Source organism: Citrobacter sp. Cf118, from assembly GCF_030334095.1.
Taxonomy (GTDB): domain Bacteria; phylum Pseudomonadota; class Gammaproteobacteria; order Enterobacterales; family Enterobacteriaceae; genus Citrobacter; species Citrobacter freundii.
Genome location: NZ_JAOWES010000063.1, coordinates 1 through 49,907, shown reverse-complemented (window position 1 = coordinate 49,907; position 49,907 = coordinate 1). Strand labels below are relative to the sequence as shown.

At 52.1% G+C, this 49,907-nt stretch carries 52 protein-coding genes, 8 pseudogenes and 1 riboswitch; of the genes and pseudogenes, 26 read left to right on the top strand and 34 right to left on the bottom strand.

Annotated features, from left to right (window positions below; genetic code table 11):
- The first annotated feature begins 307 nt into the window (after nt 1-307).
- A complete protein-coding gene (locus OGX67_RS06780; RefSeq protein ID WP_257651305.1) occupies nt 308-2,029 on the top strand; it encodes a SulP family inorganic anion transporter in 1,722 nt (573 codons plus the stop codon).
- Between the two features lie 219 nt (nt 2,030-2,248).
- Here OGX67_RS06780 and OGX67_RS06775 read toward each other — a convergent pair whose 3' ends face one another.
- The 22 genes and pseudogenes from OGX67_RS06775 to OGX67_RS06670 form a co-directional block, all read right to left on the bottom strand.
- A complete protein-coding gene (locus OGX67_RS06775; protein WP_003036606.1) occupies nt 2,249-3,910 on the bottom strand; it encodes a fatty acid--CoA ligase in 1,662 nt (553 codons plus the stop codon).
- Nucleotides 3,911-4,301: 391 nt separating this feature from the next.
- Nucleotides 4,302-4,583: a hypothetical protein gene (locus tag OGX67_RS06770; protein WP_071687634.1), complete on the bottom strand. Its 282-nt coding sequence runs from the start codon at nt 4,581-4,583 to the stop codon at nt 4,302-4,304.
- A gap of 11 nt (nt 4,584-4,594) precedes the next feature.
- Nucleotides 4,595-5,440: pseudogene (locus tag OGX67_RS06765) on the bottom strand (DUF4942 domain-containing protein).
- A gap of 80 nt (nt 5,441-5,520) precedes the next feature.
- Complete coding sequence (locus OGX67_RS06760) at nt 5,521-5,724, bottom strand: DUF957 domain-containing protein (protein WP_009652505.1); 204 nt, start codon at nt 5,722-5,724, stop codon at nt 5,521-5,523.
- Between the two features lie 29 nt (nt 5,725-5,753).
- Entirely contained in the window at nt 5,754-6,245 is a 492-nt protein-coding gene (locus tag OGX67_RS06755; RefSeq protein ID WP_009652438.1) for a DUF5983 family protein, read from the bottom strand.
- Complete coding sequence (locus OGX67_RS06750; RefSeq protein ID WP_016154457.1) at nt 6,242-6,619, bottom strand: TA system toxin CbtA family protein; 378 nt, start codon at nt 6,617-6,619, stop codon at nt 6,242-6,244. Before OGX67_RS06750 ends, OGX67_RS06755 begins: the two co-directional genes overlap by 4 nt.
- A 49-nt stretch (nt 6,620-6,668) precedes the next feature.
- Nucleotides 6,669-7,028: a type IV toxin-antitoxin system YeeU family antitoxin gene (locus OGX67_RS06745; protein WP_009652436.1), complete on the bottom strand. Its 360-nt coding sequence runs from the start codon at nt 7,026-7,028 to the stop codon at nt 6,669-6,671.
- Nucleotides 7,029-7,051: 23 nt separating this feature from the next.
- The gene (locus OGX67_RS06740; protein WP_009652392.1) at nt 7,052-7,273 is read right to left on the bottom strand and encodes a DUF987 domain-containing protein; all 222 of its coding nucleotides are present in this window, start codon (nt 7,271-7,273) and stop codon (nt 7,052-7,054) included.
- Nucleotides 7,274-7,286: 13 nt separating this feature from the next.
- The gene (gene radC / locus OGX67_RS06735; RefSeq protein WP_016154455.1) at nt 7,287-7,769 is read right to left on the bottom strand and encodes a RadC family protein; all 483 of its coding nucleotides are present in this window, start codon (nt 7,767-7,769) and stop codon (nt 7,287-7,289) included.
- A gap of 11 nt (nt 7,770-7,780) precedes the next feature.
- Nucleotides 7,781-7,999, bottom strand: coding sequence for a hypothetical protein (locus OGX67_RS06730; protein WP_009652503.1), 219 nt, complete (start codon nt 7,997-7,999; stop codon nt 7,781-7,783).
- 10 nt (nt 8,000-8,009) lie between these two features.
- Nucleotides 8,010-8,483 carry an antirestriction protein gene (locus OGX67_RS06725; RefSeq protein WP_009652453.1) on the bottom strand — a complete coding sequence of 158 codons (474 nt, stop codon included), beginning with the start codon at nt 8,481-8,483 and terminating at the stop codon, nt 8,010-8,012.
- Between the two features lie 16 nt (nt 8,484-8,499).
- Nucleotides 8,500-8,754, bottom strand: coding sequence for a hypothetical protein (locus tag OGX67_RS06720; protein ID WP_009652519.1), 255 nt, complete (start codon nt 8,752-8,754; stop codon nt 8,500-8,502).
- Complete coding sequence (locus OGX67_RS06715) at nt 8,754-9,572, bottom strand: DUF932 domain-containing protein (RefSeq protein WP_009652424.1); 819 nt, start codon at nt 9,570-9,572, stop codon at nt 8,754-8,756. Before OGX67_RS06715 ends, OGX67_RS06720 begins: the two co-directional genes overlap by 1 nt.
- 103 nt (nt 9,573-9,675) lie before the next feature.
- Complete coding sequence (locus tag OGX67_RS06710) at nt 9,676-9,909, bottom strand: DUF905 domain-containing protein (RefSeq protein ID WP_009652474.1); 234 nt, start codon at nt 9,907-9,909, stop codon at nt 9,676-9,678.
- A 55-nt stretch (nt 9,910-9,964) separates the two neighbouring features.
- Nucleotides 9,965-10,186: a hypothetical protein gene (locus tag OGX67_RS06705; protein ID WP_009652443.1), complete on the bottom strand. Its 222-nt coding sequence runs from the start codon at nt 10,184-10,186 to the stop codon at nt 9,965-9,967.
- Nucleotides 10,187-10,268: 82 nt separating this feature from the next.
- On the bottom strand, nt 10,269-10,781 hold the full coding sequence (locus OGX67_RS06700; protein ID WP_009652395.1) for a DUF4234 domain-containing protein: 513 nt from the start codon (nt 10,779-10,781) through the stop codon (nt 10,269-10,271).
- Between the two features lie 48 nt (nt 10,782-10,829).
- On the bottom strand, nt 10,830-11,300 hold the full coding sequence (locus tag OGX67_RS06695) for a YfjT/YkfB family phage-associated protein (protein ID WP_009652431.1): 471 nt from the start codon (nt 11,298-11,300) through the stop codon (nt 10,830-10,832).
- A 46-nt stretch (nt 11,301-11,346) separates the two neighbouring features.
- On the bottom strand, nt 11,347-11,658 hold the full coding sequence (locus OGX67_RS06690; protein ID WP_009652410.1) for a hypothetical protein: 312 nt from the start codon (nt 11,656-11,658) through the stop codon (nt 11,347-11,349).
- 12 nt (nt 11,659-11,670) lie between these two features.
- Nucleotides 11,671-11,937: a hypothetical protein gene (locus OGX67_RS06685; RefSeq protein ID WP_009652486.1), complete on the bottom strand. Its 267-nt coding sequence runs from the start codon at nt 11,935-11,937 to the stop codon at nt 11,671-11,673.
- Nucleotides 11,934-12,662, bottom strand: coding sequence for a helix-turn-helix transcriptional regulator (locus tag OGX67_RS06680; RefSeq protein WP_009652433.1), 729 nt, complete (start codon nt 12,660-12,662; stop codon nt 11,934-11,936). The genes OGX67_RS06685 and OGX67_RS06680 overlap by 4 nt, the downstream gene beginning before the upstream one ends.
- A gap of 261 nt (nt 12,663-12,923) precedes the next feature.
- Nucleotides 12,924-13,220: a membrane protein gene (locus OGX67_RS06675; protein WP_009652512.1), complete on the bottom strand. Its 297-nt coding sequence runs from the start codon at nt 13,218-13,220 to the stop codon at nt 12,924-12,926.
- Between the two features lie 349 nt (nt 13,221-13,569).
- A complete protein-coding gene (locus tag OGX67_RS06670; protein WP_016154453.1) occupies nt 13,570-14,538 on the bottom strand; it encodes a hypothetical protein in 969 nt (322 codons plus the stop codon).
- A 1,606-nt stretch (nt 14,539-16,144) separates the two neighbouring features.
- On the opposite strand from OGX67_RS06670, the gene OGX67_RS06665 reads away from it, so the two are divergent.
- The 3 genes from OGX67_RS06665 to OGX67_RS06655 all read left to right on the top strand — a co-directional run bounded on the left by OGX67_RS06665 (nt 16,145) and on the right by OGX67_RS06655 (nt 17,646).
- Nucleotides 16,145-16,513: a hypothetical protein gene (locus OGX67_RS06665; protein WP_009652475.1), complete on the top strand. Its 369-nt coding sequence runs from the start codon at nt 16,145-16,147 to the stop codon at nt 16,511-16,513.
- Nucleotides 16,514-16,684: 171 nt separating this feature from the next.
- Nucleotides 16,685-17,254, top strand: coding sequence for an inovirus Gp2 family protein (locus OGX67_RS06660; protein ID WP_016154452.1), 570 nt, complete (start codon nt 16,685-16,687; stop codon nt 17,252-17,254).
- A 152-nt stretch (nt 17,255-17,406) separates the two neighbouring features.
- The gene (locus OGX67_RS06655) at nt 17,407-17,646 is read left to right on the top strand and encodes a helix-turn-helix transcriptional regulator (protein WP_009652493.1); all 240 of its coding nucleotides are present in this window, start codon (nt 17,407-17,409) and stop codon (nt 17,644-17,646) included.
- Nucleotides 17,647-17,683: 37 nt separating this feature from the next.
- Here OGX67_RS06655 and OGX67_RS06650 read toward each other — a convergent pair whose 3' ends face one another.
- The gene (locus OGX67_RS06650; RefSeq protein ID WP_131334065.1) at nt 17,684-17,863 is read right to left on the bottom strand and encodes a hypothetical protein; all 180 of its coding nucleotides are present in this window, start codon (nt 17,861-17,863) and stop codon (nt 17,684-17,686) included.
- Between the two features lie 72 nt (nt 17,864-17,935).
- Here OGX67_RS06650 and OGX67_RS06645 point away from each other — a divergent pair, with 72 nt between their 5' ends.
- The 5 genes and pseudogenes from OGX67_RS06645 to tssB all read left to right on the top strand — a co-directional run.
- Complete coding sequence (locus OGX67_RS06645) at nt 17,936-18,355, top strand: putative zinc ribbon protein (RefSeq protein ID WP_016154451.1); 420 nt, start codon at nt 17,936-17,938, stop codon at nt 18,353-18,355.
- A complete protein-coding gene (locus tag OGX67_RS06640; RefSeq protein ID WP_009652429.1) occupies nt 18,343-18,759 on the top strand; it encodes a putative zinc ribbon protein in 417 nt (138 codons plus the stop codon). Before OGX67_RS06645 ends, OGX67_RS06640 begins: the two co-directional genes overlap by 13 nt.
- 75 nt (nt 18,760-18,834) lie before the next feature.
- A complete protein-coding gene (locus tag OGX67_RS06635) occupies nt 18,835-19,401 on the top strand; it encodes a UCP030791 family putative phage-derived protein (RefSeq protein ID WP_009652434.1) in 567 nt (188 codons plus the stop codon).
- Nucleotides 19,402-19,477: 76 nt separating this feature from the next.
- Nucleotides 19,478-20,083, top strand: coding sequence for a DUF2913 family protein (locus tag OGX67_RS06630; protein ID WP_009652485.1), 606 nt, complete (start codon nt 19,478-19,480; stop codon nt 20,081-20,083).
- 736 nt (nt 20,084-20,819) lie between these two features.
- Nucleotides 20,820-21,124 (top strand): annotated as a pseudogene (gene tssB, locus OGX67_RS06625) (type VI secretion system contractile sheath small subunit); the annotation flags it as partial.
- Here the strand turns inward: tssB and OGX67_RS06620 are convergent.
- Nucleotides 21,122-21,508, bottom strand: a pseudogene (locus tag OGX67_RS06620) (transposase); the annotation flags it as partial. The pseudogenes tssB and OGX67_RS06620 overlap by 3 nt on opposite strands.
- 272 nt (nt 21,509-21,780) lie before the next feature.
- Between OGX67_RS06620 and OGX67_RS06615 the strand changes: the two are divergent.
- The 6 genes and pseudogenes from OGX67_RS06615 to OGX67_RS06590 form a co-directional block, all read left to right on the top strand.
- Nucleotides 21,781-21,906: pseudogene (locus OGX67_RS06615) on the top strand (hypothetical protein); the annotation flags it as partial.
- A gap of 119 nt (nt 21,907-22,025) precedes the next feature.
- Nucleotides 22,026-22,148: a hypothetical protein gene (locus tag OGX67_RS26945; RefSeq protein WP_369700765.1), complete on the top strand. Its 123-nt coding sequence runs from the start codon at nt 22,026-22,028 to the stop codon at nt 22,146-22,148.
- A gap of 304 nt (nt 22,149-22,452) precedes the next feature.
- Nucleotides 22,453-23,667: an efflux RND transporter periplasmic adaptor subunit gene (locus OGX67_RS06605; RefSeq protein ID WP_009652401.1), complete on the top strand. Its 1,215-nt coding sequence runs from the start codon at nt 22,453-22,455 to the stop codon at nt 23,665-23,667.
- On the top strand, nt 23,667-26,840 hold the full coding sequence (locus tag OGX67_RS06600) for an efflux RND transporter permease subunit (RefSeq protein WP_009652455.1): 3,174 nt from the start codon (nt 23,667-23,669) through the stop codon (nt 26,838-26,840). The genes OGX67_RS06605 and OGX67_RS06600 overlap by 1 nt, the downstream gene beginning before the upstream one ends.
- A gap of 17 nt (nt 26,841-26,857) precedes the next feature.
- Nucleotides 26,858-28,327 carry an efflux transporter outer membrane subunit gene (locus OGX67_RS06595; RefSeq protein ID WP_009652383.1) on the top strand — a complete coding sequence of 490 codons (1,470 nt, stop codon included), beginning with the start codon at nt 26,858-26,860 and terminating at the stop codon, nt 28,325-28,327.
- A 345-nt stretch (nt 28,328-28,672) separates the two neighbouring features.
- Entirely contained in the window at nt 28,673-28,864 is a 192-nt protein-coding gene (locus tag OGX67_RS06590; RefSeq protein WP_016154448.1) for a heavy-metal-associated domain-containing protein, read from the top strand.
- A gap of 1,619 nt (nt 28,865-30,483) precedes the next feature.
- Here OGX67_RS06590 and OGX67_RS06585 read toward each other — a convergent pair.
- Nucleotides 30,484-31,269 (bottom strand): MipA/OmpV family protein, encoded by a 786-nt coding sequence (locus OGX67_RS06585; protein ID WP_016154445.1) that lies wholly within the window; start codon nt 31,267-31,269, stop codon nt 30,484-30,486.
- Between the two features lie 127 nt (nt 31,270-31,396).
- Here OGX67_RS06585 and OGX67_RS06580 point away from each other — a divergent pair, with 127 nt between their 5' ends.
- From OGX67_RS06580 to OGX67_RS06565, 4 genes are all read left to right on the top strand, one after another.
- On the top strand, nt 31,397-32,092 hold the full coding sequence (locus tag OGX67_RS06580) for a response regulator (RefSeq protein ID WP_032950081.1): 696 nt from the start codon (nt 31,397-31,399) through the stop codon (nt 32,090-32,092).
- Nucleotides 32,089-33,255 carry a sensor histidine kinase gene (locus OGX67_RS06575; protein WP_009652412.1) on the top strand — a complete coding sequence of 389 codons (1,167 nt, stop codon included), beginning with the start codon at nt 32,089-32,091 and terminating at the stop codon, nt 33,253-33,255. The genes OGX67_RS06580 and OGX67_RS06575 overlap by 4 nt, the downstream gene beginning before the upstream one ends.
- A 101-nt stretch (nt 33,256-33,356) precedes the next feature.
- The gene (locus tag OGX67_RS06570) at nt 33,357-34,472 is read left to right on the top strand and encodes an efflux RND transporter periplasmic adaptor subunit (RefSeq protein WP_009652501.1); all 1,116 of its coding nucleotides are present in this window, start codon (nt 33,357-33,359) and stop codon (nt 34,470-34,472) included.
- The gene (locus tag OGX67_RS06565; protein WP_016154444.1) at nt 34,469-37,528 is read left to right on the top strand and encodes an efflux RND transporter permease subunit; all 3,060 of its coding nucleotides are present in this window, start codon (nt 34,469-34,471) and stop codon (nt 37,526-37,528) included. The genes OGX67_RS06570 and OGX67_RS06565 overlap by 4 nt, the downstream gene beginning before the upstream one ends.
- 168 nt (nt 37,529-37,696) lie before the next feature.
- Here OGX67_RS06565 and OGX67_RS06560 read toward each other — a convergent pair whose 3' ends face one another.
- From OGX67_RS06560 to OGX67_RS06535, 6 genes are all read right to left on the bottom strand, one after another.
- A complete protein-coding gene (locus OGX67_RS06560; protein WP_016154443.1) occupies nt 37,697-37,957 on the bottom strand; it encodes a cation-transporting P-type ATPase in 261 nt (86 codons plus the stop codon).
- Between the two features lie 109 nt (nt 37,958-38,066).
- Nucleotides 38,067-38,441, bottom strand: a complete 375-nt coding sequence (gene crcB / locus OGX67_RS06555) for a fluoride efflux transporter CrcB (RefSeq protein ID WP_016154442.1) — start codon at nt 38,439-38,441, stop codon at nt 38,067-38,069.
- 34 nt (nt 38,442-38,475) lie between these two features.
- Entirely contained in the window at nt 38,476-39,111 is a 636-nt protein-coding gene (locus tag OGX67_RS06550; RefSeq protein WP_223175621.1) for a 2,3-bisphosphoglycerate-dependent phosphoglycerate mutase, read from the bottom strand.
- Between the two features lie 377 nt (nt 39,112-39,488).
- The gene (gene eno / locus OGX67_RS06545; RefSeq protein WP_009652415.1) at nt 39,489-40,775 is read right to left on the bottom strand and encodes a phosphopyruvate hydratase; all 1,287 of its coding nucleotides are present in this window, start codon (nt 40,773-40,775) and stop codon (nt 39,489-39,491) included.
- Between the two features lie 15 nt (nt 40,776-40,790).
- Nucleotides 40,791-41,219: a universal stress protein gene (locus tag OGX67_RS06540; RefSeq protein ID WP_009652460.1), complete on the bottom strand. Its 429-nt coding sequence runs from the start codon at nt 41,217-41,219 to the stop codon at nt 40,791-40,793.
- 3 nt (nt 41,220-41,222) lie between these two features.
- Complete coding sequence (locus tag OGX67_RS06535; RefSeq protein ID WP_009652407.1) at nt 41,223-42,185, bottom strand: DHHA2 domain-containing protein; 963 nt, start codon at nt 42,183-42,185, stop codon at nt 41,223-41,225.
- Nucleotides 42,186-42,227: 42 nt separating this feature from the next.
- Nucleotides 42,228-42,302, bottom strand: a riboswitch (Fluoride riboswitch).
- 116 nt (nt 42,303-42,418) lie between these two features.
- Between OGX67_RS06535 and OGX67_RS26940 the strand changes: the two are divergent.
- Nucleotides 42,419-42,562 (top strand): annotated as a pseudogene (locus OGX67_RS26940) (Tn3 family transposase); the annotation flags it as partial.
- 120 nt (nt 42,563-42,682) lie between these two features.
- Here the strand turns inward: OGX67_RS26940 and OGX67_RS06530 are convergent.
- A complete protein-coding gene (locus OGX67_RS06530; protein ID WP_009652456.1) occupies nt 42,683-42,895 on the bottom strand; it encodes a YdgH/BhsA/McbA-like domain containing protein in 213 nt (70 codons plus the stop codon).
- A 290-nt stretch (nt 42,896-43,185) separates the two neighbouring features.
- Here OGX67_RS06530 and OGX67_RS06525 point away from each other — a divergent pair, with 290 nt between their 5' ends.
- The gene (locus OGX67_RS06525; RefSeq protein WP_016154441.1) at nt 43,186-43,536 is read left to right on the top strand and encodes a DUF3147 family protein; all 351 of its coding nucleotides are present in this window, start codon (nt 43,186-43,188) and stop codon (nt 43,534-43,536) included.
- Between the two features lie 284 nt (nt 43,537-43,820).
- On the opposite strand, the pseudogene OGX67_RS06520 reads toward OGX67_RS06525, so the two are convergent.
- Nucleotides 43,821-44,459: pseudogene (locus OGX67_RS06520) on the bottom strand (transposase family protein); the annotation flags it as partial.
- Nucleotides 44,460-44,517: 58 nt separating this feature from the next.
- On the opposite strand from OGX67_RS06520, the gene OGX67_RS06515 reads away from it, so the two are divergent.
- From OGX67_RS06515 to OGX67_RS06505, 3 genes and pseudogenes are all read left to right on the top strand, one after another.
- Nucleotides 44,518-45,668, top strand: a protein-coding gene (locus tag OGX67_RS06515; protein WP_085954962.1) for an IS3 family transposase whose coding sequence is annotated in 2 segments (ribosomal slippage) — nt 44,518-44,779 and nt 44,779-45,668 — 1,152 coding nt in all. Because the reading frame shifts where the segments join, the coding sequence is not laid out codon by codon here.
- 30 nt (nt 45,669-45,698) lie between these two features.
- A pseudogene (locus OGX67_RS06510) lies at nt 45,699-45,848 on the top strand (integrase core domain-containing protein); the annotation flags it as partial.
- Nucleotides 45,849-46,285: 437 nt separating this feature from the next.
- Complete coding sequence (locus OGX67_RS06505) at nt 46,286-46,495, top strand: YdgH/BhsA/McbA-like domain containing protein (protein ID WP_032443218.1); 210 nt, start codon at nt 46,286-46,288, stop codon at nt 46,493-46,495.
- A 240-nt stretch (nt 46,496-46,735) separates the two neighbouring features.
- Here OGX67_RS06505 and OGX67_RS06500 read toward each other — a convergent pair.
- Nucleotides 46,736-47,932 (bottom strand): annotated as a pseudogene (locus OGX67_RS06500) (IS3 family transposase).
- Nucleotides 47,933-48,421: 489 nt separating this feature from the next.
- Between OGX67_RS06500 and OGX67_RS06495 the strand changes: the two are divergent.
- The gene (locus tag OGX67_RS06495) at nt 48,422-48,751 is read left to right on the top strand and encodes an NIPSNAP family protein (protein WP_016154439.1); all 330 of its coding nucleotides are present in this window, start codon (nt 48,422-48,424) and stop codon (nt 48,749-48,751) included.
- Nucleotides 48,752-49,068: 317 nt separating this feature from the next.
- The coding region (locus OGX67_RS06490) for an IS110 family RNA-guided transposase (RefSeq protein WP_071698063.1) at nt 49,069-49,907 on the top strand (839 nt) is incomplete at its 3' end.

Sequence of the window (49,907 nt, the reverse complement as noted above, 5' to 3'; positions counted from 1 at the left end):
GCCCGGTCGAAAGACCGGGCCTTTTGTTTTATCTGTGGTCTGTCGGTGAGCGCTCTCCTGAGGAGGACAAATCCGCCGGGCTGAACGTATTTGCAGGCGCTGATAAGCGCAGCGCATCAGGCAGATCACGACATCGCACCATCGGGTGCAAAGCAATATCCAGAGCCTGCATAACACAAGCCATTCTGCGGCATACGCGATAAACACCCAATCTGAATTATCTGTATTACCTCCCGAAAATATCAGGATCTCCTGCGGCAGTTACGTGTACCTTTATCTATTAGTAAGGGTCAATCCGGAGAATAAAGTGTTCGGAAAAATGGTATTAAACTACATGCCGGGACTGAAAAATTTATTAGCGTACGATAAAAGCTGGCTAAAACATGATGTTAAAGCCGGGTTATCCGTTGCTGCCGTAGCACTACCGGTTGCGATTGCTTACGCTGAGTTGGCGGGAGTCGGGGCTATTGTCGGGTTATATTCCTGCGTTTTGCCAATGCTAGCTTATGCACTGTTTGGTTCTTCCCGCCAATTGATTGTTGGCCCTGATGCCACGACCTGCGCGGTAATTGCGGCAGTTGTGGTTCCTCTTTCTGCCGGAAATCCAGAACTCCACTGGCAGTTAACAATCGTCATGACCGTAATGATGGGAGGATGGTGTCTACTTGCCAGTAAGTTTCGCCTGGGTGCGCTTGCTGATCTGCTTTCTCATCCCATTCTAACGGGGCTGCTTAACGGCGTTGCCGTGACGATTATTGTCGGGCAACTCGGTAAGGTGCTGGGGATTACGCTTGATGAAGAGCAAGTGATTGAGAAGATTATTGCCCTGCCAGGCCGACTCTCAGAAATTCATTTATTAACCTTAGGGATCTCCATCCTAACGTTAGCGATTTTAATAGCTATCAAAACGTTTCGTAGCCAATGGCCAGCACCGTTGATTGCAATTGTGATAACAACGGCGCTGGTATGGGTCACATCTGCACAGCAGTATGGTATTGCCACTATTGGGGGATCGGGCTTCCAGTCTGGTTTGCCTGTTGTTCACTGGGGCTCATTTCAGCCTGGTCTGGCGCGTGATTTATTGATCCCTGCGCTGAACCTGGCATTAGTCAGTTTTGTTAGCCTGATGCTAACCGCTCGCAGTTTTGCCGCGAAAAATGGATACGAAATAAATGCTGATGCTGAGTTCAGGGCTTTGGGTATTGCGAATCTGATGTCTGGCTTATCTCAGGGGTTTGCGATTAGCGGAGCCGATTCCCGGACTGCGGTAAATGACTCCACCGGAGGGAAAAGCCAGCTGGTTTCCGTTGTTGCAGCCTTAATCATCGGAATTGTCGTGGTATTTTTCACGCAGCCATTACCATTTATTCCGGTATCTGCATTAGGCATTGTTCTAATTTATGCATCGTGGTCATTGATTGATTTACGCGGACTCTGGAATCTGAGGCGAAGAAATAAACCCGCATTTCGCCTGGCGTTCTTCACCTTTGGCTGTGTTCTGATTATTGGTGTTATTCAGGGGATCGGCCTTGCGGTATTGCTGGGTCTATTGCAGTTCCTGCGCACAGTTTTTCGTCCTACTGAGCACTTATTGGGAATTGACGAAAATGGGATGATTCACTCACTAGGTAATTCAACTGATGTGAAAATGATCCCTGGCGTGTTGATGTACCGATTTAACTCACCGCTGACCTATTTTAATGTGGCCTATTTTAAGCGCCGCGTTTTGAATTTAGTCGATGGTGCAGTACTACAACCTAAATGGGTGGTCATTGACGCCGTTTCTTGCTTTACCTATTCAGATATCAGCGTCCTGGCAACCATTAATGAGTTAAAACGGGACCTGAAGGGGCGGCAGATTAAGTTAATTCTTGCGGGCCGGAAAACGGAGTTAACACGCTGGTTTAAAGAGAGTCGACCGACAATGAAGGACGACGACATGATTATGGCACCAGACCTTTATTTGGCGCTGCGGTTTATTCAAAGCAAAGAAAGCATGAGTGAGGGTGAATCTGGCGTTGTTGAATAAAGCAGATTTAGGTAAATGATCAGGCTGGATGGAAGGCGCTGAGGACGGGTTTTCGTCCAGCAGGACCTGACATCGACCAGAACCCCATGTTGCTAAAGGGGGGATCAGCATCCGCCCGGGGAGGGTGAGTTCCCCGGCAGAGCATTGATATCGGCAAACTACCTGAAATATAAGCAGTGTGACTGTTGTTAACCTTACGCTGTGAATGCGACAGATCGCTTAAATAATATCCTTCCCATTGCTGGCTTCGAGCTCCCGAATCAGGCGCTTGTTGATCTTGCCAACGCTGGTTTTGGGAATATCCGGGACTATCCTTATCTGTCGTGGGATCGCCCATTTAGTGATGTGGCCGCGGTCGACGAATCCTTGTAGATGTGTCGCTATGGCTTGCGGCTCCAGGTCCTCCCCTTCCTTGCAAACCACCAGAGCCAGGGGGCGTTCGCCCCACTGCTCATCAGGTATCCCGACGACGGCTACCGACCTGACCGCCGCGTGTGAGCTGATGAGGCTCTCAAGCTCCAGCGTGCTTATCCACTCACCGCCCGTCTTGATTACGTCTTTGATGCGATCCTTGATTTCCACTATCCCATGGGGATCGATAGAGGCTATGTCGCCGGTGTGCAGCCAACTGCCATTCCATAGCTCAGCCCCTTTCTCGGGTTCCTTCAGGTAGCCCTGAGTCAACCAAGGGGCTCGCACCACTATTTCGCCCAGGGCTTCTCCGTCGTGCACCACCTCCCGACCTTCGCCATCGACGATACGCAGATCCACCAACGGGACAGGCAGGCCGGTCCGAATCCGCAGGGGTAACTGTTCATCCATGGGAAGGGCCAGCTCGGCATCGCTTAAGTGGGTCATACAGAGCAGGGGACAGGTCTCAGACATGCCATAGCCGGCGTGAATGCGTATGCCCCTATGGTGGGCTTGTGTCGCCAGTCCAAGGGACAGTGAACTGCCACCCAGTAACATCTTCCATCCTGACAGATCAGTCTGCGTGGCTTCTTCGCACTCAAGGATCATCTGCAAAATGGTTGGCACACAATGCGAGAAGGTCACACCCTCATCGTGATAAAACCGCACCAGTTTGTTGGGTTCGTAACGACCGGGATATACCTGCTTCACACCCAGCATTGTTGCGACATAGGGAGCGCCCCAGGCATGCACGTGGAACATAGGGGTGATCGGCATGTAGACATCGTTCGATCGTAGCAGCGACTGTCCCTCGTGGGCTGCCAGGAGACCCAGCTCATTGAGCGTGTGCAGGACCAGCTGGCGATGGCTGAAGTAGACTCCCTTGGGATTGCCCGTGGTTCCAGTGGTATAGAACAAGGTAGCTATCGAGTTTTCATCGAAGTCGGGGAAGTCAAAGAGTTCTCCCGCTGCGGCCAGCAGGGTCTCATATTCCCCTAGCACCGGCAGGCTGGTCGCCTTCGATTCTTCGTCACTAAGCTGGATGTATCCCCGGACAGTGGTCAGTGTCTCTGCCAGTGACTCGACAACCGGCAAGAAGTCGTCGTGCACCAGTACCAGGTTGTCCTCGGCATGATTCATGGTGTAAGCGATTTGGTCCGCCGAGAAGCGGACGTTCACCGTGTGCAGCACGGCACCAATCATGGGTACCGCGAAGAAACACTCGAGGGCACGATGGCTGTCCCAATCCAGCAAGGCGACGGTGTCTCCAGGCATGACACCGGCCGCTGTCAGCATGTTTGCCAGGCGATGAATGCGCTGTTTGAGGGTACGATAGTCGTAACGGAGCTTATCGGCGTAGACGATTTCTCGCTCGGGATGAGAACGCCCACCCGACAGCAGTAGGCTCTTGATCAGCAACGGATAGGCATGGGCCCCCTGCGCTGACTGTATGATTCTTGTTTTCACCATCCAGATTCCTCGTTGACTCACTATTTGCTCGGTATGATGGCAATTGTAGATGAAGGTTGGCTTTTACTCCCTGGCGTTTGCTTCAGATGTCGAGGCGGAGACCAGTTCCAGCCCCTGGGGATGAATGTGCGTACCTTGCAACGCGATCGGGTTATTCGCTACCTGCAGAATCCAGGCTACTCTATGCCCAGTTCCTTCACCCGCTGGTTCAGTGCCCAAGGTTGTTCAGATAAATTACTCAAATCTGGCCTACGGTTAAGCACGCCAGAAAAAGAGGTGTTCCTGATACCGCTATATTTTTTGCAGTACCATCGTGGTCTCACTGAAAGGTTTAGCTGGCGTGATGAGGTAGGGTAGGGTAGGAGTCGCAGTGGACAGAACGATCAGAAATCTAGCAGAACCCTGAAAGCAAAAAACCCGCCATAGGCGGGTTCTTCTGAATAGTGGTGCCCGGACTCGGAATGGATTTTGTTTTGTAATTGCATTGATTAGAATGGTTTTTATCTTGTTCCATAAACGTTGAGGCCCCCATTAAGGCCCCCTTCTGCAAAGGGTCAAAATTTGATGGTTGAACAGGAACTTTTACATCCATCTGAATACTATTTGATGGCAAGGTATAGTGATCTACTACGGAATCGCAGTGAGCACCATCCATGTTTGAAAATGATACCATAATTTGGTTCCTTACTGTTTAGTGGGCAACGCCCCTGGATAGTGTTTCGCGATAATGTCGTTCAGCTTATCGACCAGCTCCGATCGCCTGAACGTGATATGGACAGTTCCCTTCTGAAAATACTTAATCACAGACATCTCATCCTCATAACGGGTGCTATGCCTGTTCTCATGGATATGGTCGCTTAACCGGCGCGTGACGTCGGCGCGATTGTCGGGGATGGCCTTCCCATCCAGCAGCATCAGCATGCGCTCAAGGTCCGTTAACCGGTCACGCTGCCAGCCCCAGTTCAGACCAAATCCCCACCGGTCATATTTGACAAGCCCCGTCACGATGATTTTCCCGCCAAACCTACAGGGGCTGTTTGTCTTAAAATTCCAGCTCAGACCTTTAAACACGTTAATCACACCTCGTTCAAACACCTCACCTTTATTCAGATGCAGTTGTTCGAATGTGTTGAGAATATTCTCTTCACTGATAGCCGGAATATCGTCTTTCTCCAGGCTGTTGTACCACTCGTCGCGGACCTGTGCGTCCATGAGCGCCAGCATTCCCGAGCGTTGCATCAGATCCCGCCATATACCACGATCGATATTGCGAGTAATGGCTTTCATGGCCGTATCAGTATCCTCCATCAGCCAGCAGTCGTAGCTGTATTGCCGCATTCCCTATTCATTCGCTTTACCACCGCCGATGCTGCGGGTCAGCGTCGAGATATCGTCAAGTTGTTGTATCAGCGTTTCAATCTGTGCAATCGCGAAATTACGTCCGGTGATGATGCGCTCAATACTGGTAGAACAAATCACATCGGTATGGCCGGTTAACACTTCAGGTTCGGTGAGGGTAAGATCTGACATTTTAATTTCCTTTATATAAAGCAAAGCGCCAGCCGGTAAGGGCTGGGGCTTATAGGTGTGTGGTGAGTATGGTTCGGTGGCTAACAGGTTCTGGTCTGTTGCAGAAGCTGAAGATGGCGGAGATTACGAACATCGTTTCGCGCCTGCTCAATCCAGGGCAACAGCACTGCTGAATCCGTCTTGTCTTCGTCGTTGTCGAAAATAATGCCGGTGTTGCAACTGATGTTGTCCTGCAGCCAGCCAATCAGAATGTTGAGAGCCACTTCGGTGGTTAATTCCGGCATGTAAAAACCTTGTGGTGATTGAGGTGGGGTTACCAGTCAAAGGTTGTAAAACTTGGTAGCACTTCGCCAAAGGCATCCAGATGAACAATGCCAGCGGCGTAGCGACGCATAAGCGTCACTAATAACCGACGGCAGGCTTTTGACAGACCGAGGCGTTTGAGGCGTAAGACCGGAAACGACCACGCGCCCAGGTGGAGCAGATAACCCGAGCCGGTATAACTAATCCATTCAGACTCGCCAAAGTCTTCATGCTGGTGTGAAAGGGTAAACAGCAGAGCATTGTCTTCCGCCGTGATATGTGCAGTGCTGCACTGAATGCCGTTCAGGCGGGCAACGGGCGGAATTGGATCTTCAACAATCAATTTCCCCGGTTCGTCAGCAACGAGAAGCGAATAACCGTTCTGGTTCACCACATTGATCAGGTCGGTCAGTTCAATACCGTCAATGTCTACGACGATCCGGCCCATGTTGAGGGCCAGTACGTTGATGGCATCGGCTTCCACCGTCAGGGACAGCTTCATGGTTGCACCTCACGGTATTTGCCGGTGGTGATGTCGGTAACGGCCCTGTAGCTATGACGGGTCATCAGCCCGGTGGCTTTGCGGGCGCGGAGAATATCGATACTGGTGAGAAGCGGCGACTGAGTTTCCGCGTTAAAACCGCGACGATCAGTGCGTACCAGGTCGTATTTCTCCACGATGAAATTCACCGCGTCGCACAGTGAGATACCGGCATCGATATGCTCTTGGATCACACCATCTTTGCCAAATGGCGTGTCGTTGAGCGTCAGACCGTAGTGACGGTCCAGCAGGTGACTCAGGAGGCGCTGCCAGATCGCCACGGGTGACGGGCGTGGCGAAACCTCCCGTTTCGGAGGAACAGGTTGTGTTTGCATAATGGAAACCTTTACTGGTGAGTTAAACGAAGGAAAACTGCCGGGAGGTTTATTCTGTTGTTGCAGGTGTCGGGTAAATTGCGAGATAGACGTACCCGTGCGAGCCGAGGCTGTCGGCCTCGCATATCAGCCCTTTTGCATACAGCGTGACGCAGTGCTGATGACGGGGATTCAGCTCACCGGAAAGCAGCATCAGCTCCAGTTGCTTCAGCAGTAGCGGGAATGCCTGGTCGAGATGGCGTAAATCCGCGTCGCTGAAGGTGCCGGTGATGCTGGCGCGGTCGTTCAGGTAATGCAGCCGGTTGCCCTCCTGCACCAGACGTGCGCCAAAACAGGGGGTGATATCGCGTTTAAGCCCCCACCAAGGGGCGGCGATATCGTGGTTTACAGGCGGTATTGTATTCGACAATTTTAGCCTTCCTTAAACGTGAATTAATTCAGCGTAACGCTGCGTAATACGACGTACGGGCCGTTGCGGTCCTGACGGTGTTCTGCGAAGACGGCGAGCACGCCGCTGATATCCTGCACTTCCCGACCTGCGTAGTGGCAGATGCTGCCGGACCATGTGTATTTGCCGGCACAGAAGCGAAACAACCGGGACTGCGGATGCTGGCGGTATATCGCCATCGCCTGGCGTTTGCTGATGATTTTCATCGTTATTCTCTCCTTAAAGCCACCCTCTCTCAGCAAACGAGACGATCTCCATGCCGCCCACCACCAGGTGATCAAGCAGTCGGATATCAACCAGCTCCAGCGCCTGCTGAATACGCGTAGTGACCTGACGATCTGCATTGCTGGGTTCGGCAAGGCCTGACGGGTGGCAATGCGCCACAATGACAGCGGCACAGTTATGCTTCAGACCGGCCTTAACCACCTCGCGGGGATGGACCTGCGTATGATTGATGGTGCCGGTGAAGAGCGTTTCGTGGGCTATCAGACGATGCTGGTTATCGAGGAAGAGTACAGTGAATACTTCACGCTCCAGTGAGGCGAGTTGCAGACGCAGCCAGTCACGAACGGCGGTGGTGGAGGTAAAGGAGGCGCCGGGCTCGCGTAACTGGCGTTCCAGCAGGGTCAGCGCACGTCGGATAGTGCGCTGTGCGGCGGGAGATATTCCCCCGCTGTCGGGGGGGCAAGGGGTTATATTCATTGGCTTTTCCTTTATGTTGACCCGTCCGGGATTGATGTGTTGTACAGTTTCACGGCAACGACGAACTCGTCGTGCTGGGATTCAAACCATGACCAGATAGGGAAGAGAGAGGTGCCCGTCAGAAAATGCAGGAAGAGTTCGTCGGTCACAACGTCTCCGTCCTCATCCCTGACCGTTATTTTCCCCAGCGCATCCCACAGGGTATTCAGGTGAGACAGTTCATACGACATGGCGGGATGCTCAGTCGATGATGTGCATGATGGCGCTGCATTCCGGGTGACTGAGCGCGTAATCCCGCAGGCGGTAGTAGTGCTCCGTCATGGCATCGCATTCGGTGCGCATGGCATGGTGGCTGTAAGTCATCAGACAGACGGCAATCCCCGCAGCGTCGGCACTGAGTTCACCGCCGTTGCCGTTCATAGTGTTGAACAGCGACCACGGTTCATTGTTCTCCGCTTCCGGGGCCATAAACGCACCACCGTTGCTGAGCGTATAAAAATTCCAGATACCGCCGTTGTAGTCGGCGCAGAAACGGTCCATCCACGCGAAGACCGTCGGCTCAAGGATTATCCACTGCGGTATGCTGCCGAAGTACTGCGGCCAAAAGCCGATGCGCTGCTCGTCCTGTACGAGGGTGGCGGTCAGCGCTGGCGCAGAACCGGCAGGTTGTGGCGGTAACGGAAGGGTATCGTGAAGGTTAATAATGTCGGTCATGTTAGTTTTTCCTTGTTTATTTATCGGGTTGGGGATGCTGGTTCAGCAGGAGTGACGGGCAGGACTGCGCATAGCCATCTTCATCGCACCGTGAGGGCCAGATGCTGTCAGATACAGACAGTCGGCACAGGCTGAGCTCGCCGGGACGGTAGCAAAGATGTCTGCACCAGGCGCAGAGGTCATCGTCGGAGATGGAACGGCAGCCGGACTGGTTTTGCAGGGAAACGGGCCAGACAGCCGTCAGACGGGTATTTGCAGGAATGTGCTGCATCAGCTCAGTGCCTGCTGCAGTTCTTCGGCCATCACCCAGAGCGCGCGGTTGAGTTTGATATCCCCGTCGATACCGTTAACCGCACGAGTGTGGGTACGTTTACCCTGTGCGGTGCGTCCGCTCAGCCCGCCTTTCAGCAACGATTCCTGAATGCGGTTATAAACGGTCCACAGGTCGTCCTGATGGTCCTCATACCGTCGCGGTGTCAGTATCTGCGCTGCGGTCACCGGCTGATATTCTTCACCAAAGCGGTATGTCAGTGCGGCGTTCGCCAGGGCATGTTGCGCGGGTGCTGGTAGTCGAAGTGACTGCATGGCCTCGCGCTTTTCTTCCACCCGATCAAAGACACCGAGCACTTCATAAGCCCCCTCAATCACTTTCCCGGCCACATCGCCACGATGCGGTACACGAATTTCACCGAACGACTGTCCGCAGACGAGCCCGTTGGTGCAGATGGCTCTGAACAGCCCCGGCAGCATCTGGTATGAGCTGCTACCATCGTGCGAGTTAAGCAAAATGATTTCGGGAACCTGCTGGCCGGTTATCTGACCGGTACGACGCAGGCGCAGCAGATGTTTGGTGTGCTCCCGGCGGTCAGGGTCGCGTACGCGTGACTGGCAGGCGAAGAAGGGTTCAAAGCCTTCGCGTTGAAGATTTTCGAGCAGAGTAATGGTGGGTATGTAAGCGTATTTTTCGCTCCTGGAACCGTGGCGATCTGCACTGAATACGCTGGGAACGACCTGCATCAGTTCTTCGCGGGTTAACGGACGATCGCGACGGATCTGGTTTGTCCGTCCAAAGCGGCTGGCTAGTCTCATGGTAAATTCCTTATTGTTGATTTAACGGCATAAACAAAACAGCCATGCTCCTGTGGGAGCATGGCTTTTTTGTGTGGTCGCTATTGGGTTAAGCTGTGGTGTGTCAGTGTTTGGGGATCCCGTGGCTGAGCAGATAGCGGTTAAGCCATTCCCCGGCACTGGCTTCAAAATTCCAGGCCCGCCAGATTAACGTCCCCTCGCTGTCGCGAATAACCAGCCGAAAGTGCGTACCCTGGTCATCTTCTATAGTGACGTTGTGGTAAAGCGTGACCACGGCTTCAGCCTGTCGGCGGGTGAATTGCCCTGGCGGTAACGACGTATCGTCAGTGACTTGCATATTCAGTTCCTGATGAATGGCATAAAACAAAATGCCCCGCTCAGTGAGCAGGGCATCAGTGGGTTAAGTGTGTGGCAATAAGCTGCAGTATCTGTTCCATGAGCGCTGTGATTAAGGCACCTGCGAGCAGGGTTGCCGCCTGTCTGGCGATGTAAATACTGTCTTCGTCATAGCCTTCTTCGCGGAAGTGGTCTTCCACAAACTGCTGCGCCCGGCTGCTGGCGCACCACGTCAGCACCTGACGCAGGGTGTTGAGCACGATTTTCAGTAATGTCATTGGGTCAAATCTCAGAGGGGGGATCCGGATGAATCTGGGGCACACAGGAATGCCCCGGCCGGATAATAAGAGGAGAGCTGCGTTACTGCGGTGACGGAGACTCCGGCGGCACAGGGGCCTGACCATGAATAATGCGGTGCTTCGCCAGTGCCTGCGGCATATCGTTGATGCAGTATGTAATGTAGAAGACGTTGAGCACCACGGTATAAAACGCATTCATCTTCAGGTCAAACCGGAAGGTGTTCAGCGCATAGTGTCGCAGTGCTGCTCTGGCCTTAAAGGCCCAGACGATGTACATCACGCCGCAGGTGAGCGACAGAATGCCGCTTAAGGCCAACAGTGTATCGCTGCCCGTGTAGTAGCCCGCCAGGTCCGGTGAGGCCATCACGCCGAACTGTCGTCCGAGCCCAAAACAGACGGCGAGCCAGATGATAAACAGATTGCCGCAAACCGGATATCCGGTGGTGTCGCTGATAATCTGCTGTTTTCGGTACAGCCACAGTAACGGCCAGATGCCGCAGGTGGCGACGGTGAGTAGAACAAAATGCAGGGTTGGCGTCGTCAGTCGCTGGCTGAGTGTCGAAATGTCGGTCATATCGTATTGTCCTTGATTGATTTTGCTGTAAACCGGGGATGCGCCGGGTTACCCGGCGGTCAGTGTCGTGCATTCGGGCATATCAGCCAGAACCTTGTGAACGTTTCCAGCCGAAGGGGTAAAGTGCCCCACCTGTTTGTCGTTGACGTAAATCTCAAACGACGTTGCTTTTCTGATGGCATCAATGAACGACAGCCAGGCGTTGTCGCCGTTACGCCAGCCCAGAGAGGACGGCAGGGGGAACGTCTGGTCATCCGTGACGACGGTGATGGCGGTTTTCTCATCCTGTGAATCGGCACCGCTGCCGTCAGGCAGGGTGAGCATGACGTGATGCTGCAGGATATTCTGGTCGTCAGGGTTGCCGGTGCAGTTCAGGTTCATCATCACGTTTTCCGGGCTGGTGATGATGTACTCGGTGACGCCCATACCGAAGCCACTGCTCCACATATTGGGGACCGCCTGTGCCGTGATGGCAAAGGTCAGTAATCCTGCTGACAGGATGGCGTGCATGAATCGCATGGTATTTTTCCTTCTCAGTCAAAAATGTTGTTGGGGGGCAGCCGTGTTACATGAGTTGTTTACCCACGACGATAAGTCCGGCCAGCCAGCCGATATACTGTGGGCCCACAAGCCAGAACAGACGGGCCTTGAGTAATCCGGTCATTCCTTCGCGGGTGTATACCGCATCCGGCATCAGCCATTGTCGAAGAGCAGCACCGACCGTCATACCGGCTCCGGGCCCAAGCGTCATCCAGAACAGATATTCCATTCCCTGACCAAAACTGCGTATCTCGCCGGTACTCCCGAACACGTTAAACAGCACGACCACAAGCGCGATGGCGAAGGCAATCGCGAAATATTTAATGACAAGCGCCATGTTCAGATTTCCTTATTTTCTGCACTGCTGAGCAGCGCTCAGCATGTTGTCCATGAAGCGCGGGGGGACATAACCGTATTGCTGGTTCATTTTCTCCAGCTCCCCGTGCGTATATTTCGTTTTGAGGTCATCCCGGATACATCCGCAGACGGCGGTAGTACCGCCGCCTGATTTGCATCCCCGGATAAACTCGCGTTCATTTTTGTCGCCACAGCCGCTCAGGGTTACGGCAGACAACATCAGGGTGAAGAGCAGCAGAGGGCCTTCGACAGGTTTCACGATTTGACTCCTTTGGGTCTGGATGGATGTTCAGGGTGTTGTTCCCTGAAGGTGTGAATGACATCACTGATAAAGCGAAAGTGGGGCAGTGCGCTGATAAATCCCTCTTCAGTAATGAGCGAACTGATTTCGCTCCGGCGACGGAAGGTTTGCTCTGAGAGTGAGGCCGAGATAATGTCTTCCAGCCGGAACACCCGAAGGCTCCCCCGGCAACAGACGACCAGATACCAGTGCTGATGCCGGTAAATCAGGCGGTAAGGCTCCTGCTCATCGTGACGGACACCGCCGACCAGCAGACTGACCACCCGGTGATGACAAATGGCTTCGGCCAGACGATGAAAACTGTCAGCCTGTGTCCATGCTGGCGGTAAGTCGTGCCAGATAAAGCAGGGTGAGGTGCCCGTTTCATTCATCAGCAGGTGCATCAGTTGCCGGTTCTGCGACGGGATAATGCGTGCGATACCGGTACTGCGGGCAAAGGAAACGGCCCCCGGAGAGTGATCACGCGTGGCGCTCTCACTGAGCCGATACGTGCCGTTCTCCCCGATAATGTCGAGGTGGACCAGCCGTTGATGTAAGTCACGACGCAGGGTGCGTATCGATACACCAAACTCACCGGACAGTGTCTGAAGGGTCAGCGTTTCTCCGGCCATTAACCGGCTGATAATGACCGACAATCTGACGGCCAGCCGGTCGTAGCGGGCCTCTTCATCGGGTCGTTGCATGGACGCTCCGTGTGCGATAAATAGGTTGATATTTCATGCGGTTATTATGCGGGCGGGGAGGGACACGTTATGTCCATCCCCCGTAATGGCGGAAAAGAAAAAGTAAAATTCATCTTTCAGTAAACAGGAGAATTAACAAAGGGTTAGTGCCAGGTAGCTGAAATGACGACAGCATGCTGACACGCCCTGTCATCAGTCGTGCCGTAGCGAGTACGGTCAGCGGCTCAGGCTTTGTGCAGGATGGGCTGACCCTTATTAACGTTACGGTGCACTGAAGATATGCTCGCACTGCGTGCAGCCGTATTCATCAAAGACGGTACCGTCCAGTTGTTCTCCGGCCAGAGAGCCTGCCACCGCACCAGCACAGGCGCCGGACAGAAAACCAATGAGGCCTCCGGCTATCGTACCGACAACCGGAATGACTGAACCTATCAGCGCACCGGTGGAGGCTCCTTCAAGCCCGGCAATGCCTCCGGCTGTTGCGCCAATGACCCCACCCGTCTTTTTACCCACATGGCGCAGTCGTATGTTTTGCGAACCGCAATTCGGACAATGCATTTCTTTCTCCCTTATTACTGGCAATAAATAGCCGCCTTCATGAGCTGGCGGACCGTGTATCAGAGAGACCTGGGTACCGGAACAGAAAGCATAGCTGTGACTTAGCGCGAGAAGCATACGCACGGGTATTTTGTGGGACAGTTGACCCGGGAGAAGGAATAACGACGGTAACAGGGTATCGGGACCCCGTTTGTTCTTACTGGACACATTAACCTCCGTGAGTGAAATAACAAAACGGCAGCACTTCTGCTGCCGTTCTCACACCGGTAATATAGGTCTGAAATTATTTTGAATGTCATTTCTGGTCTGTATTACTGCCTCCGCTCACCTTGTTTTTAGCGCAAAGCCCTCACTCACCACCACAGGTTTTTCGGTAATGGTCATTAATCAGCATTTCCAGCATATCACTGATGCGAACTCCGCTACGTTCTGCCATAAAGTCCAGTCGAGTTTTTGTTTCGTTCTTCAGGTACGTATTGAGTGCTTTTTTATCGGTACGGGACTGACGTAATTTTTGCTGGTTCCAGGCTTTATTCAGGTTCAGAAGGAATAAACGCTTTGTATCCGGTGCATCGTCCCATAAGTCGATCGCCGTGCGCAGGGCTAAATTGCGTTCAGAATGACTCAGGGGGGTAAACCAGGTACTCATTCCTGGCGTTGAAATATTTAATGAGAGCCCGATAGTGGGCGCATTTCTTTCTTCCTGAAGCGATTTGAGGCTGTTCCATGCCCACAGTACCGCGTCTTCTTCATTAGGTAACCATTTCAGCGGAGCTGGTTTGCTGTAAATATTTTTCCACTGGTCTTTCAGCCTGTCCATGACCTGGCGCTTGAGATGATTTACCGGTGGGGTCGGAATAATAATGTTGTCGAAAAAAGAGATGATAATATTAATTCTTTCCTGGTGGCTTGTCGGAGATACACTCAGATTCATTCGCTGATACCAGTTCTTTCCGAACTCTGCATTTGCTGGTTTGTCAATACCAAGTTCGTAGTCTCCGGCCTTGCAAATATACGCCCATAACCAGAATGTTGCCCGTTCATCCTGTTCTAGCCAGTCAAAACTTTCCAGCGGAAGGATGTTTTCATCACGGGCTGTTTCCATATCAGAAAAAAGTCTTGCCCGCTGTTCTGCATTCGGTATGAACTGATTAATCAGTTTGTTGAGTGCCTGTCGACAACTTTCTGCATCCTGGTGAGGAATGTCACGGGTGTTAATTATTTTATTAACACCCAGCCACCCGGCATAAAAAGCACAGACTCTCAGGTCACGGGTTTTTATAAGATGTTGTCTGCCATTGTCGTAATGTACAACCATTGTGGATACCTGTAATCGTAAACTACATAGTAGTGGTTATGGTGGTGATTGTTGTAGCTACACAGTATCACGATGATGGTTTTATCGTCACTTAAAAACACATCTGGTAGTCATCGTGAGGTTTTATTGTTGATTTATACTGGTTTTGACAAGGTTTTACCATGGTTTTAAAGTTGTCATTTTCTTTGTTTATCTCTCAGATGCTTCTCTGTTTACTGGATGAGTATCGTCTCAATAGGTTATCTTGTTCTCCTGCATGCTTTCGTTTTCATCCCCATCATGGTGCCTGGTTCGCTTCAGGGGGCATTTCTGGTATCAGGTCGGGCTGCCATGAGGTATTTCCATTTTGTTGCTCATAATCAGGATTGAGGGCTTCTGCGGGCAGTGATGATACGGGGTTAATTTGATTGAGGTTATTTGATATGACGTGGTGTCTATTTTCATGTTATTGAAAAAAGATAATTCCAGAGTAACTGATGCAGGCGTTTGTTGTAGGTAAGTGCTGTCTGGCGTGGTTATCTTCATAGCTATTGTTATGCCTGGCGTGTTGGATTGGTATTAATATATTAAAGAAGGGGTCTTATCATTTGTAACAGTAATCGATGATGTGTTATCAGTAAGTGGGTTATGCCTGGGAGGTATTATTATCTGAAGGTATTCACTAAGGGGATAGTACTATTGGATGGTATCCATTGAGCAATCATTGCCATCAGGTAAGAAATACACCATTCAATGTAGTCACAACCTGAATGTTTAGCACTCATTAAAAATCTATCATTAAGAAAACAGAATTGAATTGAGTCGATATTACCATTGACTAGTCCTCGTCAGGATAAAAGTGAAGATGATTAACATCAGTAATCTAATAATCATAACGACAGGGTGGTTACTGGTTAACAGTAACGTTTTGGGTGAATGGTCATGCCTGAAAATCAGCAGGTGAGTATCAATGGTTTATTACTGGTCTGCGTATTAGTGATGAGCGTTAAATGCTCAGTCAGTGAACTAACCTGTAGTAAGCCTGTCGGTATTGCTCTGTCTGCCTGATATTGACGCTTACAATACCTGTCAGTTACAGATACTACGGTGACCCGTTATCCCTGAAAGTTTTTTGATATGTGTAAACAAGGCCATTGGTAACGACTGTAAACGGGGCATTATCCGTGTTGGTGATAATAGTCATGATTGTATCGTAAACAGAATAACCCGATTGAGGTGACGTGGAATAGGGTGATTATCCTGGTAATCACCGCAAGCTATTTAATAAGTAATTGAGCGCTGTAGTGTCTTATACCGCCATAGCTTCCTGTGAGCCTGCATAAGCGCATTGAATAACACGATAGTGGAAATCTGTGGTTAGTATGAATATGGCGCTCCTGATGCGTTACAGGGCGTTTTAGCAGTAGTCCCGATAACGATTATTTATCGGGCTTATTGAACGGGGTAATAATATCATGACAGCAATGAGGGACTGGTACAGGGGCTCTTGCCCCGGGTATATACATCCCTCTGGGGTAATATTTGCTTTTCAGGGTAACCACAACCTATTTTGGGTCCAGGTCAATACAAGGGCATCGCAATCTTCAGCTGCTTCTGTAAGCCAGAATTGCAGCGACTTAACAGTTTCGATCTTCGCTACTGGCCTGACATTGCCGGGATCATTCGCTCACTGGGGATGGAAGAGGTGGAGGTAACATTCAGGGATGAAGCGACAGAGGCAATTATCAACGCCCGCAGACCTTCACAGACGGATTTCTTCAGAGCGTTATTCGATAACATCAGTAACCAAAAAACCGGGGATTACTACGCCTTGTCACGGAGTTTTAAACTCTCCGATACAGCACTGGCGACGATTTGTAATATCACCCGTGATTTGCCACCCGATGAACTCGTTGACGCCGCTTATGTCAAGCGTACCCGCCATCGTCTAACGGGAAGACTGTTTTTTCGCAGCCTTCGGGTCACCCGGCATTAGAACCGATTTCTGAGAGGCGATTACCCTTTACGCAATCATTCTGCCAGCCACGATATTTTACTGAAGCCAGCCGTCTCTGAGGGATCGACTGGCGGACTCGCTGAAGGCAATAAGTTTTTTTTAACAGCACCGGTAATGGTTATGAACGATAACCCACCGGAGTCCATTTTAATGAGTTACACATACGACCCTTACTGGCAGCAACGCATCGCTGATACCTTCAGTTGCGCTCTTAACGCTTACACCCGCTTACTGGCCCTGCGTGTTGACCTCCGTCTGCCGGATACGCCAGCGGCCACCGATGCTGCTGTTATCTCCCGCTTCACCGATTCCCTGAAAGCCCGGATTGATGCCCTTCAGACGCGTCAACGTCGCGAGGGCAAACGCGTCTGGCCGACCACGCTGCGTTTTATCTGGGCGCGGGAGTTTGGTGAAATCAAAGGGAAGAAGCATTACCACGCGGTGCTGTTGCTGAACCGCGATACGTGGTGCGGACCGGGAGATTACAAAGACCCGGATTCGCTTGCAGGTATGATTAAACAAGCGTGGTGCAGCGCCCTGAAGGTGGATGCACAGGCGCATGCCGTTCTGGCTCGTTTCCCGGCGAGTCCAGTCTCATGGTTGACACGTGGCGATGGTGCTCAACTGCAACAGGCCCTGTCGCAGGCGGCCTATTTAGCCAAGCTGGAGACCAAAATCACCGGTGACGGTGAGCGTAACTTCGGTTGCAGCCGTGGCTGAGCCAGACATATCTCGATTCATCAGGCCTGATTGTGCGGGCCGGGTAATTTTTTACAACGTTCCCCTATCCTCTGAGGAGAACCGGTAACCCCATGATTCAACCACCACCGGACGTCTCCCGATAGCCATATCCTCAGAGGGAGAAAAATACCATGACCACGTTGAATACGAATATTAATGCCAGCCCTGACACACTGCTTTCAGCTCAGGACCCGCTTATCGACATGACCTTTATCACCACGTTTACCGGGATGACCGACAAATGGTTTTACAAACTGATTGGCGACGGGTTGTTTCCGAAACCCATCAAGCTGGGGCGCAGCTCCCGCTGGCGCAGAAGCGAGGTGGAAGCCTGGATGCAGCAGCGTATTGCTGATTCCCGTGGCGTCTGAGCAGGGAGGATATCTGAATGGAAAAACGACGCCGCACTCAGCCACAGGCCATCCCGGTTCGCTGGACGTGTCCCCGTTGCCGGCGACAGTACTGTGGCGCCAGACCCTGTCCCGTTTGTTTCAGACCCACCGACGCACCTGCACAACCGTAACCTTTCTGTATTCCGGTGCCGACCACCAACCGTACCGACCCGCTAACGCATAACTGAACCGCCATTCACCCTGCCACGCTGCCCGTACCGGGACGGCTGACGCCTGCGTGTCGTCTGGCGGTAAGGAGAGTACCACTATGTATGCAAAATCGTTTATGGCTCTGGACGGCAACGGCCGTCTCACGGGAGCCATAACCGCGCAGACCGCGCCGTATGACCGCTACAGCTGCCATCTGTGTGCCAGTGCCCTGCAGTACCATCCTGAATACGACACCGAACGTCCGTGGTTTGAACATCATGCAGCAAAGCTTTCGGAGAACGGTCGACAGCACTGCCCGTATGTAAAGCCCGGGGTGAGGGAGACCCGCCATATCCGGCAACTGCAGTCTTATGTACCGGAAGCCCGTCCCCTGGTTTTCTACGCAGACTGGCACTGTCACGGCTGCGGCAGTGATTACCACGGTGAGCGCTACTGCCTCACCTGCCGGACGGGCGAGCACAGTGATGTGCGTGCTGATACCAACCGGATAGAGGAAGTGACGGCATGCGCATGCTGAAATGTTATCTGGCCAATGACCGCGAAGGCCACTTCGCGACAGCCGGGGAGGCCGTGAGTGCGCCGGGGCAGATATGGAGCTGCGCGTCCTGCGGCTGTCGACTGGTGCTCCATGCGGGGACATACGGGGAGCCGCCGTGGTTTGAACATGACCAGCAGAGCGTGGCCCGGCATGTGCTGATGGCCTGCGCCCACCTTGACCCGGAAGTGAAAACCGAAGCCCGGCACCGAAAGCTGCGCAGTCTCATCAACGGGCTGGAAGCGACGGTAATGGTGCTCTCCTGGTACTGCGTGTGGTGCGGCGACCATTACCAGGGCGTGAAGCACTGTCCCCGGTGTCTGACTGGTATCTACAGCATCGAAGAAGCGCACTGGCAGAGAAACTACTGCTGCAGTACCAGATAGTTCCCCGTCTTTATGAACCAGATACCGCCGTAGAGGCGGTGTCCTCCCTGATTTAACCTAAAGAGAGTCTGCATTATGAATCATTCTTACATACGGGCGTCTGATGCTGTCAGCGCGGATGCCGTCAGCACGCGTGCATTTCTGCAACAGGCCGTTGACCATTACCCGCGACTGGCGGCATTCAGCTTTACGCTGGCGCTACCGTATCGTGAAGCCATGAGCGAATACCGGTCATTGATTCTGCGTTTTCACTCTGAAGTCTGGCAGCGCACCGGCGAATATTCGCGCCAGCGTCAGCAGGCACGACATCGTTCACTCCCGACGCTGTTACGCTGGATATGGGAGACGGCCAGCGCACCGGAGTGCAAAATGGTGCTGCTGCTCAATCTCGATACGCTGGGTACAGGGCGAAACCTGCAACTGACCGACAGTGCGCCTCCGGGGCTTAACGCCATCATCGCCGACGCATGGCAAAAGGTGACCGGTACCGCCTGCACTGACGGTGTAACGAGTATGACGCAGATCATTATTAACCGCGTCGCTCAGGGAGTCTTCGCAACACCCTTTAACCAGCTTACCGTGCATGTTAAGGCCATGTCAGAGCCAATAGCAACGGCCAGAACGGGGATGATTTGTCCGTGAAAGTAATAGCTTCTCTAATTAATGGGGGAGTTATCCAGGTCTTCCCCGGTGTCTGCAGCGCCGATATAATCCCTGAATGAAAAAAGCTCACGATACCTTACCCCCGGAACAAACCGTCACAGCACTTGCGCATTTCGCCTGGTGCGCCCTTGTCGCCTTACGTACCGCTCAGCAGGATGGTCAGGCATTGTCGCCACTCAGCACGCATGCATTTATACTGCGCTGGTTAACGGTGGCGTATAAGCAAAAACGGTTTCCACGTGCAATCGCATCTGATATTGAGGGATTGCTGACGCTGGGGCGTAACAAAGGCCTTGCCGCCAGCTTATTCAGTCGTCTGGAATATCTGTGGTCTTCGTGCACCGGACCGGTGTCAGCGCAGTCGGATTTGTATCGGCTGACGTACGCAATTGAACAGCTTAAATCGCGGGGCTGGGTCAATGCAGCGGTGAGTGACAGGGACTGGGACAATGAAACGCTTCTGGCCCTGGAATACAGCGATGCGAATGCACTGCTGGTAAGGAAGTCGGCACTGACCTGCGGATTTTCGGATGGAGGGAAACTCGTTGCGCCGGTTGAGTTTCTTGTGAATGGCGACTTGTCAGCCTGTATGGCTGTTTTTGCGGCTCATACACTGTCGGCTGTCATGCTGGAGTCGAATCGGATCGTGTTACAACCTTGAGCAGTAAAACAACCGTTCTCAACCCGCAGCAAAGCTCATCACTGTCCACGTCTGTCTTTCTGTAAACCGAACGGGTGTTGTTCCTGGTCGCGCTAATGCACCGGCGGCTGAGATATTCATATCGCTGGTACAGGTATGAGATATGCGTAAAGTCCGGGCGTTGCAATTCCTTTAATCTGAAAAAAAATAAATAAGCCCGGTTTACGTGAATAATAAGAAATGATGGAAACCTGAAACTGTCGCCAGTTTTTCACATGCTCAGTCACGTCCAGCTTCTCAATTTCTGATAAAAGTACAAAATCAGATATTTCACGTGACTGGTGATATTTTGTACAAATATACACCCTAAGCCAAATTGATCATTTTCTGTACATCCTTATCCCGCGGGGCCTGAAGGGTTATGGTGTAAAATTTTTATAAATCAGAAAGATGATATTTTTTTTGTTAAAAGCCAGGAATGTAAATCTTTGTTACATTTTTTCATTTTCGATCTGGCAGGGAACGTTCCCAAACTCCAGCCATTGGGCCTTATCCGAAATTTTTCATTTCAGACAAATACCCAGAAAATACAGTGTCGACATGCTGGTGGATGGAATGCGCCCGCTTTTTTTGGTTCCGGGATTTTTATTTACGTCGGATGACGCGAACCGGAAAGTTGTTCTGGCTGGGTAATTTTTTCTTATTTATTTTTCACTGGCATTGACCGTTTCTATCACTCCATAGAACAGGGACAGCCATGTCTAATTCTTCCTTTCAGTCCGAAATCCCTAAAGCGCGTATTAATTTAAAACTTGATTTGCATACCGGTGGTGCGAGCAAGAAAACGGAGCTCCCCCTGAAATTGCTCGTGGCGGGCGACTTCAGTAATGGTCAGGAGTCTGCCCCTTGTCTGAGCGCAAAAAAGTTGATTTGAATAAAAATAATTGTGATTCTGTCATTTCTGAATATTCCCCAAAAGTCAATCTTACCGTTAAAAACACGCTTGCTGATGATGGCAGTGAAGACAACATCAGTCTGACCTTCCGGAGCATGAAGGACTACCAGCGTCGGTGAGACATCCGCGTCATACAACTCTTTGAACGCAGCCACTATCTCACGGGTGGTCATCCCTTTGGCGTACAGTGACAGGATTTGGTTATCCATCCCGGTGATCCGGGTCTGGTTTTTCTTCACCAGTTGGGGCTCGAAGGAGCCGTCACGATCGCACGGCGTACGCAGTTCCAGCGGGCCATCGCCGGTGGTAACGGTTTTTGTGAAATAGCCGTTGCGGGAGTTGGCACCCGGTTTAGACTGATGTTTACCGTAGCCGAGGTGATGGAGCATTTCGGCGTTGAGGCGGCGCTCAACGTTGATTTTTTTCAGCAGGCGATCGAACTGGTTGAGATCGTCAGGGGTTTTGAGATTTTTGGTCAGTTCGTTAGCCAGAGCCTACAACTGTTTTTCGTCCATAAAGTAACCTGCTTTTGATGTTGAATTGAACATATCAAAATCAGGCAATTACACAAACTTGTGTACAGGCTCCATACAGCTAACCCGGCCCGTCACATCGTAATGTCAACCCGTAATGCATAACATCATGCAGCGTTCCATTAATGAGTCGGGAATCATATTCAACCTTCTTGAATCGCCACGGGTAATCTAGACACTTCCGAGCCGTTGATGGACTGACCCCACCCCGGTAGACGATCCTGCCCTATAGTAACGAGCGCATGGCAGACATGTCCCCGTTCTGGATGCTAAATGTTCTGAACAGCGCCGAACTGGTACTGGGGCAGTATCAGCGCCTGCAGCACAGCCCGCCAAGTACTGTGGTTCCGACCTTAATGGGGGCCGCCAGCTGTCAGTAAAGGTCAGTGTCTGACCCCGGAGACACGCGGACAGCCAAGCACCTACCAATCATCTGCTGGTCCCGCGCTAGCAAATCAGCCAGTTGCGTAAAGAAATGCGGCATGTTGTGCCGCTGGTTCTGAATGGTCAGGTTGGCAGCGCGATGACGAATGACATGCTGCCGCAGGCGGCTATCCCGGGAGAAGGGGGAAGGTCTGGCGTGAGTCTTCAGCGGTGAGCTCAATTGCTGCATGGGTCACTACCTTCGCCATATCTTGAGCATACTACCGGAGTAGTCCAGCAACAAAGTGGCCGAACTACTTCCATGGAACGTGGTTCTTCCCGATAAATAATCGTCAATACGGCGCTCGTTTAACGCTTACACATTAAATATTAATTAAGCCTGATTGGATGTTTTTCATTTTTTTTAATTGGTGTGCTTGACCTTCCAGTAACATCAACCTTTAGCCTTGTAAGAAATTGCTACAGCGCCGTTTTCGGATGGGCCGGGGCTGCCTGTGGCGTATGAAAGGATCACTGTTATGAAAATGAAAATTGGGGTTCTGATTGTGTCGGCCGCAATCATCGCCACTGCCGGGATTGCGTTTGCCCGGGATAGTGGCGGCAACGATGAGCCGGCCGCAGCGGCCGCACCTATGGCTCCCCAGGTTCCCGTAGCCGAAGTGCTCTCGCGTCAGATAGTCCCTTCGGCAGAGTTTACCGGTTCATTGGCGGCCCCAAAAACCGTAGAGCTACGCCCACGCGTTGGCGGTACCATCGACGCTGTCAGCGTACCTGAAGGCAGCATGGTGCGTCAGGGGCAGCTGCTGTTCCAAATTGATCCTCGTCCATTCCAGGTGGCTCTTGACAGCGCGCAAGCACGACTCAAGCAGGCAGAAGCGCTGGCTATCCAGGCCAATCGCGATTTTGAACGAGTTGGTCGGCTGGTGAACAATGGCGCGGTATCCCGGAAAGATTACGATGACGCCGCTTCTACACGTCATGCTCGTCAGGCTGAGGTGCAGGCTGCAAAGGCCGAGGTTGCGGCGGCGAAACTGGACTTGTCTTATTCGCGCGTGGTGGCACCGATTACCGGCCGCGTGGATCGCATGCTGGTGACTGAGGGAAATCTGGTCAGCGGCGGTGGTACGGGATCTGCGACGCTATTGACAACGATTGTTTCCGTCAATCCGCTATACGCTTACTTTGATATTGACGAAGCGACGTTCCTTAATTCAGTCAGCAAGGCACGTCCTGACGCAGTTAACAAGGTGGAAGAGCGTTTACCCGTGCATGTTGGGCTGGCGACAGAAAAAGGTTTCCCGCATCAGGGAACGCTCGATTTTGTCGGGAATCAGATCGATCGTAGTACCGGTACTGTCAGGGTACGTGCCGTAATCCCTAACGACGATGGGAAACTGACGCCAGGTGCCTTTGCCCGCGTGCAGCTGGCCACCGGTGCGGCACATCAGGCGATTCTGATTGACGATCAGGCGATAGGGAGCGATCAGGGACGCAACTATGTCCTGGTGGTGGGTGCGGATAATAAGGCGCAGTATCGCCCGATTGAGCTGGGCGCGGTGGTTGATGGTTTGCGCGTGGTCAAGAGTGGCCTGAAAGCCGGTGAGAACATTATTATCAAGGGGCTGGTGCGTCCCGGTATGGCGGTGACGCCGCGTTTGACCCCGATGCAGGCTTCTGGCGCGTCGGTTAGCGAGGGGGAAAAAGCCGGCTCCGTTGAAGGGGGAGGCCAATAATGAAATTCCCACACTTCTTCATCCAGCGGCCTATTTTCGCGATTGTGTTATCGGTGTTTATGCTGATAGCTGGCGCTCTGGCTTTCTTTCAGCTTCCGCTGAGTGAATACCCATCGGTAACACCGCCTACCGTGCAGGTTTCGGCAAGCTACCCTGGTGCTAACCCTAAGGTGATTGCTGACACCGTTGCTGCTCCACTGGAACAGGCAATCAACGGGGTGGAAGGCATGTTGTACATGAGTTCCCAGATGTCTGCCGACGGTCGAATGGTCTTGACGATTTCATTCCGGCAGGGAACCGACCCCGATATTGCGCAGATTCAGGTGCAGAACCGGGTTTCTCGGGCCTTGCCGCGCTTGCCGACTGAGGTGCAGCAGATCGGTGTCGTGACGGAGAAAACGTCACCGGATATCCTCATGGTTGTGCATATATTTGCACAGGGCGATCGCTACGATCCGCTTTATGTTTCCAACTATGCCATGTTGAACGTGCGTGATGAGCTATCACGCTTGCCAGGTATTGCCAGCGTCACGCTTGGGGGCGAGGGTGAATACGCGATGCGCGTCTGGCTGGATCCGACCAAAGTCGCTTCCCGCGGTTTGACGGCCAGTGATGTGACCGCAGCAATTCGTGAGCAGAATGTCCAGGTCGCGGCCGGTTCTGTCGGTCAACAGCCGAACAGCTCCTCAGCCTTCGAAGTCAGTATCAATGCCCAGGGGCGTCTGACCACCGTTGAGCAGTTTGGCGATATCGTGATCAAAGCTGGCGCTGACGGGCAGGTTACCCGCCTGCGCGATGTTGCGCGTCTGGAATTGGGATCGGACAACTATTCCCTGCGCAGCCTGCTGGACGATAAAAATGCCGTGGGTATGCACATCGTTATGACGCCAGGCGCCAATGCGCTGGACGTCTCTGCCTCGGTTCGGGCGACGATGGCGAGGCTGCAGGCCAACTTCCCGGAAGGTATCGAATACCGTATCGCTTATGACCCGACAGTGTTTGTCAGCGCCTCGTTGAAATCAGTGGCAATGACGTTGCTGGAGGCGACGGTGTTGGTGGTACTGGTGGTGATGCTGTTCCTGCAAACCTGGCGGGCTTCGATCATCCCTCTGGTCGCGGTACCTATTTCGTTGGTCGGTACTTTCGCCCTCATGTATTTGTTCGGCTTTTCGCTCAACACGCTGTCGTTGTTTGGTCTGGTGTTATCGATTGGTATCGTTGTCGATGATGCCATTGTGGTGGTTGAAAACGTCGAACGGCATATTGCACAGGGCCGTTCTCCGAAAGAAGCGGCAAGAAGGGCCATGGACGAGGTGACTGGCCCTATTTTAGCCATTACTTCCGTTTTGGCTGCTGTGTTTATTCCTTCTGCGTTCCTGTCAGGATTGCAGGGGGAGTTCTATCGCCAGTTCGCGCTGACCATCGCCATTTCGACGATCTTGTCTGCGATCAACTCGTTGACGTTGTCGCCGGCGCTGGCATCGGTTCTGCTTAGACCCCATCAGGATATGGCGCAGGCCGACAGGTTGACGCGCATCATGGATCGCGTATTCGGTGGTTTCTTCCGTCGCTTTAACGCTTTCTTCGATAGATTGTCGAACAACTACGTTGGCGCAGTCCGCCGGGCCGTACGCGGCAGTATCATCGTGCTGGTGCTGTATGCCGGTTTCCTGGGCCTGACACTGTTGGGGTTCCAGCAGGTTCCTAACGGTTTTGTGCCCGCTCAGGACAAATACTATCTGGTTGGGATTGCTCAATTGCCTTCCGGCGCCTCGTTGGATCGCACGGAAGCCGTAGTGAAAGAGATGTCCCGAATTGCGCTGGCGGAACCTGGAGTGGAAAGCGTCGTGGCGTTTCCTGGGTTGTCGGTAAACGGCCCTAACATGCCTAACTCCGCATTGATGTTTACCATGCTGAAACCCTTCAGTGAACGTAAGGATCCTTCGCTGTCTGCCGAGGCTATTGCCGGTAGCCTGATGGGGAAATTTAGCCAGATACCTGACGGTTTTGTCGGGATCTTCCCGCCACCACCGGTACCGGGGCTGGGCAGCATGGGAGGATTTAAACTCCAGATCGAAGACCGGGCAGGGCTTGGCTTTGAAGAGCTGACCCGTGTTCAAGGGATGGTTATGGCGAAGGCCATGCAGGCTCCTGAACTGGCAGGGATGATGGCCAGTTTCCAGACCAACGCACCTCAGTTGCAGGTTGATATCGACCGCGTCAAAGCCAAGTCTCAGGGCGTCGCACTGACCGATATCTTTGATACGTTGCAGGTGAATCTGGGGTCGCTGTATGTAAATGACTTTAACCGCTTCGGTCGTACGTATCGGGTGATCACTCAGGCGGATGCGCAATTCCGTATGCAGCCTGAAGATATCGGGTTGCTTAAAGTGCGTAATGCCGCGGGTGACATGATCCCACTGGGAACGCTGGTGAACATTACCCGTACCTCTGGACCAGACCGTGTTATGCGTTACAACGGTTATCCGTCGGCGGATATTACCGGTGGCGCAGCGCCTGGCTACTCCTCCGGACAGGCAACGGCAGCTATTGAGAAGATCGTTAGTGAAACGCTGCCTGAGGGAATGACATACGAATGGACCGATCTGACTTACCAGGAGAAGCAGACTGGCAACTCGGCGCTGTATATCTTCCCGTTGGCGGTGTTCCTGGCGTTCCTGATCCTGGCCGCACAATACAACAGCTGGTCGCTGCCGTTTGCGGTGCTGTTAATTGCCCCAATGGCATTACTTTCCGCGATCGCCGGGGTTTGGCTATCGAATGGAGATAACAACATCTTCACGCAGATTGGTTTTGTGGTGCTGGTGGGACTGGCGGCGAAAAACGCAATCCTGATCGTCGAGTTCGCTCGCGCCAGAGAGAGTGAAGGCGTCGATCCTCTGGCTGCTGTGCTGGAGGCCGCTCGCCTGCGTCTGCGCCCGATACTGATGACCTCGTTGGCATTTATTGCGGGGGTTGTGCCTTTGGTGATCGCGAGCGGTGCCGGTGCGGAAATGCGTCATGCCATGGGGATTGCCGTGTTTGCCGGGATGCTGGGGGTGACGCTGTTCGGACTCTTGTTGACGCCAGTGTTCTATGTCGTGGTCCGTAAGCTGGTTATTCGCCGGGAAATCAAGCAGGCACAGCGGGCAATCAGTGATTCACGGCCATGACGGGCGGAGAGAGAATAATGAAAGCAGAGTATGAAATGAACCATCGTATTAATAAACTCTCGGTGCTGGCGATGGCGCTGGTATTGGCCGGTTGTACTATGGCGCCGGACTACGAACGGCCTTCTGCACCAACGAGCTCAAGCTATCCTTCGGGAGCGGCTTATGCTCAGGGAACAGTTTCAGCGGCTCAGACTGCCGTGGCTGATATCGGTTGGCGCGATTTCTATCGTGATCCGTTGTTGCAACAATTACTTGAGGTCGCGTTGGCAAACAACCGCGATCTGCGCAAGTCGGTGCTGGATGTTGAGGCCGCGCGGGCTCAGTACCGGATCCGTCGTGCCGATATGTTGCCAACACTGAATGTGGATGCGGGCGCTACCGTGCAGCGTCTGCCCGCAGATGTCAGCCCGAGTGGTACAACGCAGATAACGCGGAGTTATGACGTTAATGGTGCGGTGTCAGCCTGGGAGCTGGATTTGTGGGGACGGGTTCGTAGCCTCAGCGATCGGGCGCTGGCAACGTACCTGGCGTTGGATGAAACACGGATTGCGGCAAGGCTGAGCCTGCTCGCTGAGGTGACAAACGCTTATCTGACGTTGCGTGCGGATCAGGAGTTGCTGCAACTGGCTCACGATACGCTGAGCACGCAAAAGAGGACTTACGCATTGACCCAGGCGCTGTTTGATGCGGGTAATGCAACGCAAATTGATTTGCGGCGCGCAGAGATTGCGTTGCGTACTGCGGAAGTCAGTCAGGCTGCTTATACGAGGGTGGCGGCGCAGGATCGCAATGCACTGGTTTTGCTTTTAGGGCAGCCATTGACGGCCGAACTCTCGGCCAGCCTGGATAAGGCGAATACCTTGCCCGATGACATCATCCCTTCCGCGTTGCCGGCGGGCTTGCCGGCAGAATTGCTGGTGCGTCGTCCGGATGTCCGTGCGGCAGAGCAGCAACTGCGTGCGGCCAATGCCAATATCGGGGCCGCTCGCGCGGCATTTTTCCCGGCAATCAGTTTGACAGGATCGGCTGGTACGGCCAGTTCGAGTCTGGACGGGTTGTTCGAGCCGGGGTCAGCGGCCTGGAGTTTTGTTCCGCAAATCTCGTTGCCTATTTTCCGGGGAGGCGCTCTGCGCGCCAATCTGGACCTAGCCCAGGTACAAAAGCGCATCGAAATTGCGAATTACGAGAAGGCGATTCAGGTTGCCTTCCGCGAAGTGGCTGATGGCCTGGCGGGCAGACAAACCCTGGACGATCAATTCCGTTCAGAACAATTGTTGGTGCAGGCCAGCCAGGCTAACTATGAATTGGCCTCACAGCGCTTCCGGGCCGGTATTGACGATAATCTGGCGGAGCTTGACGCGCAACGAGCGCTGTTCAGTGCACAGCAAACTCTGGTTCAGACCCGACTGGCGCGAATGAGCAATTTGGTCAATTTGTATAAAGCGCTGGGGGGCGGATGGACAGAAAGCTCTCCGGCTAAGCCATAACTCTCCGGGCAGGTTAACGCCACTGTCTGGCGATAAGGTCGGCAATACGTGGGTGGAGGGATAAAACCGCCCGCGTATTGCATTGTCGTAGGGATAAGGGGTTACGGCGCGGCAACCACTTCTTTTACTGCGAGGACTGCTACGTCTTCGTCTTGTTGCCCGACAGCCGGCAGAAAGCACAACTGAACGGTTTACTTGAAATACTTTGGGGCAGTATATATCCCCACCTCAGGTGAAACGCTTAGTCAGAGAATATAAGCACGAAAATTTTTGGCGATAGGGCTTGACCTTACAACGGTGGCAAGTTCTATCATTGAAGTTACTACAACTAAATAGGATATATATATGCAATTACATCTAGAAAATATGACATGCGGCGGATGTGCCCGGACAGTGACTAAAGTGATTCAAAATATTGATCCTGAGGCAAGTATCATAACTGATCCACCGACTCGTAAGATCGAAGTGAAAACTTCTTTATCTACTGAACAAGTTGCTAATGCTTTACGTGAGGCAGGTTTTCCTCCGAGAGAGTAGTTAACTAAAAATGGTTACCTCCCCGCTGTGGTAACCATTTTTTATCATGTATCCTTACGGTTAGAAGTATTTCTGTTATTATTATGCACCATGGTGGGGTGTTTAGATGTCTTGAGTTGTAGTTTTGATTTAATATGTCTATTACTTAACTCACTAATTTTTTCTCTATGTTAAATGTATTGTGTTCAATATTTATGTGTGATTTACTAAATCATCGGTTTTTTCTTTTAAGGCCTCATTAATGTATCATGTGACGTCAAGTATTTGTGGAGGGAGTATTTGGTTTTTTTTAAATATATTAAGAACAGGGTGGTATGCCAAATTTATCATCATAAAAAGTAAGAAGAGCGAAGTATACGTAAACCAAACGCTGTAAGTTTAAGCATGCCATTTTTGTTCCATGCACTTCTTGATAGCTCCGGGTTTTCAGTCATCAGCCGATACCTCTTCCTGTATCAGGTTATTCAGAGATTCATGAGGCCGCTCGTTATTGTATTACCTCAGCCAGCATAATGTAATTCTCCCGTACCTCATTCTGAGTTCTAAATAGATTAAAATCCAGTATTTATGTCCGATAGCGGCGGTTAAACAGTTCTGCTTTGCATTAGTAACCCGCGTCCCCGGTAGGCGTTGATACGATATGCTTCCCGCAGAGAATGCACCGACTGGTATTTCTGTGCCGGCCTTAGAACTTTTGCTTCAGCATCTCCTGAAGCATCTCCTTGTCCACACTCAGGCCAGCCACCTGTTTCTTCAGTAGCTGATTTTCATCCTCCTGCTACCGCATGTGATTCAGTTCTGAATGAGAAATATCGCCTTATTCCTTACGGTATGTAATGGGATTGTCAGGGCATCGTACAATAGCGTGTTCGACAGCGTGATGAACTACTATCCAGAAGAGCTTGACCGTACGTTCGAGATAATTCTCGATAGCGTGGAGGCTCATATAAAGGTCTATGTGTCGGTCAAGAATCTTGATGCCAGTATGGCGGTAGAAGTACTCAATGAAGTAATATCAGCAAATATTATTGCTATCTAAAAATCAAAGAGACTGATATGTTAGTCTTAAAATAATAGTCAGTTAGAGACTCAACGGACGGAACAAACTAGCTGGCAGTTCGTACTATGCCCATACTATTATGGAATGACGATATTCAATTTATGTCAAATTTTTCAAGTATTCATTCGTCAATTCTGGTTAAGCTGGGATTCGGCCCATCTGACATGTGATGTCGTAGTTTTCCTGATATTTTCGTGGTCATTGTTTATGGGGGGGAGAAGAACCTCGGCGCAAAAGACTGTCGGTGCGGTCTTATTTAAGGTGCTAGGGTTTTCTTTCGCTATACATGATTTTATACTAGCGAGAATATAGATAAAGGATTTGGGAATGTAATGAATTTTAATGCTGTCCTCATATGCTATTATCCTGCGCTTATAATCCACTCCACTGAAAGTGTAATAGTACATGCTCCTGCTCGTAATCTTCCGGTGATATATCACTCAGGGCTTGAAGCCATTTCCAAGCCAGTAGATGACTCGCAAAACATCATCTGATATCAACATTCAAATATATGTTTCTGATAGTCCACTTTTCGGAGACTCTGCCAGTTCCTGGCGTGTCAGAATGTCCAGTTGATACCAGCAAAACCGCTGATATTGTCTCGCGCTGACACAACAGGACTGTCACTGGTTTTATCCGCAAGCCAGGCATATGAAGCGCCCAGTAGGGTGCCCCAGTGTTCATTAAACTGATGCTGCCAGCTCAGGGTAGTCTGCGTAGCATAAAATCCTGCGCTACGGTTGTATTCCCGGAAACCGGTTGTGCGGCTCTGGGCAGCATTAACGCCGTACCAGGTGTTAATGTACCGGGCGTCACCAAAAAGTGCCGCGCCCTGCAGGGCAACCGTATCTGTGTCGTTCTGCCAGGGCACGAGCGTCAGCGAGGCCTGGTACTGTACCCCCTGTGAATCCGTCAGCGGCAGAGTTGCACGGATTTCCGGGGTAAACCAGCTGTTCACCTGCCAGCCAACAGCAACCTGCGTGTTCAGTGCACCACGGATGTTTCCCATTCCTTTCAGTTTGTCAGAACCATCGCGCCACGATGAATTTTGATCGGCACGGCCAAAACTGTATCCGAACGCATTTTCAAAATAGAGGCCATTATCCGTCTGCAGGTCATAACCGATACCTTTTGTTGAGTCGAAGAAAAACGCGCCTTTACGGACCTGCAGGGAAGGCATCACTGTCCAGTGCTGCTTATCCGCGCCACTGTAGCGGGGGGCGTTTTCTCCCATTATCCCCACCGTCACTCCATCCTGATTGCCGCTGTCGGCAATAGCGGACCCGCAGGTCGCTGCCAGCAGGATCACTGTACACCCTGTTACAGACGAATACGTTGCCATCATATATCCCTCGTTTTATGTTTATGCATTACGGTAAGCTGTGACCCGCCCGGCCACCCGCAGTGGATTATGACGATGCTTTATCAAGACTCAGCGTGGAAACCATCAAGAAACCATCAAGGCAGAATGAATGAACACAAAACGTATTCTGATTATCGAGGACGACCGGGATGCGGCGAATGTGCTCGAAGCCTATCTTCGCCGTGAAAACTTCGGGGTCATACTGGCCCATGATGGAAAAGCAGGACTTGAAGCCGCCCTTACCCAGCATCCTGCACTTATTCTGCTTGATATCATGCTGCCGGGTATGACCGGAACAGAAATACTCAGCCGGCTGCGCCGCGAATCCGATGTTCCCGTGATAATGGTCACCGCAATGGGCGAGGCCCCGGACCGTATCGGGGCCTTACGCTTCGGTGCGGATGATTATGTCGTCAAACCTTATCATCCGGGTGAGGTCGTGGCCCGGGTGCAGGCGGTGTTACGGCGTGGGGCGGCAGCGCATGCTAGCGCTGAAAATTATCGCCGGGTGGGGGCCGTTGAACTCAACCGGGACACCATGTCAGTCGCTGTTATTCACGATGAAAACCGGGTGCACCTTGAGCTGACCCCCACCGAGTTTTCACTGCTGGACATGATGATGACCCGCCCCCGGAGCGTCTGTTCCCGTCAGACGCTGCTTGAACACTGCCTGCCGGAAAGTGATGCGCTGGAGAGGGTGGTTGATACACACATCTATAACCTACGCCGCAAACTGGAAAAAGCGGGGGTCAGCGGTGTGCTGACCAGCGTGAGAGGGATCGGTTACCGGTATCTGCAGCCATGAAAAAAAGAGAGTCCCGTTCATTATGGCGCTGGATTTGCGTCAGGGTGTTGTCGCTGGCGGCCGGCAGTGTCGTGCTTATCGCCCTGTGCATGTGGCTGCGTTTTGCCCTGCTGGATGCCTGGGTACAGCATCGGATGCCGGAGGCGGTACGACAGGAATTTCTGCATCTGCGGGAAAATCCCGATCTTAATCGCATCCGTTACCATGAAATTATTGATGACTGGTACGGACTGCAGTTCTCAGATCCGTCCATTGCGTCAACAGACTGGCTGACGCTGGGAGGGCTGGTCCTGTTTGTGACACCGCTGATAATTATGCTCGGTTTGCTGGCCGCCCGGCCTCTCGCCCGGCAGTTCGGTCTGCTGACGCGAGCCTCCGCAGCGATAGCGCAGGGGCGTTTTACCACTCGCTCAAAAATGGATGCAAGTGCGCCCTCTGAATTGATGTTGTTTACGCAGAACTTCAATACCATGGCCGAAAGACTTGAACGTTATGACCGGGAATTACGGGCATCTCATGTTGCAGCCGCGCATGAACTGCGCTCTCCACTGACGGCCGCGGTGGGCCGTCTACAGGGAATGATGGACGGCGTATTCCCGGCTGATAAAGCGCAGATGAATATGGTGATGAACCAGCTCCTGAGCCTCAGCCGTCTGATTGATGATTTGCACCTGCTCTCACTGGCTGATGCAGGGCAGCTTACGCTGAATAAACAACGCTTCTCACCCGCCGGATTACTGCAGGAAAAGATTGCCTGGCTACGGCCACAGGCTACCGCCGGGCATTTCGGTTACGACACGGATATCCCTCCGGGAGAATGTTGTGCGGACCCGCTGCGAATCGGACAGGTCTTTACCATTTTAATGGAGAACGCACTGCGTTACGCGACGGAAGGCGGGAAGCAAACGATACAGGGTTCCGTTCAGTCAGGCTACTGGACGTTCTCCTTCCGGGATTACGGCGCGGGCGTCGAACCGGATTTTCTGCCGGTGATGTTTGACCGGTTTACCCGTTCTGATGTTTCCCGTTCCCGTCATTCAGGAGGCAGTGGACTGGGTCTGTCGATTGCCAGAGCCATTTGTGAGTCTCACGGCGGAACGCTGACCGCCAGTATCCCGCAAGAGGGGAACGGACTCCTGTTTCGGGTGAAACTGCCCGTATGAGTTTTCTTTTTCACTTTTCTTGACCAAATCTTGATGGTTCGTCGAACGTATCTGGACACACCTGCGGTTTACTCATGGCAGCATTTTTTCCGGAGGCTGCCATGCCATCATATTCATTCATCCCCCTGATAGCGTCTTTGCTTTTCTGGCGACGGGGCTCAGCCCTGGTTTTCGCCCTCGCCCTGCAACTGACCGGCTGTGATAATGAGCCGGTATCCCGCCATGTCCCACCAAGACCGGTGATGACCACGGAGGTATCTGCCGGCAATCATGGCGGACAGACGCTGATGACCGGTGAAATATTGCCCCATGAAGAGACGATTATCGGCTTCCGTACCGATGGCCGGATGGTGAAACGACTCACGGATGTGGGGCAGTCAGTGGTTGCCGGGCAGGTACTGGCTGAACTGGATGATACCGATTTGCGTAATCAGTACCGCAGTGCTCAGGCGGCAGTACAGGAAGCCGAGGCAAGCGCCAGGCTTGCTGAGATAAACCTGCGACGCATGACGCTGCTTGCCCCGCAGGGTGCGGTTGCCCGGGTTCAGCTTGACGAGGCCCGCACAAACCGCGACACGGCAACAGCAAAACTGCAGAGCGCTCAGGCCGACCTGAGCAGTGCAGCGGACCGTCTGGGGTATGCGCGACTGCTCTCACCGGTTACCGGGGTGGTCACCACCGTCAGCGCCGGTCCGGGACAGGTAGTGACCACCGGACAGGAAATCCTGCGGGTGGCGCAGTCAGGGGCCCGTGATGCGGTCTTCAGCGTACCGGGGGCTCTGGCTGACACCCTGAAACAGCAGCAGACACTCACCCTGCGTATGGCGGATAACCCGTCGGTGTCGGTAACCGGAACGCTGCGTGACATCAGCCCGCAGGCCGACACACAGACCCGGACCTGGCGGGTACGCTATGACCTTGAGAATGCACCCGCGGTAATGGCTATGGGGGCGACGGTCACCGGGTCATTACCCCTGGGCGGCAGTGAAGTGTTTCAGGTACCGGCATCTGCCCTGACGAGGAAAGAACAGAAACCGGCAGTGTTCGTGGTGGACACCGGCAAAAATCGCCTGCGCCTGACACCCGTTGACATTGCGGCCTATATGACCGATTCGGTGCTCATCCGCAAAGGGCTGACAGCCGGTGAACAGGTGGTCACTGCCGGGGTCAGTCAGTTACGTGACGGGGAAAACGTGCTGACGGAGAACCAAAAATGAAAAATGTTATGCACGCTTCCGGCGGTTTTAATCTTTCTGCCTGGGCACTGGCCCACCGACAACTGGTGGCTTTTCTGATGCTGATGGTCACGGTGACAGGCGTCATGAGCTTTCTAAATCTGCCGCGCAGCGAAGATCCGGCGTTTACCATTAAGACCGCCGTGGTGTCGGCACAGTGGCCGGGCGCAACGGTAAAAGATACCGTCAGTTTCGTCACCGACACGCTGGAGAAGAAGCTCCAGGAAATCCCACATCTGGATTATATCGAGAGTTACACGCGTCCGGGCTCGTCGGTGATTTTTGTGAACCTGCGTGATGACACACCGCCGTCAGAGGTTGCGGGTATCTGGTATAGCGTGCGGAAAAAGATGGACGACATCCGGGCATCCCTGCCGGACGGCACCACCACCCCGGCCGTGGATGATGAATTCGATGATACATACGGCACAATTTATGGCTTCACGTCGGACGGCTTCACTCCCCGGCAGTTACGCGATACCGTCGATGATATCCGGACATCTCTGCTGGCTGTTCCGGGAACAGGGAAAGTTACGCTGCTGGGTGACAGCGAACAACAGGTGGTGATTGCTTTTGATCCACTGAAACTGTCGGGAATGGGACTCGATCTTCAGCAGGTGACGGCGGCTCTGCAGGCACAGAATGCCGTCACGCCCGCCGGACGTATCCGGACATCACAGGAAAATATGTCGGTGGAAGTCAGTGGCGCCTTCACATCCGTGGACAGCCTGCGGCAAATTGTGCTGCATACCGGAAACCGTTTTATCCCACTCACCGATTTGGCCACGGTCACACTGCAGCAGGCAGATCCGCCCTCACCGGAGTTTAGGGTTAACGGTAAACCAGCACTCGGGCTGGCGATTTCGATGGCTCGCGGTGGAAATATTGTTGATTTTGGTCGGGCGCTGAACGCGACGATGGACAGGATCCGCACGCATCTTCCTTACGGGATCAGTGTGGAGAAGGTGGCAGACCAGTCGGCCGTAGTCAGTGACGCGGTGGGAGGATTCGTCCAGGTGCTGGTTGAGGCCGTTATTATTGTGCTGGCCGTTTCTTTTGTTTCGCTGGGCAGCCGGGCAGGTCTGGTGGTCGCCGTGGCCATTCCGCTGGTGCTGGCCATGACATTTACCGGGATGGAACTGGCCGGAATAGGGCTACAGCGAATCTCCCTCGGTGCCCTGATCATTGCACTGGGACTGCTGGTTGATGATGCCATGATCACCGTAGAAGCCATGGTGTCGCGGCTTGAGGCTGGCGATGCCCTGAGTGTGGCCGCCACGCAGGTATTTCGTACCACCGCGTTCCCGATGCTGACGGGGACACTGGTGATGATTGCCGGATTTATACCGGTGGGATTTGCGGCATCGAGCGCAGGAGAATACTGCTACTCCCTGTTTGTGGTGGTACTGACAGCGCTGCTGAGCTCATGGCTGGTTGCGGTTCTTTTCTCGCCGCTTACCGGCGTCTGGTTACTGCCGGAACAGCATTCACATCAGTCACATAAGCACAGTTTCTTTCACCGTCATTATACCCGCCTGCTCGACCGGGTGATGCAGCACCGGCGCAAGACACTCGGTTGTGCCCTGGCGATACTGATATTGTCCGGGGGCGGAGCCCTGCTGATGCAGGGTGAGTTTTTCCCAGCGTCCGATCGCCCGGAGCTGCTGGTGAGCCTGACTCTGCCGCAGAATGTCAGCCAGGCACAGACGCACCGCGACGTCCTGAAGTTTGAAGCGAAGTTGCGCGATAATCCTGATATTGACCATTACTCAAGCTACATCGGTTCCGGCGCTGTGCGTTTTTATCTGCCGATGGATGTTCTGCTGCAGAAAGAGAACATTGCCCAGCTGGTCGTAGTGGCGAAAAATGAAGCGGCGAGAAACCGGCTGCAGAAACAGCTTGAGCAGATCCTGTCGAAAGATTTCAGTACGCTCACAACCCGGGTATCCACACTGGAGCTGGGCCCTCCGGTGGGCTGGCCGGTCAGATACCGGGTATCCGGGCCGGATAATACCCGTGTACGTGAACTGGCCACGCAACTGGCAGGGATGATTGCCCGCAATCCCGATACCCGGGGTGTCAATCTGACGTCCGGTGAACCGGAGCGGGTCATCCGTCTGCGGGTGGATCAGACGCAGGCGCGTGCCACCGGCATGACGTCTCAGTCACTGGCAGGAACGCTTGCCACGCTGTTTTCCGGAACCACCGTGACCACCCTGCGCGACCGTAACCGCCAGATTGATGTGGTGCTGCGGGGAAATGAAGCCTCACGACAAAACCCGGCGTTACTGAATGCTCTGATGCTGACATCATCGACCGGGAATAAAGTTCCCCTGGGACAGGTCGCCACGCCAGAATGGACGCTGGATGATCCGGTTATCTGGCGTCGGCAGCGGTTGCCGTTTATCACGGTTCAGTCGGATACCGCGCCCGGCGTTCGTGCAGAGACCGTGTCATCGGCACTCTCTCCGGTGGTTGCCGGTTTCCGGGAGAGTCTCCCGCCGGGTTACAGTGTGGAGGAAGGTGGAGTGGTTGTGGAATCGGAGAAAGGAAACAGCTCAGTGTATGCGGTATTGCCTGTCACGCTGATGGTGATGCTGTTACTGCTGATGATTCAGTTACAACGCTTTTCGTCGATGCTGCTGGCCCTGCTGATGGCACCGTTTGGTTTGCCTGGGATAGTTGTGGCTATGCTGCCTTTTGGCATACCGATGGGGTTTGTGGCGCTGCTGGGGATCATTGCACTGGCCGGGATGATCATCCGTAATGCCGTCATTCTTATTAGCGAAGTGGATGTGGGGATGAAAAATGGTTTCACTGCGGATGAGGCGATCAAAGTCGCCGCGCTGCACCGTTCACGCCCCATCATGCTGACCGCTTCGGCGGCCATTCTCGGGATGCTGCCGATTGCCCGGGATGTTTTCTGGGGACCGATGGCATTTGCCATTATTGGTGGGCTGCTTTCAGCCACACTGGCAACGCTGACACTACTGCCGGCAGCAATAAGTCTAATCTTTCACTGGAAACCGTATCCCTGACGAGTCCTGCCGTATCATCGCCTAGTGCTTCGACTAATGATTGCAACCCGCGGATATGGGGATGACCGTCGCTGCCGGTTGCGACTGCTAGGATCATGGCGCCGGACGCCGCCATGACCTGCTGGATCGTGGTGAACTCAGGAGGGGATTCGGCGTGTGAGACAGCGACTATCTGTGACCTCCGAATGAGGTGAATGGATGGTTCGTCGTTGTCTGAGCGCGCACTGGTTCAGTCGTCTTTCCCAGAACCACTTCAAGTACCAGCGCAATTTCGAGCATCCAGGGGATGGGACCCAGCAGACGTTTGAGGATAGCACGCACCTGGTCCGGAGGCTGTTCACGCACTTCGTTATAGCCACATTGACCCAGCCGGGTCTGCACCTCGGCTTCGGAAAGTCCCTTCACGATATTCTCAGGGAGCATCTCCATACACCCTTCTCCGGAAATACCTGACCCGGCAGGTCAGGTATGTTGTTATGGCGATAAAATGAAAATCTGCCGGAGACATGGCGCGGTTAAGTGTATGGCGCATATGCTTTTACAGCAGTGTCATCACAAAGAAACCAGTGGCAGTCATCAGAAGCGAGCCAGTTACGTGCGTCAGTACGGAAATGACAGCCCATGCATAATTGCCATTCTGAAGTAACACCACCACCTCAGCAGAAAAGGTGGAAAAGGTTGTCATACCGCCACATATGCCGGTGGTAATAAAAAACTTCCAGGCGGGATCAAGGTGAGGCTGCCGGACAAAAAAGGCCAGTGCCATACCGATGATAAATCCGCCAACCAGATTAACCACCAGGGTACCAGGTGGAAGATTGGGGAAAAGTGCATTGAGACGCATGGACAGTATCCAGCGGATCACACAGCCGATCGATCCGCCTATCACCACCGCGAATAATGATTTGTACATACCACCTCGCTGAAATCAGGGCACCATCAGACCGTCATTCAAGGGAATAACGTGCGGTGATGGCCCGTTTTTCATTCATTTCATACAGTACGGGGATTCCCGTCAGGACATGCAGATCGGGAACCTTATTTTCATCAATCTGCTCAATAAACATGGTCAGCGCACGCAGTGTATTAGCATGACTGACCAGCAACATGGTTTCGCCACTGGCGACGCGCAGGACAATGACGTGGTGCCAGTAAGGCAACAACCTTCGTTGCGTCATTTCCAGACTTTCTCCCCCCGGCAAATCCGTCAGGGACACATGACGATAACGTGCCTCACGATGAAGTGAAGCAGGTGCATCCGGCAACGGAGGGGAGATACCACGATAGCTCCTCCGCCAGTGATAAACGATTTTCTGGCCAATCTGTTGAGTGGCTTCATCTTTGTTCATTCCCTGAAGCGCACCGTAATGACGTTCATTTAACCGCCATGATTTGTCCACCGGTAACCACAATTGATTCAGCGCTTCCATTATCAGCCAGAGCGAATGAATTGCCCGGTTCAGAACGGATGTGCAGGCTCCATCTATGATTGTAGTGGCACACTGATTCCGGACCGTTTTATCAGGTTTGCTGCGCGCCGGGTTTCCTCCACTCCTTTCAGCATCAGCGGGACATTTTCCCATCCGGTAAAACGATTTTGCGATTCAACTAACTTTCGCCATGGCGGAGTAAAATAATTTTCCCCATAACAACTACCTGTCTGTCACCCACAACTGAACCGGAAGGACCTGAACCCGTTGAGTTGTTTGTACTGATTACCCGGATTTACCTGGACTCCGGTCAAGGAGGTGACGCATCAGAAGATGGGCACCGCTCCCGATGAACAGCGCGATTACAACGGCACTGGTATCATCCGGCAGTATATTAAAAAAGGCATCAGCGATCAGGAAAACCAGACAGTTTGCCTGGATCCCCGTTGCTGTTACAGTATGAGTATTTTTCCGTTCACAGAACCACCCTACCCCTTCCCGTATCTGAGCATACGGGAAGGGTGACGGAATCAGCGTTTTTTGAAGGCGGCTTTACCGGCGAAGATGGCGGCATCACCTAATTCATCTTCAATACGCATCAGTTGATTGTATTTCTCAATGCGCTCCCCACGGCTGGGTGCACCGGTTTTCAGGTGACCAGCCCGCAGGCCGACGGTCATATCTGCAATGAAGCTGTCCACGGTTTCCCCGCTCCGGTGCGAAATAAAGGTTCCCCAGTTGTTATCCTGACACAACTGGACGGCTTCGATGGTTTCACTCAGGGTGCCTATCTGGTTCAGTTTGATCAATGCGGCATTGGCCAGGTTTTCATCGATACCTCGCTGGATATATTTCACATTGGTCACAAAGATATCATCGCCAACCAGCTCAACTTTATCGCCGAGCGCGCGGTGCAGGAGCTGCCAGCCGGCCCAGTCGTCTTCCGCAAGGCCATCTTCAATCAGGACTATCGGGAAATCCTTCACCAGTTGCTCATAGTAGCGGGTCATTTCGTCGGCGCTGAGCCGGGTATTTTCGGTACGCAGGGTATATTTCCCATCGACGTAGAATTCACTGGAGGCCGGATCCATGCAAATAACGATATCTTCGCCTGGGCGGTATCCCGCCTTGCTAATTGCCTCCACGATAAGCTCCAGCGGCTGACGGTTTGAGGAAACGGCCGGTGCAAAACCGCCTTCATCGCCCACGCCGGCGGATAAACCTTTTTCCAGCAGGACCTGACGCAGGGCCTGGTAGACCTCACTGCCCCAGCGAATAGCTTCGCGTACGGAAGAGGCTCCCCATGGTGCAATCATAAACTCCTGAAAATCAGCGCCCTGCCAGCGGGCATGAACTCCGCCGTTAATGATATTCATACAGGGAACCGGCAGCAGATTCGCGCCGACGCCACCCAGATAGCGGTAGAGCGGGGTAGAGGATAGTTGTGCCGCCAGGCGGGATACTGCCAGCGATACGCCAAGGATCGCATTAGCACCCAGCCGGCCTTTGTTTTCTGTGCCATCAAGGGCAATCAGACAGTTGTCGATTTCTTTCTGGCGGCGTACATCGTAGCCCTGCAGGGCATCGTTAATTTCGGTATTGACGCACTGGACCGCATCCTGAACACCTTTACCGCCAAAACGTGTCTTGTCATCATCGCGATGCTCGATGGCTTCACGGGAGCCGGTGCTGGCACCGGAAGGAACGGAGGCACGGGCCATACTGCCCCCTACAGAAGTCACTTCAACCTCTACGGTCGGGTTACCGCGGGAATCCAGAATTTCTCTTGCGATGATACATTCAATTTCAAAGCTCATAAGTTTGACCTTCTTTTAAGGGGCTGGAATATGTTTAATCAGAACATCAACAGAAAGGTGATTGATGAATTCGAAAGAAAAGGAGGAAAAAACCCCGAACAGGCGGTTTTCATGCCCCAGCATGACCAGATCGATATCTTCATGCTGAACAACGGCCTCAACGTCCCGGAAACGATGGATGCTGACGATGGACCTGACGTTGATATCAATACTGCTGGACTCCACCAGACGGCTAAGCATTGCCTTTGCATCAATAACTTCGCGGGACTGACGGTCTTTGGTTAATGAGTCACTGGTATAATCCAGTTCCCTATAGTCAGCACTGAGATGCCCGACAGTAATACGGGTGCCCATCTCTTTTGCCAGACGTTCTGCCTGCTCAAGCAACAGCAGACCATCGGTTTCATTCTGTACAAGTAACAAGGCATGCCGGTAAATTTGCATAAATCACCTCTTATAAGAAGCGAAGCGGTTGGTCAGCCAGGGGAGGATTTCTTTTTTCCGGCTTGTCATGCCGGGCAGCGATACCTGGCGGGAGCCTGTCAGGCTGCTGTCTGAAAAAAGCAAAACGGAGTTCCGGCTGGTAATGTCTGTCACCATCAGGATCACCATGTCCAGCACGCTGTCCTTGCAGGTTTTATCCATTTCCTGCAGTAGCTCAGGCAACAGGGGAGTAATATCAGCCATGTCGCGGACCTCAATTTGTGACAACAACAGCGGCACATCATGGATCCGGTAATTTTTGGCGTCACGATTGAGTAAAACCGACGCGGATTGCCCGGTTATATCTGTTTTGGCTCGCAGCAGCCCTGTCACAAACTGGTCATAATCGATACCGGCGATTTCCCGCAAAACAGCCACGGATTCCTGATCCTGAGTGGTGGTGGTGGGACCCGTCAGCGCAACGGTATCACTGAGGATCGCCCCCATCAGCAACACAGCCTGAGCGGCAGTCAGCGGCATCGGAATGTCATGCATGAGAATTGAGAGAATTACTGTTCCGCAGCATCCTACCGCCCGCACCCAGACATCCGGTGGATTGCGGGTAACAAGGGTACCAATACGATGATGGTCAATGATGCCGATGACGTTGCTGTCCATCAGCGAAGACGGTCCCTGCTCTGCATCCGTAAAATCAACCAGCCATACGGTTTTATCTGTCAGATCGACGGTGAGTAAATCGGGTTGTGAAACACCCGCAGCGTTGAGGATATAACGGGTTTCCGGGGTGATATCCCCCAGGCGCCAGGGCGTTGCGGGACGACCGGTGTAATTAAGCCAGTCAGCCACAACCAGCGCGCTGCAAATAGCATCGCTGTCAGGATTTCGATGACCGAAGACATAAATCGGATTATCTCTTTGAAAAGAGAGAGATTCTGCGGTAAGCGGTAATGTGGTTTTATTTTGCATAGCTATACCTGACATACATGCCTATAAGAGGACAACTTCATCTGTATATCAGGCGCCATCATCCGGTGTTGAAAAACCGGCGGTTGGGAAAGGTGGAGCACCATCACCTTGTAAATCAATCTTATATGGGCCTTTGCATTAAATCAATATTTATTGTTGGCCCTCGGTTTCGTACACACAAGTACATCCTGTCCCGCCAAAAACGTTTACAATAGTGCGCCGAATGAAGCAATTTATACCTTCTTAATTATATTTATGATGAGTATTATCGCCGACGTATCCTGACTCAGCTTAACCGGAGAGAAGGTCGTAATGCAGTGGCTAGGGCAATCTGTTATGGCCAGCGTGGTGAGATCAGAAAACGTTACAGTGAGGGATTGCGTGTGAGGTCGCCAGCGGAACCAGATGCATCCCACTGGGGGACAGCCAGTCCGGCTATTTGCTCTGCGACCATCTCTTGCGTTAACTGGTCAGGTTCAGGGTAGTACAGTCCCGGGTTACTTATCTAGGACTGCAGTCATGCGGGCAAAGTTGTTCTGGTCAGCACTGGTGATGCGGTAGGACGAAGCACCGGATTCCTTGGCGATAGCGGCAATTTTCGCTTCCGCGTTGCTGAGTGTGTCAGCAGTAACACTGACTGACTGGGCGAAGCCAGAGAAAGAGACTACGGAGAGCATACTGGCAGCAACAAGCAGTTTGATATTTTTCATGGTCATATTCCTTGGGTTATCTGGTCATCTGGTGATACCGGCATCATCGCCGTCTCACCTGTTGATGTGCATTAAAAACCCTGTAGTAAATACAGGGTCAATAAGTTATTTTGTAAATTATTGTTGGCTGTGTTTTTTCGTTTTCATACAACCCAGCTCTTGAAAGAGCCTCACCGTGGCTGACGAGGCATGAGAAAATACGGCCGTAACAGACACCGCGAAACCGGGATTGCGCTGGGGAGATAGGTCGGTGCAGGGCCGTTAACTTACAGGATTAGTGAGGGTTTATGATGTTATGGCTACTGATTAAGTACGCGATCACCGCCGGAATGGTTGTTTTTATCTCTGAAGTTGCCAAGCGTAGTGATCGGCTTGGTGGTCTTGTCGCCGCGCTTCCCCTGGTTACTGTGCTTGTGCTCGTGTGGATGAAGCTGGAAGGACAGAGTCAGCAAAAAATAGCCAATCATGCGTGGTATACATTCTGGTATGTAGTGCCGACACTACCTATGTTTTTACTATTCCCTGTTTTCTGTCAGCGATTTGGCTTTTGGATCACGCTGGGTAGCTGCTGCGTCGTAACCGTCCTTATTTTCTTTTTGTGGGCCAGTGCGTTACGCCGTTTTGGCATAAATCTGATGTGATAATGTACGCTGTTGTGAAGCCAACTGCACTATTGCCGGAGGAAACACCGACTAACTCCGAACCATATCAGGCTTTTTAACAGGATAAGAGAGTTTTCAAGGGGGCCGGCTTCCTGCCGGAAGCGCGGTTCTTTCTGTCAAAGACAAATTCAGATGTTCTGGGGAGGTGCGGATATTACAACTATTATACTCGCTGTCTTTCCTTATTGATAATGTCACCCTGATTTCCCGGTTTTAAATGTCACTTTCTGCTGATTTCTGATGAAGAAAAAAGGGCAGTGAGCTCATTTTTTCAGGCTTGATTTGAAAAGAGAGGGTTCAGCCAGAACCGGATTGATGGCTCTGAGCTGAGCCTGAATCTGTGCCCGCCTTTTAGGCATACTCTGGCTGCGCCTTTCTTTTTCCTGCGGCTTCAAGCTCATCCTGTTTTTCCTTCGCCAGCTTCAGCACCGCGTCAAGCCTTTTGTTATCAACGATGCGCCCCTGACTGATGCAGTCCAGCTTATCGAACATCTGATATTTCAGTGTTCTGTTTCCATGGCGGAATTTGAGCGTACCGTCCGTATAATCAAAAGCGAGGATTTCTTCTCCGACTATGCGTGAGTTTTCGTCAGTGGGATCAACCAGATAAAGGATTTTTTCATACTGAAAAGTCAGTGCTTTTGAGAGCGTCCGAAGCGTCTGCCAGGCGAAAATGTCGTCCAGTTCCAGGTGGCTCTCTAGACCGTGCGGTGAAGGTTTTTCGGGTATTTTGCCAGTCTGGCAAAGCGGTGGTTGAAGTCGCTGATGAACGTTTCGATCCAGGCGTTGGCGGCATCAATGCAGGTGATATTCTCCAGGCACATCTCCTTAACCAGCCGCTCCTGCAGCGTCAGGTTGGCGCGCTTAACGCGGCCCTTGGCCTGAGAGCTGTTGGCACAGATACCCGCCAATAGTGGACACGCGACTAAGTGAGTAAACTCTCAACCAGAGGTAGCTCACATGACTAAATCAGTAACCGTCAGTAAAAAGCCGCGTAAACAGCACACTCCCGAATTCCGCCAGGAAGCTCTGAAGCTTGCTGAACGCATTGGCGTCGCTGCCGCTGCCCGCGAACTCAGTTTGTATGAATCGCAACTCTATGGCTGGCGAAAAAAACAACAGCAACAACTGACATCATCTGCACGCGAAAGCGAACTGGATGCTGAAAATGCCCGGCTTAAACGCCAGCTTGCGGAGCAGGCAGAGGAGCTGGCTATTCTCCAAAAGGCCGCGACATACTTCGCGAAGCTCCTGAAATGAAGTATGTTTTTATCGAAAAATATCAGGCTGAGTTCACCATCAAAGCCATGTGCCGGGTGCTGCGCGTGGCCCGTAGCGGCTGGTATGCCTGGTGCTCCCGGCGTCATCAGATAAACACGCGACAGCAGTTCCGTCTGGCCTGTGATGCCGCGGTTCTCAGAGCATTCACTGATGCAAAACAACGGTATGGTGCGCCACGGCTTGCGGATGAGCTCCCGGCCTACAACATCAAAACGATAGCTGGCAGCCTGCGTCGCCAGGGGCTTCGGGCAAAGGCAGCCCGCAAGTTCAGCCCGGTCAGTTATCGTGAGCATGGCTTGCCTGTGTCTGAGAACCTGCTGAAGCAGGACTTTTACGCCAGCGGCCCGAATCAGAAGTGGTCGGGAGACATCACCTACTTACGCACCGATGAAGGCTGGCTGTATCTGGCAGTGGTGATTGACCTGTGGTCGCGAGCTGTCATCGGCTGGTCAATGGCACCGCGAATGACGGCACAACTGACCTGCGATGCGTTGCAGATGGCGCTGTGGCGGCGTAAACGCCCGAAAAATGTCATTGTTCATACTGACCGTGGCAGCCAGTACTGTTCAGCGGACTATCAGGCGTTGCTGAAGCGGCATAATCTGCGCGGGAGCATGAGCGCGAAAGGCTGCTGTTACGACAATGCGTGTGTGGAAAGCTTCTTCCACTCGCTGAAAGTGGAATGCATCCACGGTGAACGCTTTATCAGCCGGGAAATGATGAGAACAACTGTATTTAATTATATTGAGTGCGATTACAATCGCTGGCGTCGCCACAGTGCCTGTGGTGGGCTCAGTCCTGAACAATTTGAAAACCAGAACCTTGCTTAGGGCCGTGTCCACATTACGTGGGTAGGATCAGTTCACACCAGGAAAACGATTAATGACTGGCGGCAGGATTATAACGAGTGCCGTCCACATTCATCGCTGGATTACCAGACTCCAGCTGAATTTCCAGCAGGCTGGCGAAACGGGAAATATGAAGAAAAACCAACCGACATTACTAATTGAAGGTTATATCTAATCCTGGGGTCAGTCCAGTTTATTTAGACAGTTTTGGCATTTCATGTCACGTGATTTAATGTCTGGGTATTTATTCTTTTGATCAGAGTAAAGCTAGAGTTGTTTGAAGGGAAGGGGATAGGAATGCGTGAGTTCCAGCCTCCAATTACCTGCAAAGACATATTTTGAAACCTATATAAATGGGGTAAGAAAAAATATCTTCAGTGTAAAACGATATAAAAATTGCCATATCTTATTGATTATGAGTGAATTTTATTGTTTAAGAAAAATTTCTCGATAAGTGGATGTTCAAGACAGTCAGCGCTATATAAAAAATACAATAAAAAGTATTGACCCTATAGTAGTTGCAGGGTTTTTAATGCTCATCAACAGGAAACGAGCAGTATGCTCTTATGATGAACATTAACTTTACTAGGGTTATCACTATGAAAAATATCAAACTTCTCGCAGCAGCTGGTTTTCTCTCTGTTGTCTCATTCTCTGGTATGGCGCAGACGGTCAGCGTAACTGCTTCCACTCTTGACAGTGCAGAAGCAAAAATTGCTGCTAAAGCAAAAGAAGCACAAACGTCATACAAAATTCTCTCTGCGTATACTGGTAATCGAGTGCATATGACCGCTAAATTAGGGGATTAATAGATAATCATTTTAGGGTATCTATAGGAATATATACCTTGATAAAATCTGCCACTATATACTAATTTTTAATGCTTGATATGCCACATGTTTTTTCCTTGAATAGACTTTAGCGGACTGCTGATAAAGAGTCCGTATTTTTTTAATGTAATACTAATAGTTAAGTATGGTTTTTTATCCGTGCAAATATTTTAGCTCCACGTCCTCTTTGTGGAGTTGCCCCCGCTAAAACGGACACGGTTAATTTATAGCTAGCAGCGAACTTCTGTATTCCCTTGGTGACTGCATTTTCAGCCCTTTATGGGGATGCCAGTTATTATAGTCTTCCATCCATTCCGTCAGTTTTCACATCACTGTCATGGCATCCGGCAGGTCATTAACATACACGTAGTCACGCTTGAACGTTTTAACGAACGATTCAGCCATCCCATTGCTCTCCGGACTGCGCACTGGCGTCGTACACACGATGAACCTGAGTGAGGTGGCGAACGTTCTTATTGAGTCCGCTATGTAGCAACAGCCATTATCGGTCAGCCACTCAACGGCATGTGGCAGGTAAAGCGTATTGCCAAAGCGCTTTTCCACACTCTCTGTCAGCAGATCCTGCACCATAACGCTGTTTATTCCACCTGTTGTCGCCGACCAGCAGATGGCTTCGCGATCACAGCAGTCAAGGCTGAACACTACCCGCACGACTTCCCGATTCAAGCAGCGGATTTCAACACCAGTGCGTATCCGGCTTGAGTGTCACGACGTTGCCGGTATGACTGTGCTCTGGCTTTCTATGGCCAGATTTTGCCAGCAACAGGTTATTCGCCTGCATGATCCGGTAAATGCGTTTGTGGTTAACCCGCCAGTTTTGTTCCTTCAGCGCACGATTGAGGTGTGCCGTCACGCGACGGTAGCCGTTTGTCGCCCGCTCGCTGCATATCTGGCGGATAAGCGGTAACAGTCGGGCGTCATCATCTTTGCTATAGCGGGCTGGCCGCTGCTGGCGCTTCTTTAGCAGCCGTTCATAAAGATTCGAACGCGATACGCAGAGCACTTCTGCTATTCGGATGAGGAGGTATCGTCCGGTGGCAGCAATGGCATGCGCGATATCAACTTTTTTGCCTAGGCTATCTCAAGCGCGTTCCTATGGATTTCGGCTTCCATCGTCTTGCGGCCCAGCATTTGTTCAAGCTGTTTGACTTTTTTCTCCAGCGCTTGGACCTCGGAGACACTGACGACCTCGTCGCCAGCGACGATCGCAGACTTTCCACCCTCGTTCATGAGCCGTTTCCACTTAAAAAGAAGACTGGGTGTGATGTCATATTGCCGGGCAACGAGTGAGACGGTGTAGCCGGGCTGCATGGCGAGCGCAACAAAACGGGCTTTCTCTTCAGGAGTATAACGACGGCGTTTTTGCTCGCCAGTGATCACTTCGATTCTTTGCACAGGACACTCCTTAAACATAGCTCTATGACTATGTCTTACTGGTGAGGTGTCCGGTTCAAACGGAGGCTATTACCCTTTGATATTTTCACTTTTTTGATTCATTCTCAATGCCGATGCTTGGTTAAATCAGAGAAGCGTTCATCATCAGCTATCAACCGGTGCTTTTACGATTTAAGGGGTTAAGACACCGCTCACTATTCTATTCCGTTAGCCTGACTCTGTGATTTCCCGAACATAGTTCAGTGTTCTGAACAGATAAAACCAGCATATTTCTGTCCGGAGCGTCAGACAAGATTGTCTGATAAAGGGGGAGCTGCTCCTTGCAGATTAGAGCATCTCTATGTTAGCAACGTCCGCTCCTGGCACGCATGAGACATTCAGAGCCATAACTGCTGGGGACAGCCTGGCAGTCCAGTTCTTCTGTTCGGTTTCACGACTACACGTCGCCATAATTCGCTATGATGAGAAAAACAGAATAGGATATCGAAGATGAAAACTGTCGAATTTTTGCTGTACACCCTCAAACCCGGTACTGGAAAAGACTTTCATAGAATAATGAAAGAAGTGAGTGTTCCACTTCACCGTTCAGTGGGAATGGATGTTATTTCTTATGGTATATCAGCACATGACGACGATGCTTACTATCTGATCAGGGCTTATAACAGCCTCTCTCACCTGAAAACTGCCCAGGACACCTTTTATGATAGCGAAGCATGGCGTCATGGTCCCCGGCAGGCCATTATCGATAGAATAAGCATCAGCGTTAAATCGGTACTGACTCTCACTGAGAGTGCCGTTGAGCATTTACGAACCCACTGACCCTATCGCTATACGTCATGGTAAAGCCGGGATAGACACACCAGCAAGACGTTACTGTTATTCAGTACATCAGAGATGAGGCTACCGCCTCACATGCTGAATGCGGGATGTTTGACCGGCATCTATGAGCGAAGAGCGGAAGTTCGCTTTCGGAAAACCTAATCCATGTGCCAGAGGGTCTCTGAAAGAGAATGGGGCGTTTAAGTGGGGTACTTACAAAAAATCAGCCTTAACGAATGGAAGGGACTTCCCCTGATTATGCGCCTGATTAACTCTTGTGCAATCATGGGGTACACATCGTCCCGGAGGAATTCGTTATGACTATCACGACTGTCGGTATCGATCTTGCTAAAAATGTGTTTGCTGTTCACGGTGTTGATCAAAATGGTAGAACTGTTCTGGTTAAGCCTAAAGTATCGCGTGCTGCACTTCCTGAGTTAATTGCAAGTTTGCCTCCCTGTGTTATCGGGATGGAAGCATGCTCCGGGGCTCACTACTGGGCAAGATTGTTTCGGCAGTATGGTCATGAGCCACGTCTGATGGCTGCTAAGTTTGTATCGCCTTATCGTATGGCCGGAAAATCAGGAAAAAATGATGCAGCTGATGCTCAGGCTATCTGTGAAGCTGTTCGTCGTCCGCATATGCGGTTCGTACCAGTGAAAGACGAAAGCCAGCAGGCCATGCAGTGTTTACATCGTACCCGTCAGGGTTTTATCGAAGAGAAAACAGCAACGTATAATCGTCTGCGAGGATTGATATCTGAATTCGGTGTCATCGCGCCACAAAGTGCTGATGCCCTGCGCCACATGGTTTCTGTGCAGAAGAGCTCTTTACCGCTTCAGGTTCAGCAATGTGTTGATGATTTGATGGAACACGTTGATCGCATTGAAGCTAACATCACTGAATATGACCGAATTTTGTCCCACATAGCCAAAACAGATCATCGCAGTCAGCGGCTGATGGAGCTAAAGGGCGTTGGTCCCACAACGGCCTGTGCACTGGTCGCCAGTATCGGTAATGCACATGATTTTAAAAATGGACGTCAACTGGCAGCCTGGCTGGGGCTGACGCCATCACAATACAGCAGCGGGGGAAAGTCGAAACTCGGCAGGATCACAAAAGCCGGTGATTCGTATCTGCGAACGCTTCTGGTTCA

Coding starts and splice junctions, on each gene's coding strand:
- OGX67_RS06670 (WP_016154453.1), bottom strand. CDS start 14,538: ATGGTTGTACATTACGACAATGGCAGACAACATCTTATAAAAACCCGT.
- OGX67_RS06495 (WP_016154439.1), top strand. CDS start 48,422: ATGAAAACTGTCGAATTTTTGCTGTACACCCTCAAACCCGGTACTGGA.
- OGX67_RS06635 (WP_009652434.1), top strand. CDS start 18,835: ATGAATCATTCTTACATACGGGCGTCTGATGCTGTCAGCGCGGATGCC.
- OGX67_RS06700 (WP_009652395.1), bottom strand. CDS start 10,781: ATGACCGACATTTCGACACTCAGCCAGCGACTGACGACGCCAACCCTG.
- OGX67_RS06640 (WP_009652429.1), top strand. CDS start 18,343: ATGCGCATGCTGAAATGTTATCTGGCCAATGACCGCGAAGGCCACTTC.
- OGX67_RS06755 (WP_009652438.1), bottom strand. CDS start 6,245: ATGAAGCTGTCCCTGACGGTGGAAGCCGATGCCATCAACGTACTGGCC.
- OGX67_RS06690 (WP_009652410.1), bottom strand. CDS start 11,658: ATGGCGCTTGTCATTAAATATTTCGCGATTGCCTTCGCCATCGCGCTT.
- OGX67_RS06585 (WP_016154445.1), bottom strand. CDS start 31,269: ATGATGGCAACGTATTCGTCTGTAACAGGGTGTACAGTGATCCTGCTG.
- OGX67_RS06590 (WP_016154448.1), top strand. CDS start 28,673: ATGCAATTACATCTAGAAAATATGACATGCGGCGGATGTGCCCGGACA.
- OGX67_RS06705 (WP_009652443.1), bottom strand. CDS start 10,186: ATGACATTACTGAAAATCGTGCTCAACACCCTGCGTCAGGTGCTGACG.
- OGX67_RS06505 (WP_032443218.1), top strand. CDS start 46,286: ATGAAAAATATCAAACTTCTCGCAGCAGCTGGTTTTCTCTCTGTTGTC.
- OGX67_RS06760 (WP_009652505.1), bottom strand. CDS start 5,724: ATGCCGGAATTAACCACCGAAGTGGCTCTCAACATTCTGATTGGCTGG.
- OGX67_RS06660 (WP_016154452.1), top strand. CDS start 16,685: ATGAGTTACACATACGACCCTTACTGGCAGCAACGCATCGCTGATACC.
- OGX67_RS06730 (WP_009652503.1), bottom strand. CDS start 7,999: ATGTCGTATGAACTGTCTCACCTGAATACCCTGTGGGATGCGCTGGGG.
- OGX67_RS06720 (WP_009652519.1), bottom strand. CDS start 8,754: ATGCAGCACATTCCTGCAAATACCCGTCTGACGGCTGTCTGGCCCGTT.
- OGX67_RS06710 (WP_009652474.1), bottom strand. CDS start 9,909: ATGCAAGTCACTGACGATACGTCGTTACCGCCAGGGCAATTCACCCGC.
- eno (WP_009652415.1), bottom strand. CDS start 40,775: ATGAGCTTTGAAATTGAATGTATCATCGCAAGAGAAATTCTGGATTCC.
- OGX67_RS06695 (WP_009652431.1), bottom strand. CDS start 11,300: ATGCGATTCATGCACGCCATCCTGTCAGCAGGATTACTGACCTTTGCC.
- OGX67_RS06675 (WP_009652512.1), bottom strand. CDS start 13,220: ATGCATTGTCCGAATTGCGGTTCGCAAAACATACGACTGCGCCATGTG.
- OGX67_RS06770 (WP_071687634.1), bottom strand. CDS start 4,583: ATGGTATCATTTTCAAACATGGATGGTGCTCACTGCGATTCCGTAGTA.
- OGX67_RS06715 (WP_009652424.1), bottom strand. CDS start 9,572: ATGAGACTAGCCAGCCGCTTTGGACGGACAAACCAGATCCGTCGCGAT.
- OGX67_RS06655 (WP_009652493.1), top strand. CDS start 17,407: ATGACCACGTTGAATACGAATATTAATGCCAGCCCTGACACACTGCTT.
- OGX67_RS06580 (WP_032950081.1), top strand. CDS start 31,397: ATGAACACAAAACGTATTCTGATTATCGAGGACGACCGGGATGCGGCG.
- radC (WP_016154455.1), bottom strand. CDS start 7,769: ATGAATATAACCCCTTGCCCCCCCGACAGCGGGGGAATATCTCCCGCC.
- OGX67_RS06525 (WP_016154441.1), top strand. CDS start 43,186: ATGTTATGGCTACTGATTAAGTACGCGATCACCGCCGGAATGGTTGTT.
- OGX67_RS06530 (WP_009652456.1), bottom strand. CDS start 42,895: ATGAAAAATATCAAACTGCTTGTTGCTGCCAGTATGCTCTCCGTAGTC.
- OGX67_RS06650 (WP_131334065.1), bottom strand. CDS start 17,863: ATGGCGGTTCAGTTATGCGTTAGCGGGTCGGTACGGTTGGTGGTCGGC.
- OGX67_RS06775 (WP_003036606.1), bottom strand. CDS start 3,910: ATGGTGAAAACAAGAATCATACAGTCAGCGCAGGGGGCCCATGCCTAT.
- crcB (WP_016154442.1), bottom strand. CDS start 38,441: ATGTACAAATCATTATTCGCGGTGGTGATAGGCGGATCGATCGGCTGT.
- OGX67_RS06725 (WP_009652453.1), bottom strand. CDS start 8,483: ATGACCGACATTATTAACCTTCACGATACCCTTCCGTTACCGCCACAA.
- OGX67_RS06630 (WP_009652485.1), top strand. CDS start 19,478: ATGAAAAAAGCTCACGATACCTTACCCCCGGAACAAACCGTCACAGCA.
- OGX67_RS06595 (WP_009652383.1), top strand. CDS start 26,858: ATGAAAGCAGAGTATGAAATGAACCATCGTATTAATAAACTCTCGGTG.
- OGX67_RS06560 (WP_016154443.1), bottom strand. CDS start 37,957: ATGGAGATGCTCCCTGAGAATATCGTGAAGGGACTTTCCGAAGCCGAG.
- OGX67_RS06740 (WP_009652392.1), bottom strand. CDS start 7,273: ATGAAAATCATCAGCAAACGCCAGGCGATGGCGATATACCGCCAGCAT.
- OGX67_RS06565 (WP_016154444.1), top strand. CDS start 34,469: ATGAAAAATGTTATGCACGCTTCCGGCGGTTTTAATCTTTCTGCCTGG.
- OGX67_RS06550 (WP_223175621.1), bottom strand. CDS start 39,111: ATGGGAAAATGTCCCGCTGATGCTGAAAGGAGTGGAGGAAACCCGGCG.
- OGX67_RS06600 (WP_009652455.1), top strand. CDS start 23,667: ATGAAATTCCCACACTTCTTCATCCAGCGGCCTATTTTCGCGATTGTG.
- OGX67_RS06535 (WP_009652407.1), bottom strand. CDS start 42,185: ATGCAAAATAAAACCACATTACCGCTTACCGCAGAATCTCTCTCTTTT.
- OGX67_RS26945 (WP_369700765.1), top strand. CDS start 22,026: ATGCGGCATGTTGTGCCGCTGGTTCTGAATGGTCAGGTTGGCAGCGCG.
- OGX67_RS06680 (WP_009652433.1), bottom strand. CDS start 12,662: ATGCAACGACCCGATGAAGAGGCCCGCTACGACCGGCTGGCCGTCAGA.
- OGX67_RS06645 (WP_016154451.1), top strand. CDS start 17,936: ATGTATGCAAAATCGTTTATGGCTCTGGACGGCAACGGCCGTCTCACG.
- OGX67_RS06570 (WP_009652501.1), top strand. CDS start 33,357: ATGCCATCATATTCATTCATCCCCCTGATAGCGTCTTTGCTTTTCTGG.
- OGX67_RS06605 (WP_009652401.1), top strand. CDS start 22,453: ATGAAAATGAAAATTGGGGTTCTGATTGTGTCGGCCGCAATCATCGCC.
- OGX67_RS06575 (WP_009652412.1), top strand. CDS start 32,089: ATGAAAAAAAGAGAGTCCCGTTCATTATGGCGCTGGATTTGCGTCAGG.
- OGX67_RS06750 (WP_016154457.1), bottom strand. CDS start 6,619: ATGCAAACACAACCTGTTCCTCCGAAACGGGAGGTTTCGCCACGCCCG.
- OGX67_RS06540 (WP_009652460.1), bottom strand. CDS start 41,219: ATGCAAATTTACCGGCATGCCTTGTTACTTGTACAGAATGAAACCGAT.